The following is a 57,305-nucleotide window of genomic DNA, read 5'->3' on the forward strand; positions in this document are numbered from 1 at the left end:
GGGCCTCATCGCCGACAGAGGCGTGCACGCAGTCCACGAGGCCGCACCCTCCCCCACCCATCCCAGAGTCCGGCTGTGGCGGGGCGACATCACCACCCTGGAGGTCGACGCGATCCTCAACGCCGCGAACTCCCAGATGCTCGGGTGCTGGTCCCCTGGCCACCACTGCATTGACAACGCGATCCACACCTTCGCCGGCGTCCAGCTGCGGGCCGAGTGCGCCCGGATCATGGAGGTGCAGGGTCATGAGGAACCGACCGGGCGGGCCGTGCTCACCGAGGCCTACAACCTGCCCTCACGTCACGTCATCCACACGGTCGGGCCGATCGCCGCGGGCCACCCCACCCCGGAGCACGAGGCACAGCTGGCATCCTGCTACCGCAGCTGCCTGGACCTGGCCGCGGCCCACCGCCTCGGCTCAGTAGCGCTGTGCTGCATCAGCACCGGGGTCTTCGGCTTCCCCCAGGACCAGGCCGCACGGATCGCCGTAAGCACGGTGAGCTGGTGGCAGGCCGAGCACGGGGAGGGTATCGAGGTGGTCTTCACCGTGTTCACCGACCTCGACGAGGGCCTCTACCGCGGCCTACTCGGGCTGAATTCCCGTATCTGAGCCCTGACTTACCGAGATATCCGACAGGCTGGACCGGACCGCACCGGACGACGATGAACGGCCGCATAGTGAGCCGTTCTCGCCAGGCGCTCGGCCGCCGGGTTCCTACCTTGCGTCGTCAGACCGGCCCCTTGACCTGGACAGCGCCGCTAGTGGCGAGCGCCGCAGACAGCAGGTCATCGGCGACTCGGGGCAAGTAGTGCATGAACTCCACCTCCGGTAGGCACAACCCTTGCGATCTTGGCGGCAGTCAAGCCAATTGCGCGAGTCGACCGGTTCTCGTTGCGTCAGTTGGCCGGTTCTCGTTGCGTCAGTTGGACCGGGCGACGGCACCGCTACGGGCGCAGCGCGCTCAGGGGGAAGGTGAGGGCGCCGTCGGGCAGCCGCATGGTCGGCCCGTCCGCAGTCACAACGGCGGTGAACGCCTGTGCCGGGGTGCGCTCGATGTCGATGTCCGCGGCCCAGGCGGCCATGGACGCCTGGGCCGCCGGGATCTGCCGCTGGCCGAGTTTGACCTCGATCGCGGCCCAGCGGCCGTCGCTCAGACCGCGTTCGAACAAGGTCATGGGCCTCATCCGCACCCTGGAGATGCGGTGAGCACCGGAGTGACGCGTCGCGTCCTCGGCGGGCACGGAGGACCCAGTGAGGATGAACTGCCCGGGGCCCCGTCTGAGGTCGATCTCCCGGCGAACCGCGTTCCACATGACCGGCGCCATCTGCCACTCGTCGATCAGCCTGGGGGTGGCGCCGTCCAGCAGCAGCGCGGGGTCAAGGTCCAGTGCGGCACGCACCTGCGGCAGGCCGGAGTCCAGATCCACCTCCGTGGCCGCGTGCTGCCGTCCGGTCATGGTCTTGCCGCAGGCACACACGCCTTCGAGGAGGATGCCGTCCGAGGAGCCCAGGACGTCGTCGACGAGGCCGTCGACAACGCGAGTCCGATAGCCCGTTACCCCCAATCTCATTGTCCTGTCATTGCAGGTAAAACCGAGGCTAACCCGGCAGTTGGCGTCAACGTAGCCGCGGATTCGGCGCCACGCCAGTCCGGCAGTTGACGCCATTCCAACCGGACAGATGGCGTCGGAGCCGTGGCTCCTCCTTGTCCACCACCCTGGGCGCCACCGCCAGGACTCGGCTCACTCCCACTCGATGGTGGCGGGCGGCTTGGAGGTGACGTCGAGGACCACCCGGTTGACCTCCGGCACGGAGTTCGTGATGCGGGTGGAGATCCGCGCCAGGACCTCGTAGGGCAGGCGCGTCCAGTCGGCCGTCATAGCGTCCTCGCTGGACACCGGGCGCAGGACCACCGGGTGGCCGTAGGTGCGCCCGTCGCCCTGGACGCCCACCGAGCGCACGTCGGCCAGGAGCACGACCGGGCACTGCCAGATCTGCTCATCCAGCCCAGCCTCGGTCAGCTCCTCGCGGGCAATGGCGTCGGCGGCGCGCAGGATCCGCAGGTTCTCCGCCGTCACCTCCCCGATGACGCGGATGCCCAGACCGGGCCCCGGGAAGGGCTGGCGGGACACGATCTTGTCGGGCACGCCCAACTCGCGGCCGATGGCGCGCACCTCGTCCTTGAACAGCTCGCGCAGGGGCTCGACGAGGGCGAAGTCGAGGTCCTCGGGCAGGCCGCCGACGTTGTGGTGGCTCTTGATGTTGGCCGCACCCTCCCCGCCGCCGGACTCGACGACGTCGGGATAGAGCGTGCCCTGGACCAGGAACCTGATCTGCCCGCCGGCAGCGCCCACCTCCTCGATGACGCGCCTCTGAGCGGCCTCGAAGGAGCGGATGAACTCCCGACCGATGATCTTGCGCTTGGCCTCGGGCTCGGTGACGCCCGCGAGCGCGGTGAGGAAGCGCTCGGACTCATCGACCGTGATGACCCGGATGCCCATGCCCTCGGCGTAGTCGTGCTCAACCTGCTCGCGCTCCCCGGCGCGCAGCAGGCCGTGGTCGACGAAGATGCAGGTCAGCTGGTCGCCCACCGCGCGGTGGACGAGTGCCGCGGCCACCGAGGAGTCGACCCCGCCGCTCAGCCCGCAGATGACGTGGGCCTGCCCCACCTGGGCGCGGATCCGAGCGACCTGCTCGTCGATGATGCTGTCCGGGGTCCAGGTGGCCGGCAGGCCTGCGCCGACGTGGAGGAAGTTCGCCAGGGCCTGCTGTCCGTGCTCGGAGTGCAGCACCTCGGGGTGCCACTGCAGGCCGAAGAGCCGCCGCGACCGGTCCTCGAAAGCCGCCACGGGCGTCTGGGCCGTCGAGGCGGTCACCGCGAAGCCGGCCGGGGCGGCCTCGACGGCATCGCCATGGCTCATCCAGACCGTCTGCTCCATCGGCGTGCCGGCGAACAGGCCGGACCCCGGGGCGACCGTGGCCGGGGTGGAGCCGTACTCGCGCGTCCCGGTGCGCCCCACGGCACCGCCCAGCGCCTGGGCCATGACCTGGAAGCCGTAGCAGATGCCGAGCACCGGGACCCCGGCGCAGAAGATAGCCGGGTCGATGCTCGGTGCGCCCTCGGCGTAGACCGACGAGGGGCCGCCGGACAGGATGATCGCCGCGGGGCCTTTGGCAAGCATGTCGTCCACGCTCATCGTGTGGGGCACGATCTCGGAGTAGACCGAGGCCTCGCGCACGCGGCGGGCGATGAGCTGGGCGTACTGGGCGCCGAAGTCGACGACGAGGACGGGGCCGACCGGCCCCTCCTGCGCCGACGGGGCGGTGCTGGTGGTCGTCACCGGCCCAGGATAGCCGGGGCGCGCACCGCCGCGCCTCGCCCCGCCGGGCCGCCATGGCCGCCAATGCCGGCGGCCCCGTGACGACGATGTACTTCCTGGCCTCCCGGTTCTCGGTGGCGACCTTCCTGGGGACGACCGCCTGGTTCTTCTTCCTCGTCAACGTCCTCAAGCTGCCCTTCTCGATCGGGCTGGGGATCATCCACACCCAGACGCTCGGGGTCACCCTCGTCCTGGCCCCGGTCGTCATCGCGGCGGCCTTGGGCGGCCGGTGGCTGGCGGCCCGGATGAACGAGAAGGTCTTCAATCCGATCGTCACCGCGCTGACAATCCTCTCGGCGCTATACCTGCTCGTGTGAGCACGCGGCGCCGCTGAGCGTCGGACTGCGCCCCCGGGGGCGAGGATACGCCGCTGCGGCCACCCGCCGAGCCCTCCGGGACCACCGCTTGCGCGCCCCGAGTACCGCTGCTATTTTGTCCTTACAAAGTTGATCGCGTGCGTGATCACTGGCGACCGCACGCATTCATCGATGGCCAGCGTTGGCCGTGAGGAGCCACCATGACCACGAAGAAGTCCATCGGCGTCGGCGTCATCTCCCTGGGATGGATGGGGCGCCTCCACGCCCGCGCCTACCGCTCGGTCGGCGAGCGCTTCCCCGAGCTCGGCATCGAGCCCTGCCTCGTCGCCGCCGCCGACCCCGTTGAGGAGGCGCGGCGCGCCACCACCGAGGACCTCGGCTTCGAGCGCGCCCACGCCGACTACCGCGAGCTGCTCGCCGACCCACGGGTCGAGGTCGTGTCCATCTGCTCCCCGAACTTCCTCCACGCCGAGATCGCCCTGGCCGCCGTCGAGGCGGGCAAGCCCTTCTGGATCGAGAAGCCCATGGGCGTCAGCGCCGAGCAGGCCCGCAGCGTGGCCCGGGCCGCGCAGGCCGCCGGGCTCGTCACCGCCGTCGGCTTCAACTACCGCCACACCCCCGCCATCGAGTACATGCGCGAGCTGGCCCGCACCGGGGCCCTGGGGCGCCTGACCAACATCCGCGTCTGGCTCATCGCCGACTACAACTCCTCCCCCGTCAGCCCCCTGACCTGGCGGGCCTCGCGGGACAAGGCCGGCGCCGGCGTCGTGCCCGACCTCATGAGCCACGGCGCGGACCTGGCCCAGTACGTCGTTGGCCGCATCGGCTCGGTCACCGCCATGACCGACACCTTCATCACCGAGCGCCCGGTGCCGACCACGACGGGCTTCGGCCACTCCGGCTTCGAGATCGGCGAGGACACCGGGCCTGTGGAGAACGAGGACTACGTCGCCATGCTCGTGCGCTTCGACAACGGGGCCCTCGGGACGCTGGAGTCCTCCCGGGTCTCCGTGGGGCCGCGCGCCGAGTACGTCGTCGAGGTCTACGGCACCAATGGCTCGGCGCGCTGGAACTTCGAGCGCCTCAACGAGCTGGAGGTGTGCACCACGGTCGACGGCGGCCCCACCCACGGCTACACCCGCGCCATGGCCAACCCCGCCTGGGGCGAGTGGAGCCGGTACCAGCCCGCCATCGGCACCTCGATGGGCTTCGACGACCTCAAGTCCATCGAGGCCGCCCAGTTCCTGCGCTCCGTGCTCACCGGCGAGCAGCTCGCCCCCTCGGCCGCCGACGCCTGGTGCGCCGCCGAGGTCGACGCCGCCGTCGTCGCCTCGGCCGCCGACGGCCAGTGGCACGACGTCCCCCACGTCGAGGGCCCCACCACCTTTGACGCCTGACCCATCACGCACCGACAACCACGACGACGCATGCCCGTGCACCTAAGGAGAGCACCGTGACCTTCCGCCTCGACCCCGCCACCGCCATCAGCGACCCGCACGGCATCAGCTGGGGCATGCACCCCATCTCCTGGCGCAACGACGACATCAAGGAGGTCGGCGCCTTCAACACGCTGGAAGACATGCTGCTCGACCTGGCCGACCTCGGCTACCGCGGCACGGAGGTCGCCGGCTGGTACCCCTCCAAGGAGGTCACCAAGGAGCGCATCGACGCGCGCGGCATCACGATCGTCGCCCAGTGGTTCTCCTCCTTCATCGTGCGCGACGGCGTCGAGGCCGTCATCCCGGCGTTCACCGAGACCTGCGAGTACCTGCAGTACCTGGGTGCGACCCGTGTCGTCGTCTCCGAGCAGACCGGCTCGGTGCAGGGCATGCGCGACATCTGCATCTTCACCGACAAGCCGGTCCTGGCCGAGGAGCAGTGGCCGGTCCTGGCCGCGGGCCTCAACCGCCTGGGCGAGATCGCCCTGGAGCACGGTCTCGACCTCGTCTACCACCACCACCTGGGCACGGTCGTCCAGACCAAGGCCGAGACGATCCGGCTCATGGAGCTGACGGACCCGGCCAAGGTCTCCCTCCTGTTCGACACGGGCCACGCCTTCGTGGGCGACGGCGATGTCATGGGCCTGCTCGAGGCCACCATCGACCGTGTCAAGCACGTGCACTTCAAGGACGTGCGCCCCGAGAAGCTGTCCGAGTCCAAGGAGCTGGGGCGCTCCTTCCTCGACTCCTTCCTGGCGGGCATGTTCACGGTGCCGGGCGACGGCATGATCGACTTCACCGAGCCCTACCGCTTCCTCATCGAGCACGGCTACGACAAGTGGATCCTGGTCGAGGCCGAGCAGGACCCCGCCATCGCCAACCCGCACGAGTACGGCGCCAAGGCCCGCGCCTACATCGAGTCGACGCTGCTGACCATCTGAGCCGGCCCCGGCCGGCACCTGCCGCAGCACGGCATGCGGTCGGCGCGACCCGCATCACCGCACCGCCAGCACGGACAGCACGGACAGCACAGACAGCGCGACGGCCCCCGGTCCAACCGACCGGGGGCCGTCGCGTCAGTGCGGGCGCGTGACGCTCACAGGCTCATGTCGACGACGGCGCGCCCTTGGACCTGGCGGTTCTTCAGCGCCGCGTACCCGGCGCCCGCCTCCTCCAGCGGGAAGCGACGCGAGACGACGTCCTGGTAATTGATGATCCCGCGCGCGGCGAGGTCAACGACGGCGGGCAGGTCCTGGCGGGTGCGGGCGCCGTAGGAGCCGATGATCGACTGTGAGCGGCGCACGGTGCGGTTGATCTCGACCTCGGCGGTCTGGACGCCGGCCCCCAGGCCGATGGGAACCATGCGCCCGCCGTCGGCCAGGACATCGAGAGCGGTCTTCCATGTGGCGGGGATGCCGAGGGCCTCGAAGGCGACGTCGACGCCCTTGCCGCCGGTGAGACGGAAGACCTCCTCGCGGGCGTCCTGGGTCACGGAGTTGACCACGGCGGTCGCGCCGTAGCCGAGCATGGGGGCGAGCTTGTCATCGGAGACGTCGATGGCGATGACCTGGGAGGCGCCGAAGGCGGCGGCGATCTGGACGATGTTGGTGCCCACTCCCCCGGTGGCGACGACGGCGACGGTCTCACCGAAGCGCAGGTCGGCGCCCCGGCGCACGGCGCCGTAGCCGGTCATGGCGGCGCAGCCCAGGATGGCGGCGGGCACGAGGTCGATGGAGTCGGGGGCCACGGCCACGGAGGTGGAGGGCACGACGGCGTACTCGGCCAGGCCTCCCATGGAGTACATGTGGACGGCCTCGCCGTCGGGGGTCTCAAGGCGTGTGGTGCCGTCGTAGAGGACGCCCTGGAGGCGGTTGAGCTCGAAGAAGGGGCCGCACAGCTCGTCGCGGCCGGCGGCGCAAGCGCCGCACTGCCCGCAGGGCATGAGGAAGCCCCCGGCGACCCGGTCCCCGACCTTGAGGCCGGTGTGCTCGTTGCCGGGGCCGAGCTCGACCACGGTGCCGGTGACCTCGTGTCCGAGGACGGCGGGCAGGGGGAAGGCGATGGCCCCTCCGATGACGTGGAGGTCGGAGTGGCACAGGCCGCAGGCGGCCACCTCGATGAGAACCTCTCCGGCCTTGGGGCGCGGGGTGCGCAGGGTCTCGATCTCCAGGCCCTTGTCGTGGTCGCGCAGCACGGCGGCGCGCATGGTCGCTGGGATCTGGAGGGCGTCGTTGCTCGTCACTTCTCCACCTCTCTGCGCGGGCGCCCGCGGCTCGTTCGACAGGGACAGTCTAACGAGGATCTCTCGTATTTGTAAGGACAAATAGGCAACCGGCTCCACTCCGAGCGGGCCCACTGGGGGACGCGAGACCACCCCCTCGCCGACCGGGACACGGCCGCTCGCCCCGTCGACACCGAGGTGACGACGGGGCGAGCACAGGCGTTGAGCGCGTACCCGGGACGGGGCCCCTGGCCGGGCACGCGGGGGCGGGACTACCGCTTGCGACGCTTGAAGATCTCGCCGCTCATGACGTCGTTCTCCAGCTGCTCCAGCGTATGGCCCTTGGTCTCAGGCACGAAGGCCAGGACGAAGAGGAAGGCGACGGCGTTGAGGACGGCGAAGATGACGAAGGACATCGACAGTCCGATGGCCGCGATGACGCTGGCGAAGAACAGGCCCAGGAAGGAGTTGGTCATCCACAGCACGAACACCGACAGCCCCATGCCGAAGGCGCGCATCTTCAACGGGAAGATCTCCGAGAGCGTCACCCAGGTGGCCACGTTGAGGCACAGCTGCATGGAGCCGACGAAGAACACGATGAGCGCCAGCAACACAAAAGGCTTCACATTGCTATCCGGCAGCAAGCCGGCTGCGGCAGCGATGAGCACGTGCGTGACCGCGACCAGGCCGTAGCCCCACAGGAAGGTCTTACGGCGCGAGAACCGGTCCATCATCTGCAGGGCAACGATTGCGGCGATGACCGAGATGGCGGCGGGGGCGATGTTGGCGATGAGGGCCGCGCCCGTGCTGAAGCCGGACTCCTCCAGGACCCTCTCACCGTAGTAGAGGATGGAGTTGATGCCGGTGGTCTGCTGGAAGAAGCCGATGCCGCAGCCGATGAGGACGATGCGCACCAGGTTCTTGTTGGAGAAGATCTCCGAGAGCGACATGTTCTCGCGACCGGCCTCCTCCTTGCTGGTGGCCTCGATCTCCTCCAGCTCGGGCTTGGCGCGCCCCTCAGGCCTGAGACTGTCGAGAATCTCGAGGGCCTCCTCCTCGCGCCCCTTGTCGGCCAGCCAGCGCGGCGACTCGGGAAGTCGGGTGACCCCCAGCAGCAGGACGATCGCGGGGACAGCAGCGAGCGCGAACATGACGCGCCACACCCACGGGTACTGGTCGCCCCAGACGTTGCCGATAATGGCGTTCATGACGATGGCCAGGAGCTGGCCGGTCACGATCATCATCTCGTTGCGGCCGGCCAGGGAGCCACGAATCTCGTAGGGCGCGAGCTCGGCCAGGTAGACCGGCACGACGACGGAGGCCGAACCCACAGCCAGGCCCAGGATGATGCGACCGCCGGCCAGGATGGGCAGGTTGTCGGCGAGGACGACGATGACCACGCCCACGATGAACAGGGAGGCCATGACGGTGATCGTGGACTTACGCCCGATCCTGTCGGAGATCCGTCCCCCGGTCAGGGCGCCGACTGCACTGGCGAACAGCAGTGAGCTGACCGCGATACCGAGGCCGAAGTTGGTCAGGTCTAGCTGGTCGGGCCGGACCATGAAGCTCTGGGCGCCGTTGATGACGCTGGTGTCGTAGCCGAAGAGCAGACCGCCCAGTGTGGCAATCAGGGCGACGACCGTCAGACGGGCGCGGTAGGGACCCGGCGTGAGCGGGGGCAGCTTGACGGCACCGCTTGGTGCGGCGGCAGTTGGACTGTGCGACACAGTGACTCCTTTGTCGGTTCGAGAGGTGTGCTGACGCTAACGAGTTGAGCGACCATATGACAGGACAAATCCTGTCGAGTGACTTGAATCGGACCCACTCCTACGCGCCGAGCCCGCAGCCCTGATCACAGGTCTTGGGGCACTCGGTGCCGGAGTCAGGTCCATGAGGAGACGAGATGCGGGCTGGCCAGCGGCGCACGAGGCGACCAGCTCCAGGACTCAGGCGCCCAGCTCGGCGTTCAGGCGCGCCAGCGCGGCCTTGTTGTACTCGTCGGCGCGCTCGTGCCACCCGAAGATACACACCGACACAATGCCATCGAAGCCGACCTCGCACAGCGCGGGGAAGACCTCGTCCCACGGGACCTCACCCATGCCGATGGCATTGTGCTGGTGGACGGTCACGTCGGCGCCGGGAGGGTTGATGATGTAACGGTTGCCACCGTTGGCGCGATGGTTGAAGCCATCGGCGACGTGCACCTCCAGGGCGTCGGCGAGCTCGAGCAGGCGCCGCCAGTCGCGCACCTGCGCCTGGCGCTCGGCCTCATCGGGCGAGGACCAGTTGAACACGGGGTTGAGGGTGCGCACGGCCACCCCGCTGTCCCGTTGGGCCTTCCGCAGCTCCTCGATGAAGGCGCGGTCCGCCTTGGGGTAGTGGTGCCACAGGTGGAACTCGTGGTTGGGAGACAGCTCGACGAACCGGAACCCCAGCTCAGCCGCCTTGTGCAACGTGTCCGCGGTGGACATCGTCGCGTAGTACATGTTGGGATCGAGGGCGATATCAACCATCGGGTGTCCTCTCAGGGTGTCGACGTCGGCGTCGATGAAGCGAGTATGTCATGACAATATGCGGATGTACAGGCCCAGTTCTCACAGGTTGCCGATCGAGCCGCGACCAGGGGCGGCTGGGCCCCGCGCGGGACCCAGCCGCCCCTGAGTGATCAGGCATAGAAGTCGGGCCGGTCGATCATCTCCATCGCAACCTCCCGGCCGCCCTCGTCCAAGGAGGTCAGGGCGGCGTCCACGACACAGGTGGCCGCGTAGCCGTCCCAGGAGGTCGAGCCGGCGTGCCGATCGGCCGCCACAGCATTGATCCACTCCTGAACCTCGCGGTTGAAGGCCTCCTGGAAACGGTCGATGTGGGACTGGCACATGGCGTTGCGGTTGCCCGCCGAGTCCCTGACATGCACCTTCTCCTGGTCGCCCAGGCGGACGGTGCCCGCCTCCATGACTAGCTCGCACTCGATGGAGTAGCCGAACTGGATGTTGACGTTGACCTCATCGTCGACTAGCATGCCCGAGGCGGTCTTGGCCACGAGGACCAGCGGGTCCTGGAGGTGGTCGAAGCGCCGCGAAGTCGCGCGGGGCGTGCCGAGGGGCGTGGACCTTGCCGAAGGTCGCGATGATGACGGCATCGACCTCGGGGTCGGCGATGAGCTCGGCCGAGTAGGTGTAGGCGGTCGCGCCGTAGGGCTCGGCGGCCGAGCGGGCGGCCTCGGCGTTGATGTCCGCCACCGCCGCGATGCGCGCTCCGGCGAGGTCGTTGTGGATGCGCGCCAGGTGGGCGCGGCCCATACCGCCCGCGCCGATGAGTCCGATACCGAGGGTCAGGATCTGTCTCCTTGCGTGTTACTCGGTCAGGGGTGTGTCTGTGGATCGCCTGGGGTACCGGATCAGGCCGGGCCCAGGCCGCACTCGGCCAGGTAGGTGCGCATGTTGATGGCGTTGGGCTTGGGGAAGGCGGGGTCGCAGGGGTAGCAGTCCTGCTCGCAGATGCAGTAGATCTCCTTGTCGAGCCCGGCCAGGGCGTCCACGAAGGCGTGCATCTCGGGCAGGCCGGCGGGCGGACAGACCGAGGCGCCCTTGGTGACCGCCTCCCCGAAGGGCCAGTCCTTCTCGTGGGCCTCACGGGTGATCTCCTCGGGGGTCTCGATGTGGGAGTCCCCGTGGGGGTGCAGGACCATCTTGAGCCCGTAGTCCTCCAGGAGCATCCGGCCCAGGGCGTTGGCGTGCTCGACGTAAAGCCTCCACGCCTCGGGGCTCAGGACGCGGTCGTCGGTCCACTCCCAGGTCGTGTCGTCGTCTCTTCTGGGTCAGGGTAGATCCGAATCGTTTCGGATCGCTGCCAGTCTATTTGCTCGACAACCGCCTGGTTAGAGTTTGTGCGGACAAGTTGCTGCGGCTGTCTGCGCGCCCCGGGGAGCCTCTCAGCCCCCGTCACGCCGCCCGCCCGCACGCGCCCGGGCCCGGGACCCACGCCACCGACACGACCGTCCCCCGGGGCGCACCAGGCACCCCGGGGGACGGATCAGATACGGATCGGACACGGATCGGTACGGATCGGATGAGGTGTCGCGAGCCCTCTGACGGGCCCGCCGGGCTCACTCCTCGCGCTGGAAGGACATCGTGGCGGCGAAAGTCTTCTCGCTGGGCCAGCGGGAGGTGACGGCCTTGGCGCGGGTGTAGAAGCGCACGCCCTCGGGGCCGTGGATGTGGGTGTCGCCGAGCAGCGACTCCTTCCACCCGCCGAAGGAGTAGTAGGCCACCGGGGTGGGGATCGGGACGTTGATGCCGACCATGCCGGCCTCCACGTCGAGCTCGAAGCGCCGGGCCACACCCCCGTCGTTGGTGAAGATGGCCGCGCCGTTGCCATAGGGCGAGGAGTTGACCAGCGCGATGGCCTCCTCGTAGGTGTCGGAGTGGACGATGGCCAGCACCGGCCCGAAGACCTCCTCGGAGTACAGGGAGGAGTCCAGGGGGACCTCGTCGACGACGGTCGGGCCCAGGAAGTGCCCGCCCTCGTAGCCGGGCACGACCAGGCTCCGCCCGTCCAGGACGACCCGGGCGCCGCGCGCCTCGGCGTCGTCGATGAGCGAGACGATGAACTCCTTGGACTTGGCGTCGATGACCGGGCCCATTTCGACGCCCTCATCGAGGCCGTGGCCGACCTTGATCCGTTCGGCGTTGGCCCGGACCTTCTCGGCGAGCTCGGGCCCGCAGCCGCCGACGGCCACGACCACCGGCAAGGCCATGCAGCGCTCGCCGGCGGCCCCGAAGGCCGCGGCCGTGATGTGCTGGGCGGCGAAGTCCAGGTCCGAGTCGGGCATGACGATGGCGTGGTTGTTCGCCCCGCCCAGGGCCTGGACGCGCTTGCCGTGGCTGACGCCGGTGTCCTGGACGATGTGCGCCACCGGGGTCGACCCGACGAAGGAGATGGCGTCGATGCCGGGGTGCTCGAGCACCTTGGTCACCATCGTCCGGTTGCCCGACACGACGTTGAACACCCCGTCGGGCAGGCCGGCCTCCTTGTACAGCTCGGCGGTGAGCAGGGCCGCCGAGGGCGTGGCCGATGCCGGCTTGAGGATGAAGGCGTTGCCGGTGGCGATGGCCACCGGGTGCATCCACATGGGAACCATGGCCGGGAAGTTGAAGGGGCAGATGCCGGCCACGACGCCCACGGGCTGGCGCAGGGTGTGGATGTCGACCCCTGAGGAGATGTCGTAGGAGTACTCGCCCTTGAGGGCCAGGTTGATCGAGGTGGCGAAGTCGAGGGTCTCTCGCCCGCGCTGGACCTCGCCGACGGCGTCGGAGTAGTTCTTGCCGTGCTCGGCCACGATGAGCCGGGCCAGCTCGTCCTCATGGTCCAGGACGAGCTGGCGCATGCGGAACATGATCGCCGTGCGCTTGGCCAGGGAGACCTTGGCCCACGCCTTCTGTGCCCGGCGGGCGACCTCGACCGCGTGGTCGAGGTCGGCGTCGGAGGCCTGGAGCAGCTCGGCCTCGACCTGGCCGGTGGCGGGGTTCTCGACGGCGAAGCGCCCGATCGGAGCGCCCTCGTAGTGCTGTCCGTCGATCCAGTGGGTGATGGTCCTCATCGTCATTGACTCCTCAGCCTCCTCAGGCCTCGCGCGACTCCTCGGTGATGGACGGGCGCCCACGGCGCAGGCGCCCGCCCCGCTCGCCCACCTTAGCGCGGGACCGACCCGGGACCAATGTCTTTGTCAGCACATTTCGTGCTCTGCTGCCGTGACGCGGGGCGGCCTCAGATGAACAGGTTCATGTTCGTGCGGTCGTTGTCGTTGAGCATCGTGGCCACGCCCCCGATCTCGACGCCGTCGATCAGCTCCTCGGCAGTGATCCCCATGATCTCCATGCTCATCTGGCAGGCGGTCAGCCGCACCCCGGCCTCCTGCGCCGAGGCGGCGATGTCCCGGGCGAAGCCGGGATCGGTGGCCACGACCTGCAGGCACTGGCCGTCGGCCAGGTCCTTGACGGCCCGGGCGACCTCGACGATCGGGCCCGGGCAGCTCATGCCGCACAGGTCGAGCGCGATGGTCGCCCCGTCGGACGGACCTCCACCGGCGGTGGCGGGCACCGGATCCAGGCTCGGCGTCGACCACCACCGCGCGACGCGGCGCGCGACTCTCGATGAAGTCCTTGATGCGGTCGGCGTCCGGGATCGTCCACAACGTGAAGACATTGTCGGCCCCCAGCCCCTCCAGGGCCGGCAGGACCGGTGAGGCCCCGGTGGCCAGGATCAGCTTGTCGTAGACCTCGGTGTAGACCTCGCCGGTGCGCAGGTCCTTGACAGTCAGCGTGCGGGTGACCGGGTCGAGGGGTTAGCCAGGCTGAGGTCGCGCACCTCGACGGCGTAGGTGGCCTCGATCTGCTCCTTGGAGGACACGAGCAGGGAGTCGCGCCGCGCGATATCCCCGCCGACGTAGTACGGCAGGCCGCAGCTGGCGTAGGACAGGTACTGGCCCTTGTCGATGAGCAGGATCTCGGCGCTCTCATCCAGCCTGCGGATGCGGGCGGCCGCTATGGCACCACCGGCCGGTGCCGTTGACCGGCACGGGCTCACAGGTAGTGGCGCTGCGGACGGCGGTCCTCGGTGTAGCGCTCGTAGGCCTGCTGGGTGGACTCCAGGCGGGAGACCCCCGAGACCGGCACGTCCCACCACGACGAGCCCGGGGGGTTGGGGCCGTAGAGGTCGGTCTCGATGTGGATCATCGCCGCCTCCTGGCCGGCCTGGGCCGCGGCGTAGGCCTCCTTGAACTCCTCGATGCTCGCCACCCGGTAGACCTTCAGTCCCCAGGACTCGGCGTTGGCCGCGATGTCGACCCCGCGGACGGCCTCGGAGTCCTCCAGGTGCGTGCCGGCCCCGCGCTGACGGTACTTCGTGCCGAAGCGCTGGGAGCCGCGGGACTCCGACAGGGCGCCGATGGAGCAGAATCCGTGGTTCTGGAGCAGGACGTAGATGACCTTGATGTTCTCCTGGACGACCGTGGCCAGCTCCATGGGCAACATCTGGTAGGTGCCGTCACCCACGATCGCCACGACCTCGGACTCGGGCCGGGCCAGCTTGCAGCCCAGGGCGGCGGGGATCTCGTAGCCCATGCAGGAGAAGGCGTACTCGACGTGGTACTGCACGGGCGTCGCCGCGCGCCACAGCGCCTGGAGGTCCCCGGGCATCGAGCCCGCAGCGTTGATGACGATGTCCTCATCCCCCATCATCTCGTTGAGGGCGCCGAAGACCTCGGTCTGCGCGGGCAGCGGGCCGTGGCCCAGGTGGAAGCAGCGGTCGGTGGCCCGCGCCCAGGCCTCCTTCTCGGCGGCGACCTCACGGGAGTACTCCGCGCTCACGTGGTAGTCGCCCAGGGCCCGGCCCAGCGCGACCAGCGCCTCACGGGCATCGGCCACCACCATCTCGGCGCTCTCCTTGGCGGCGTCGAAGGGCGTGATGTTGATGTTGACGAAGCGCACGCCCGGGTTCTTGAACTGGGTCTTCGAGGCGGTCGTGAAGTCGGAGTAGCGGGTGCCGATCCCAATGACGAGGTCGGCCTTGTCGGCGATGTGGTTGCCCGAGTCTCCGCCGGTGGAGCCCACGCCCCCGATGGAGCAGGGGTGGTCGTGGTTGATGGCGCCCTTGCCGGCCTGGGTGTCGGCCACTGGGATGCCCGTAGCCGTGGCGAAGGCGCGCAGCTCCTCGGTGGCCTCGGAGTAAATGGCGCCGCCCCCGGCGATGATCATGGGGCGCTGGGCCGCCTTGATGAGGGCCACCGCCCGCTCCAGGGCGGCGGGCTCGGCCGGTGGACGGCGCACGTGCCACACCCGCTTGCGGAACAGCTCGACCGGCCAGTCGTGGGCCTCGGCCTGGACATCCTGGGGCATGGCGATGACGACCGCGCCGGTCTCGGCCGGGTCGGTCAGGACCCGCATGGCGCTGAGCAGCGAGGGGATGAGCTGCTCGGGCCGGTTGACCCGGTCGAAGAAGCGCGACAGGGGGCGGAAGGCGTCGTTGACGGTGAGGTCGAGGGTCGTGGGGTCCTCGAGCTGCTGAAGCACGGGGTCGGGCACCCGGGTGGCGAACTGGTCGGAGGGCAGCAGAAGGACCGGGACGCGGTTGGTCGTGGCCAGGGCGGCCCCGGTGACCATATTGAGGGAGCCCGGGCCGATCGAGGCGGTGACCATATAGGTCGACATGCGGTTGCGGACCTTGGCGAAGGCCGCCGCGGCGTGGACGGCGCCCTGCTCGTTGCGGGGCATGATGTAGGGCATCTCGGCCTCGCCCTCGACGGGGGCCACCTCGTTCTGCAGGAGGGCCTGGCCGATGCCCGCGACATTGCCGTGCCCGAAGATGCCGAAGGCGCCCTCGATGAGCCGGTGCTCGACACCGTCGCGCTCGGAGTACTGGTTGGACAGGAATCGGATGGTCGCCTGGGCGACGGTCAGGCGGATCGTGCCTGCGTAGGCCTCGTTCACGGTGCGTGCTCTTCTCGGGTCGTGGATGAACAGGGGATCTGGGCGGGTCTCAGCGGGTCATGGGCAGGCGGGGGTCGATGTCCTGTTCCTCCCAGGTCCCCCGGATCCAGTGGTGGGCGGGGTCGTCGGGGGCCAGCCACACGAGGTCCTCATCGGGGCCGGCCATGACGTTGAGGTAGTACATGTCGTAGCCGGGGGCGGCCACACAGGGGCCGTGGTAGCCGTGCGGGACCAGGGCGACATCGCCGTGGCGGACCTCCGCGCACAGGTCGATGGGCCGCTCGGGGCTCGAGGCGTAGGTCCGGTGCAGGCCGAATCCGGGCTCGCCCCCGGGGCCGGGGGCGATCTCGAAGTAGTAGATCTCCTCGAGCTCGCGCTCATCGACGCCCTTGGCGTCGTGCTTGTGCGCCGGGTAGGACGACCAGTTCCCCCCGGGGGTCAGGACCTCGCAGCACAGGAGGTGAGAGGTCTCGACCCCGTTGTTGAGGGCGTAGTTGTTGACCTGGCGCGAGCAGTCCCCCGCCCCGCGCAGGTCGGTGCGCACCTGCTCGCGGCCGAAGTAGCGCACCGGCAGGTCGCGCACCGCCAGTGCCGAGGGCAGGGCGATGCGCCCGCCTTCCGGCGAGTTCAGGGTCACCGAGCTGCGGCGGGGCACGTAGAGGTAGTCGGTCGTGGCCGCGAAGACCCCGGGGCGGCCGGCCAGCTCGTGCCGGGCGCCGCCGACCTCGACGACGGCGCCGCCGACCAGTGGCAGGACAAGCAGCTCGGACTCGCCGGTCTCCAGCTCCACGGCCTGGCCCGCCTCGAGCTCGGCGACCCGCAGCCCGCAGTACGTCCATCCCGCATCGGCAGCCGTGAGGTCGACGGACAGTGGGCCGCCGCCCGAGGAGCCGGCACGGATGTGGATGCCGGTGGCGGGCGGGGCGGGTGGGGTCGTGCTCATATTCGTCTCCTCTTCACTCACGAGAGCAGTCCTACGGTGTTGTCAACGGCGGCGGCCACGTCGTCGTCGGGTGGGAAGAGCAGGGACCGTCCGATGACGAGCCCCTTGACGGTCGGCAGGGCCAGGGCCCGGGCCCACGAGGCCCGCGCAGCCGCGGCGTCCGGCCTCACGGCGCCGCCCAGGATGAGGGCGGGCAGGGTCGAGGCCTCCATAACCCGCTCCATCTGCTCGACCGCCGGGAGCTTGAGCCAGGTGTAGGCGCTGGTCGCGCCCAGGCCCGAGGCGATGGCCATCGAGCGCATGACCGCCTCGGGGCTCAGGTCGTTGACAACCCGGCCCCCCTCCCACCGGGAGATGAAGGGCTCGACCATGGCCATGACCCCGGCTCGGGCCAGCTCGTCGACCGCGTGGGCGCAGGCGGCCATCGTCGCCACGGAGCCGGAGTCGGTGTCGTTGATGCGCAGGAGCATCTTGCCGCCGTCGAGCCGGGAGCCCACGATCCCCGCGGCGTCGTAGCCGGTGAAGCGGTCATCCATCTCGAAGGAGGAGCCGGCCAGGCCGCCCCGGTTCATCGAGCCGTAGACGAGCTTGTTGTCCAGCGCCCCGAGCAGGGCCAGGTCCTCAATGAGGTCGGCGGTGCCCAGGAACCCGTGGACCCCCGGGCGCGAGAGGGCCTCGACGCAGCGCGCCAGGATCTCCTCGCGCGAGGCCATCGCCAGGGGGTTCCCGCCTGCGGCCAGTGCCCCACGTGCGGGGTGGTCGCAGGCGATGATCATCAGCTTGGCCCCGCCCCCGGGCATCTGTCCACGGGGGCGCTCGGCCAGCGTCCGGGCGATCCTCTCGGGAGCGCCCGCGCGGATCTCGATGATCCGGTCGGTCAGCGGCGTCCGCCCCATCTCACAGTCCCTCCAGCTCGGGGGCGCAGCGCTCGCGGTGGACCCGCATGAGAGAGAGCAGCTCGGGCTCGGTGGGCATCGCGGTCGAGCACTCCAGGCGCGAGGAGACGATGGCGCCCGCCGTCGAGGCGGCGAAGACGGTCCTGGCCAGCGACCAGCCGGACAGCAGCCCGTGGCACAGGGCGCCCCCGAAGGCGTCACCGGCACCCAGGCCGTTCTTCGTCGTCACCGGGGTGACCGGCATCTCGACCCGCTCCTCGCGGGTCTTGGCCAGGGTCCCCGCCAGCCCCTGCTTGACCACCGCGAGCTCGACCCCGGCCTCCAGGAGGGCGTCGGCGGCGCGCTCGGGGTCGGTCTGCCCCACGGCCACGCGGCACTCCTCGCGGTTGCCGATCGCGACGGTCACCTTGGGCAGGATCGCCGAGACCTCCTCATGGGCCACCGTCTCATCGGGCCAGAAGTTGGCGCGGAAGTCGAGGTCGACGATCGTGTGCGCGGCGCGGGCCCGGGCGTCCAGGGCAGCGTGGTGGGTGGCGCGCGAGGGCTCCTTGCTCAGGCCGGTCGCCGAGACCCAGAAGATGCGGGCGTCCCTGACCGCGCCCAGGGGCAGGTCGTCGGTCGTCAGCTCCAGGTCGGGTGCCGAGGGCTCGCGGTAGAAGTAGAGGGGGAAGTCGTCGGGCGGGAAGATCTCGCAGAAGGTGACCGGGGTGTTGAAGGCCGGCTTGGTCACGACATAGTCGTCGTAGACGCCCAGGCGGCGCATCTCGGAGCACACGAAGCGGCCGAAGGGGTCGTCACCCACTCCAGTGATGACCGCCGAACGGTGACGGTAGCGGGCGGCGGCCACCGCGACATTCGTCGGGCTGCCGCCCAGGAACTTCCCGAAGGACTCCACGTCCTCCAGCCCCACCCCGACCTGCAGGGGATAGATGTCGACTCCGCAGCGCCCGATGGTCAGCACGTCGAGCGGCGGGGTGCTGGTGGCTGCGGTCATGCGGTTCATCCTTCCCTGTGCCGCGCCGTCGAGCATCGACGGGGTCTGGGGGCCCGATCCCGCGGGGCGGGCTGCGGCGCCCTCAGGCAGAAGACTGCCTCACGGCGAGACGAAGGTCAACATCTTTGTCCGAACAAATTGTGTCGATTGTGGTTGCTCGGGAGCCGAGGCGGGATGGCCGCCGAGCGGGACGTATGATGGTACAGTCCCAGCACCGGAGGTCCAGGATGTCAGACGATCCGTACAGGCTCGAGGTCGTGATCGACCGCTCCAGCTCCACACCCTTGCACGCCCAGATCTCGGACCCCCTGGCCGCACTCATCCTCGACGGAACCCTCCCGCCCGGAACCCGCCTCGAGGACGAGATCTCCATGGCCAGGCGACTGTCGGTCTCCCGCCCCACGGCGCGCCAGGCCCTCCAGCACCTGGCCGACCGCGGCCTGGTCTCGCGCCGCCGGGGAGCCGGGACGGTGGTCACCTCCCCGCACGTGCGCCGGTCGATGGAGCTGTCGAGCCTCCTGTCGGACCTGCGGGCGGCCGGCCACGAGGTCTCCACCCAGGTGCTCAGCTACGACCGGCGCCCGGCCACCGCGGAGGAGGCCGAGCACCTCGACGTCCAGCCCGGGACGCAGGTCGTCCTCATCAGCCGGCTGCGCCTGGCCGACGGCGAGCCGATCGCCCTGATGACCAACCTCCTGCCCGGGGACATCGCCCCCGAGCTCGAGGAGCTGAGGACGGCCGGGCTCTACGACCTCCTGCGCGAGCGCGGGGTCGTGCCGACCACCGCGACCCAGGTGGTCGGGGCGCGCAACGCCACGGCCAAGGAGGCCGAGCTCCTGGCCGACAAACGCCGCGCCGCGCTCCTGACGGTGGAGCGCACCGCCTATGACCGCAACGGCCGGGCGGTCGAGCACGGCACCCACCTCTACCGTGCCTCGCGCTACACCTTCGTGACCACCCTGTTCACCTCCTGAGCCCCGGACGGCACCACGGCCGGGAATCGGGTCACTGCCCGGTCACACTCACTACTTTGTCCAGACAAAGAGTTGACAGAGGATCCCCTGGCGGCCTTCAATGGAGGCCCAGGCCGCCCCGGTGAGGACGCCGGGCGGCAGAGCCTGAGACCTGGAGCCCACTGATGAGCACGCTGAAGAGCACCGAATACACACCCGGCCCCCTCCTGACCGCCGCCCGCACGACACCGACAGCCCTGTGGAACGACTCGGCCGACCCCGACGAGCTGCGCCAGTCGATCGCCTTCGGCGGCGTGGGCGCCACGTGCAACCCCACGATCGCCTACACGTGCATCAACCAGAAGAAGGAGCGCTGGCTGCCCCGCATCGCGCAGATCGCCCGGGAGCGGCCCGAGGCCTCCGAGTCCGAGATCGGCTGGCAGGTCGTGCGCGAGATGTCCATCGAGGGCGCCGCCCTGTACGAGGACATCTTCGAGGAGCACCGGGGACGCAACGGCCGCCTGTCGATGCAGACCGACCCGCGCCTGGCGCGCTCCGCGACGGCGCTGGCCGACCAGGCCGAGGAGTTCTCCCGGCTCGCCAAGAACATCATCGTCAAGATCCCGGCCACGAGCACCGGGATCGAGGCCATCGAGGAGGCCACCTACCGGGGGGTGTCGGTCAACGTGACCGTCTCCTTCACCGTCGCCCAGGCGGTGGCCGCCGGCGAGGCGATCGAGCGGGGCCTGGCCCGCCGCGAGGCCGAGGGCAAGGACGTCGCGACCATGGGGCCGGTCGTCACGATCATGGTCGGACGCCTTGACGACTGGCTCAAGATCGTGGCCAAGCGCGAGCAGCTCTTCCTCGACCCGGGCCATCTGGAGTGGGCAGGCGTGGCGGCCTTCAAGCGCGCCTACCAGGAGTTCCAGGCCCGCGGCCTGCGCGCCCGGCTGCTGTCGGCCGCCTTCCGCAACGTCATGCACTGGTCCGAGCTCGTCGGCGGCGACGTCGTCATCTCCCCGCCCTTCGCCTGGCAGACCCTCATCAACGCCTCGGACTACACCGTCGAGCCCCGGATGGACCGGCCCGTGGACCCCGGCATCATGCGGACGCTGCTGTCGATCCCGGAGTTCGTCCGCGCCTACGAGCCCGAGGGCCTGTCGATCCCCGAGTTCGACACCTTCGGGGCCACGGTGCGCACGCTGCGCGGCTTCCTGGCGGCCGACGCCGACCTCGACGCCCTCGTGCGCGACGTCATCATGCCCGAGCCGTGAGCAGACGCCCACGCCCCGGCGCCGGCCGTCGTTGACCGGCCCGTCGACCGTCACTCCATCCACACCCTCGAACGCACCACCTCCACCACGACGTGAGGAGACCTGCCTTGCTCAGGATCGCCATCATCGGGGCGGGCCGCATCGGCCACGTCCACGCCGCCACGACCGCCGCCCATCCGGAGGCCCAGCTCACCCTCGTGTGCGACCCCGCCGGGGACGCCGCCCAGGCCCTTGCCGGGTCCTACGGGGCCCGGGCATGCACGCAAGCCGAGGACGTCTTCGCCGACCCGCAGGTCGACGCCGTCGTCATCGGCTCCCCCACCCCCCTGCACATCCCCCACCTCCTGGCCGCCGCGCGCGCGGGCAAGGCGGTCCTGTGCGAGAAGCCGATCGCGCTGAGCATCCAGGACGTCGATGCTGCCAGGGCCGAGCTGGAGTCGGTGACGACTCCGGTCATGTTCGGCTTCAACCGCCGCTTCGACCCCTCCTTCGCCGCGGTGCGCGCCGCCGTCGAGGCCGGTCGCATCGGCGCCCTCGAGCAGCTGACGATCATCTCGCGCGACCCCGCCGCCCCGCCGGTGGAGTACATCAAGGTCTCGGGAGGCATCTTCCGCGACATGACCATCCACGACTTCGACACCGCACGCTTCTTCCTGGGGCCGATCACGGAGGTCCACGCCTTCGGCCAGAACCTCGACCCCGCGATCGCGGCGGCCGGCGACTTCGACGCGGCGGTGGTGACGCTGCGCGCGGCCTCCGGGGCGGTGGCGACCATCATCAACAACCGCCACTGCGCCGCCGGCTACGACCAGCGGCTCGAGGCCTCAGGACCGGACGGGGCGCTGCTGGCCGAGAACATCCGCGCCACGACCGTGCGCCTGTCCAACGCGCAGGTCACCGACGCCCAGGAGCCCTACCTCGACTTCTTCCTCGAGCGCTACGCCGATGCCTACCGGCTCGAGCTGTCGGCCTTCATCGAGGCGGTCGAGTCCGGCTCGGCGGTCAGCCCCACGATCACGGACGCCATCGAGGCCCTGCGTCTGGCCGAGGCGGCCACCCAGTCGGCGCGCACCGGCGCCCCGGTGCGCCTGGGCTGACCCTGCCGGGCCCGGCGGACGCCCGTGCGTGGGTCGACAACGCACTCGGCACCCCCGGGGCCGGCGACCTCGCCGCCCGGGCACGCCGGCCGGCCCGCGGAGCACGGGAGGCGCTCGGCCAGGCGCCGCAGGGCGGTGTCGGCCAGCGCCTCGACGTCCTGGCGCACCGTGGTCAGGTCGACGGCCGAGACCCCGGCCAACGGGATGTCGTCGTAGCCGGCCACGGCGACGTCCTGGGGCACGCGCAGCCCCCAGCGGCGCAGCTCGAGCAGCGCGCCCAGCGCAGCATGGTCGTTGTAGCACAGCAGCGCCTGGGGCATCGCGCCGCGGCCCACCAGGTCGGACACCGCCCGGATGCCGGCCTCCTCATCCTCCCCGCCGGGCAGAACACGCCCCGGCAGGCCCCGGGCGGACATCGCGGCCCGGAAGGCCCCGGCGCGCAGTGCGGTGCAGGAGGCGCCCGCCCCATCGAGGTGGACGAGGTCGCGCCGCCCCGTGGCCAAGACGTGCTCGACCAGGGCGGTCATGCCCGCAACGTCGTCGGAGCGCACGGCATCGACACCGGCGGCCGGGCTCTGGCGGCACAGGAAGACCAGCGGCAGCCCCGCACAGGCCGCGGCAAGGGCCTCATAGGGGATCCGGGAGTCGACCACGACGATCCCCTCGCAGCGGTCGCGCACGAGGCCCCGCACGCCCTCGACCTCACCGTGGTGGGCACTGGCGGCGGTCAGGCTCAGGCCGTGCCCGCGCTCGCGCACCGCGCGGTGGAGGGCGTCGACGAGCTGGACCTGGAAGGCCTGGCCCGCGACGCAGCTGACCCCGACGATGCCGGTGTGAGCGGCCCGCAGCAGCCTGGCACGCGGGTCGGCCTCGTAGCCGAGGTCGGCCGCCACCCGCAGAATCCGCTCGCGGGTCGAGGCCGCCACGCCGGGCGCCCCGTTGAGGGCGGCCGAGACGGTCGAGATCGAGCGTCCCGCCTCCCGGGCCACCGTGGCGATCGTGACCCGTCCACCTGCCCCTGCCATGAGTTCCCCCTCTGCGCGCTCCAGCACCACGATCGCACCACCATCCTGTCACGCCGAGGGGAGGCAGGTCACACCGGCCCGGGACTCATGTCGCCCAGCCCGCGCCCCTCCCCACTCCTTGGGCTCGACTCTCGTGCGCCGCCACGATGCCGGTAGGTGGACAGTTCGCGCTGGACCCCGAGATCGGGACTTATGGCACCTCGAGATCGGTAGATATGGCACCTCGAGATCGGGACATATGGCAAGGCCGGGTGCCGGCCCGACGGTCGCGTCCCTGGGTCTGGTGCGGGCCGCAACTGGCACTCATGGAGCGTTGTCAGCGGTCCTCAGGCGACCTGGGCGCAGAAGAATCCGCGTGACGCCGCGGGTCGTCGTCGGGCAGGAGGTGGGGAGCGGGTGATGGTGGTCCGCAGGGACACCTTCGCCCGCTCCGACCATCCTGTTGCTCCCCACCAGCCCGCTTGGCGGTCGCCACCCGGGGACGCTGCGGCCGGCTCTGGCACGCACGCACACCGGCATGAACAACCAGGGCCTCGAAGGCCGGTGGCCTATCCCCGCTGGTGGCCGACGACGTGGCCGGGCACGCGCCCCGGACGCACCTGGGCACTAGCTGGGCGAGCACGCCGAGGCCACCCTGCCCACACTGCTCCGAGCCCGGCCCGACCCGCCACGCAGCACCCGCCTCAGGACGGTCTCGCGGGCCGCATGGAGATCCTGGACTACCGGTGGTCGGTCGTCGTGCCCTTCTTCAAGGAGATCGATGCCCTGGCCCGCGACAGCGACGTCCAGGTCTGCCTCGAGCTGCACCCGCGCAACCTCGTGTTCAACATCCCCTCCTTCGAGCGGCTCGTTGAGCAGACCGGGGCGACCAATATCAAGGTCAACATGGACCCCTCCCACCTCTTCTGGCAGCAGATGGACCCGATCGCCGCCACCCGGCGCCTGGGCCCTCTCGTCGGCCACGTCCACGCCAAGGACACCGCGATCCTGCCCGGTGCGGCCTACCGGGGGGCCTCGCCACCGACTTCGGGCACGTCCCGGCCGAGGCCGAGGGCAAGGTGCCCGTGGCCTACGGGTACTGGTGCAACGCCTGGCCCCAGGACCCCGCGTGGCGCTTCGTCGCCTTCGGCCTGGGCCACGACACCGACTACTGGACCGAGTTCCTGCGGGCGGTGGCCGAGGTCAAGCCCGACATGTGCGTCAACATCGAGCACGAGGACCCCGCCTACGGCAACGTCGAGGGGCTGGAGATATCCGCGGGCAACCTCCTGCGGGCCGCGGCCGGACTCTGAGACCGGCGGTCAGGCACCCTCGGGCGACGAAGAGCGCCTGACCGCCAGCACCGGGGCCACACAGTCACGTTGCGCGCGGGCATGGCCAGGGCCTGGGCGGCCGACAGACCCGCCACCGGGTCGCGCCCCGAGCGCTGGCACAGGAAGCCGATGGCGTCACGGGCCATCGCGGCCACCGGCTGCTCGACGCTGGCCAGAGAGAACTCCTCGCGACGGGCCAGAAAGGTGTCGTCATAGGAAACCAGGGGCACCCGGCCGCCCAGTCCGGCCAGGACCGCAAGCGCGTCAAGAGCGATGACGTCGTTGTGGACCACCACCCCCGTGCGTCCCGCACCGGCGGCCCGAGCCGCCACCAGTGCACGGCGCAGGGGCGAGTCGGTGCCGCCCCCACGGGCGGCCGCACCGTCGGTGCGCTGCGTGCTGTCGGGGTCCGGGGTGCCGTCGGTGCGGTCGGTGCCGTCGACGACGACGTAGAAGGGCATCCCCGCCTCGTCGGCGGCGCGGGCCAGCGCACCGCCGCGCTCGGCCGCGTTGGTGTCCTGGACCGATGGCGGTGCCACATAGACGAGGCGCTGCGCCCCGGCTGCGGCCAGGTGGTCGACGACCACCGTCGCCGCGGCGGCCTCGTCGAGGCGCACCGTGTCGATCGCGCCGCCGACATCCATCCGCCCCACGAGGCACACGGGCGTGTCGCGCCCCAGCGCCCGGATGGCGGGTGCGCCCATGGCCGGGGAGACGAGGACGAGGCCCTCGACACGCATGCCCACGAGGGCGTCGACGGCCGCCCGGCCCTCGTCGTCCCCCGGGGACAGGATGATGAGCATCGTCAGACCGTGCTCGCGGGCCGCCCCCTGGAGGGCCTGGGCGAGGAAGTCGAAGAAGGGGTTGCGCAGGTCGGGAAGGACCAGGCCGACAAGGCCCGAGCGCCCCGAGGCCAGGGAGGCGGCGGACGTGTTGACCCGGTAGCCCAGCCGTTGCGCGGCCTGGCGAATCCTCTCGCGGCTGGCCGCCGAGACCTGGCCGGAGCCCGACAGGGTCAGGGAGACCAGGCCGCGAGAGACCCCCGCTTCGCGGGCGACATCGGCCTGGGCGACCCGGCGCGGCCCTCCGCCGGTCTCGGGCGCGCGCGAGCCGGGCATGGCGCCTCCCTCCCTCGACCGGCACGTGTGGTCCCAGCCCTGTCCTGGGTCCTGCCGGCGCAGGGGGCGCCGGGTCCTTCGGCCGCACGGTAACCCGTGGCGGGCCCGCGGACCGATAGGCTGGGGCCGTGACAGCCCGCCAGGTCCCCGTGCCTCCCGGGGGGCGCCGCCCGCGCATGGTCGATGTCGCCCGTCGGGCGGGGGTCTCCCGCGCCCTGGTCTCCCTCGTGCTGGCGGGCAAGCCCGGGGCCTCGCCGGCCAACCGGGCCAAGGTGCTGTCGGCGGCCGCCGAGCTCGGCTACGCCCCCGACGTCAATGCGCGCCGCCTGCGTGCTGGCACGCGCCGCCTGGTCGGGGTGGTCTTCGACGGCCATGACGCCTTCACTGCCCGTGTCCTGGACGCCGCCCACGAGGCCGTCGCTGCCCGGGGGCGGGACCTCGTCTTGACGATGTCCTCCTCCTCGTCGACCTCCTCGGCCTCGGTCCAGCTCGTGCGGGCCCTGCGCACCCTCGAGGCACAGCGGGTCAGCGGGGTCCTGCTCATCTCCTCCGGCCCGGTCGACGCCGAGGCGGCGGCGCTGCTCGCCGCTCTCCCGGCGGTCTTCGTCGGCGCCTACGCCCCCGCGCACCTGGCCGGGAGGGTCGGTTCTGTCCACTCCGACGACGACGGGGGGATGCGCGCGCTCGTGCGCCACCTGGTCGGCCTGGGGCACAGGCGCCTGGCGGTCACGCGCGTGGCGGGGCGCCGCAGCGGGGACGTGCGGGCCCAGGCGGTCCATGAGGAGGCGGGCCTGCTGGGCGCCGAGGTCCTCGAGGTCCCGGCGGCCGCCTATGACGAGTCCGCGGGCGTGGCCGCGGGCCTGGCCGTCCTGGACCTCGACCCGGCGCCCACGGCGGTCCTGGCCGCCAACGACGCCCTGGCCTTGGGCATCATTCACGTCCTGCGCCGTCAGGGGCTGGGCGTGCCCGAGGACATGTCGGTCACCGGCTTCGACGACGCCGGCTCCGGGCCGGCACCGGCGGTTGCCTCCCTGGGGCTGACCACGGTGCGCCAGGACGTCGAGGCCATCGTCTCCTCGGCCCTGGACCTGCTCGAGTCGCCCTCGCCCGCGGGCGGCGCCGCCGAGCTCGTCCTGCCCACCGGGCTCGTCCTGCGGTCGACCACCGCCTCCCCGGCTGTGCCGGGTTCCACAGATACCAGGGCCTCCTGAGACCGGGCCGTCATCGCACGGCGGGGTCGAGGGAGGGCACAATCAAGGCCGAGAGGTGCCGGGGCGCTCCGGCACGCTCCGGCAGGACTCGAGACGGATGAAGGACCATATCGTGACGCGCAGCATCTACATCGCCTCTCCCGGGGCGGGGACAGGCAAGTCCACCGTGGCCCTGGGCCTCGTCGCATGCCTGACCAAGGTCGTCGCCAAGGTGGGCGTGTTCCGCCCCTTCGTCGACTCCCGCGAGTACGACCCGTTCCTCGACCTGCTCCTGGCCCGCTCGGGCTCCTCGGCCCCGGCCTCGGCCTGCATCGGCGTGACCTGGGACGAGTTCCACGCCGACCCCGAGGAGTCGCTGTCGACCATCGTGTCGGCCTACCGAGCCGTGGCGCGCGACCACGATGTCGTGCTCATCGACGGCTCGGACTTCACCGACGTGGCCGGCAACCCCGAGATGTCCCTCAACGCCCGCGTGGCTGCCAACATCGGCGCCCCGGTGCTACTCGTCGTCGCGGGCGATCACAGCCCCGAGGACGTGCGCGGGTCGGTGGAGGTCTCCATCGCCGAGATCGCCGACAACCACGCCCGGACCGTCGCGGTCGTGGCCAACCGCTGCCTGCCCGAGAGCCGCGACGCCGTCGCCGCGGCCATCGCCGGCATCGAGGGCGTGGCCACAACGACCCTGCCGCTGGTCCCCCTGCTGTCTGCCCCCTCGGTGCGCGAGGTGATGTCCGCTGTTGACGGCACCCTTATCTCCGGTGATGAGACCCTCCTGGAGCGCGAGGCCGAGTCGGTGCTCGTCGCTGCGATGGACGTCGCCCACATCCTGGAGCGCCTGCGCGAGGGCCAGCTGGTCATCGTGCCCGCCGACCGCTCGGCTGTCCTGGTCTCCCTGGCCGCCGCTCAGGCCTCCTCCGGCTTCCCCAGCCTGTCGGGCCTCGTGCTCAATGGCGGCTTCCCGGTGGCCTCCCACGCCCTGCGCCTCCTGCACGGCCTCAACCTTCCCCTGCCGGTCATGACCTCCCCCCTGGACACCTTTACGGCCGCGTCGACGGCGGGCTCGCTGCGGGGGGCGCTGGCCCGCGCCTCGGAGCGCAAGCTCGACGTCGCGGTGACGACCTTCGAGAAGGAGGCCGACATCGACGTCCTCATGGAGGCCCTCGAGGTCGAGACCTCCGAGGTCGTCACGCCGATCATGTTCCAGGCCGAGCTGGTCGAACGTTCCCGGGCCGACCGCAAGACCATCGTCCTTCCCGAGCCCGATGACGACCGCGTCCTGCGGGCGGCCGACGCCATCCTGCGCCGCGGCATCGCCGACCTCGTGCTGCTGGGCGACGACAAGGCGGTGCCCGCCCGCGCCGCCGAGCTGGGGCTGGACATCGGCGCAGCGCGGGTGGTGCGCACCGACGACCCCGAGCTGCTGGAGACCTACGCCGCCGAGTTCGCCCGCCTGCGCGCCAAGAAGGGCATCACCCTGGAGCAGGCGCGCGAGAAGGTCCAGGACGTGTCCTACTTCGGCACGATGATGGTCCACATGGGGCACGCCGACGGCATGGTCTCGGGCGCCGCCCACACGACCGCGCACACGATCGTGCCGTCCTTCCAGATCATCAAGACCAAGCCGGGCACCTCGATCGTCTCCTCGGTGTTCCTCATGCTGCTGGAGGACCGGGTCCTCGTCTACGGCGACTGCGCGGTCAACCCCGAGCCGACCGCCTCCCAGCTGGCCGACATCGCGATCTCCTCGGCGGCCACGGCCCGGCAGTTCGGCGTCGACCCGCGCGTGGCCATGCTGTCCTTCTCGACCGGCACCTCGGGCCAGGGCGCCGATGTCGACAAGGTCCGTGAGGCCACCGCCCTCGTGCGCGCCATGGCGCCGGACCTGGCTGTCGACGGGCCCATCCAGTATGACGCCGCCATCGACCCGACCGTCGCCGCCAAGAAGGCCCCCGGCTCCGAGGTGGCCGGACGCGCCAATGTCTTCATCTTCCCGGACCTGTCCAGCGGCAACATCGGGTACAAGGCCGTCCAGCGCTCCAGCGGCGCCATCGCGGTGGGCCCGGTCCTCCAGGGCCTCAACAAGCCGGTCAACGACCTGTCGCGCGGGGCGCTGGTCGAGGACATCATCAACACCGTGGCGATCACGGCCGTCCAGGCCCAGGGCTGACCGGGCCCGGCCCCACCCCGCACGAGCCCGCACGAGAAAGGCACACCGTGACGACCAGCGGCACCACCCCCGAGCAGACCACGACGACGGCCGCCAAGGCCCCGGCCCGGACGGTCCTCGTCATCAACTCGGGCTCCTCGTCCATCAAGTACCAGCTCGTCGACCCCGACGCCGGCCGCTCCCTGGCCTCGGGCCTGGTCGAGCGCATCGGCGAGGCCGAGGGGGCGATCATCCACCGCCACGGCGCGCAGGAGCTGCGCATCCAGGCGCCCGTCGCCGACCACGGCACGGGACTGGCCGAGGTCCTGCGGCTCTTCGGCGAGGAGGGTCCGGACCTCTCGGCGGCCAATGTGGTGGCGGTGGGGCACCGGGTCGTCCAGGGCGGGAGGTTCTTCTCCGGCCCCGCACTCATCGACGACGAGGTCGTGGCCACGATCACCGAGCTCGTCCCGCTGGGGCCCCTGCACAACCCGGCCCACCTCAAGGGCATCGAGGTCGCCCGCGAGCTGCTCGCCGCCGTGCCGCACGTGGCGGTCTTCGACACCGCCTTCTTCCAGGACCTGCCCGAGGCGGCGGCCCGCTACGCCCTCAACCGGGAGGTCGCCGACCGCTACTCCATCCGCCGCTACGGGGCCCACGGCACGAGCCACCAGTACGTCTCGGCCGAGGTCAGCGCGTTGTTGGGCCGCGAGGACCTGCGGCAGATCGTGCTCCACCTAGGCAACGGCGCCTCGGCCTCGGCCGTGGTGGCCGGCCGCGCCGTCGACACCTCGATGGGGCTGACCCCCCTGGAGGGGCTGGTCATGGGCGGGCGCACCGGGGACATCGACCCCGCCGCCGTCTTCCACCTGGCCCGGGTGGCGGGCATGAGCATCGAGGAGATCGACCACCTGTTCAACCGGTCCTCGGGTATGAAGGGTCTGACCGGGGACAACGACATGCGTGAGGTGTGGCGGCGCATCGACTCCGGCCAGGCCCAGGCCCGTGAGGCCATGGACATCTACGTCCACCGCCTCGTCAAGTACGTCGGCGCCTACGCCGCGGTCATGGGCGGGCTGGACGCGCTCACCTTCACCGCCGGCATTGGCGAGAACGACGCCCGGTTGCGCGCCGAGGTCGTCGGGCGGCTGGGTTTCCTCGGCGCCCGGATCGACCCGACGGCCAACACCGAGCGCTCGAGCCTGGGGCGCGTGGTCTCCAGCGCCGACTCGACGGTCGCCGTCGTGGTCTTCCCGACCAACGAGGAGCTGGCCATCGCCCGCCAGGCGGTCACCCTCCTGTGACCCCGCCGCTGACCCCGCCGCTCTGACGCCGGCCCGCGCGCCGGCGCGCCGTCAAGCCATCAGAGCCGTCAGAGCCGTCAGAACAGGGCGTCGGCAGGCGGGTCTTCCGGCACCTGGCCGCCGGCGGCGGGCGCTGCGGAGGCCGAGGTGGCGGGGGCGCCCCCCCGGGTCCATCCGGGCCCGCCGGGCACCGGGGCGCCGCGCTGGAAGGCGGTGGCCGCGGCGCGGGCCCGGGCGTCGGCGGCCTCGTTCATCGGGTGGCCGGTGTGCCCGCGGACCCACTCGAAGCGCACCCGCCTGCCCTGCATGGCCGCGTCGAGCTGCCGCATGAGGTCGTCGTTGAGGACGGGCTTGCCGTCGGCCTTGCGCCAGCCGCGGCGCTTCCAGCCGTGGATCCACTTCGTCAGGGAGTTGATGACGTACTGGGAGTCGGCCTGCACAAGCAGGTCCTGCCCGGTGTCCGCCGTGGCACGCAGGAGCTCGAGAACCGCGGTCAGCTCGCCCCGGTTGTTCGTCGAGCTCTCCCAACCACCGGCGGCCCAGCAGTCCTCGTCCACATACCAGGCCCAGCCCGCCGGGCCGGGGTTGCCCAGGGCGGATCCGTCCGCCGCCGCGATGATCGTCATGCACCGCACCCTACCGGGGCCGGACCGTGACGGGGACGCCGGGCGCACGAGGCGGTCCCCGCCGTGCTCCGGGGCCGCACTCCGCTCCACAGCCCACCAGCGAAACTTGACCTACGTCACACCAATAGCCTATCCTGCGCAGGACCTGAAACGGTTGCGTCGTCGCCCGACTGCCCGAGGAATCCCATGCCGCCCCTGCCCTGCGCCGTCATGCCCACCGCCGCCCCACTGCTCGATGCCCGCTGGTACGACTACATCCCGATCATCATCTACTTCGCCTTCGTCATCGGGGTCGGCTTCATGGTCAAGCACAAAGCCGCCTCCTCCGACGAGTTCCTCACCTCCGGCCGTTCCCTTCCCGCCTGGGTCACCGGCATCGCCTTCGTGTCGGCCAACCTGGGCGCCGTCGAGATCATGGGCATGTCCGCCAACGGCGCCCAGTACGGCCTGCCGACCTTCCACTACTTCTGGATCGGCGCGATCCCGGCCATGATCTTCCTGGGCCTGGTCATGATGCCCTTCTACTACGGGTCGAAAGTGCGTTCGGTCCCGGAGTTCATGTTCCGCCGGTACGGGACCACCGCGCACCTCATCAACGCCCTGTCCTTCGCCCTGGCCCAGCTGCTCATCGCCGGCGTCAACCTCTACCTCCTGGGGTCGATCGTCCAGCGTCTGCTGGGTTGGCCCCTGTGGACCGCACTCCTCGTCGCGGCGGTCATCGTCTTCTCCTACATCAGCCTCGGCGGGCTGTCCGCCGCGATCTACAACGAGGTGCTCCAGTTCTTCGTCATCGTCGCCGCGCTGCTGCCGCTGACGCTCGTGGGCCTGCACCGCGTGGGCGGATGGAACGGGCTCAAGGCATCGATCACCGCTGATGCCACGGCACACGGAACCGGCGCCTACGCCGACCCCTCCGCCCAGCTCCACTCCTGGCCGGGCGTCCTGCTGTCGGGATTCAACTCCTCGACACTGTCGGTCATCGGCATCGTCTTCGGGCTCGGTTTCGTGCTGTCCTTCGGCTACTGGACCACCAACTTCGTCGAGGTCCAGCGGGCCATGGCAGCCGACTCCATCTCCGCGGCACGCTCGGCCCCCATCGTGGGCACCTTCGCCAAGATGTTCGTGCCCTTCCTGGTCATCATCCCCGGCATGGTCGCGGCAGTGCTCGTCAACGAGATCCACCAACTCAAGCTCGCCACGCTCACCGGCACGGAGGCGGCCACGGGGGACGTCAAGTACAACGACGCCGTGCTGCTGCTCATGCGCGACGTGCTGCCCAACGGCCTGCTCGGCCTGGCGATCGCCGGCCTCCTGGCCTCATTCATGGCGGGCATGGCCGCCAATGTCTCGGCCTTCAACACGGTGTTCACCGTCGACCTCTACCAGCGCTACATCAACCCGAAGGCCGACGACGCCCGCTATCTGCGCATGGGGCACGTGGCCACCGGGATCGCCACGGTCGTCGCGATCTTCACGGCATTCATCGCCTCGACGTACTCCAACCTCATGGATTACCTCCAGCAGCTCTTCTCGATGTTCAACGCGCCACTGTTCGCCACGTTCATCATCGGTATGTTCTGGAAGCGCGCCACCAACCACGGCGGTTGGGCCGGCCTGACGGCCGGCACCCTGAGCGCCCTGTGCGTCAACATCCTGGCCTGGCGCGGCACGCTGGACCTGCCGGGACAGGGTGCGGCGTTCCTGGCGGCAGGGACCGCCTTCGTCGTCGACGTCGTCGTAACCGTCGTCGTCTCGCTGGCCACGGCGCCGCGGCCCGAGGCCGAGCTCAAGGGCTTCGTCTACGCCCTGACCCCCGTCGAGGACCGGCGCGACCCCGCGGCCGCGGAGCTGGCCTGGTTCCGTCGACCCGTCCCACTGGCGATCCTGGCAGGGACCCTCGTGGTCCTGCTCAACGTCGTGTTCCACTGATCCTCAACCGACCGGAGTCGACTCATGAAAGCGCGCACGAGGAACCTTGCAGACATCCGCGTCGTCATCGGCGCCGCCCTGGGCATCATCGGGGTCTACCTGCTTATCTGCTCCGCCTTCCTCAACGGGCCCGATGAGATGGCCAAGACCGGTGGCGTCAATGCCAACCTCTGGTCCGGCCTGGGCCTGTTGACCATCGCCCTGCTCATGGGCCTGTGGTGGCTCATCAGCCCCGGGCAGGAGGCCGAGGCGCCCCACTTACTGCTGGGCCGATATCCGCTCAGGCGTCGAGGTCGGTCTCGAGCAGCGCCTTGAGCTCGTCGAGGGCGCCCTCGGCGCCGTCGGCGTCGGAGGTCAGGGTGACGACATCGCCGAAGCCGGCGCCCAGCGTCATGACACCGAGAATCGAGGCGGCGTCAACCGGCTGACCACCCTCCTTGGCGATGGTGACGGGAACACCCTTCTCGGCGACGGCCTTGACGAAGGTGGCGGCAGGACGGGCGTGGAGGCCGACCTTCGAGGCGATGGTTGCGGTGACCTGGGCCATAGATGACTCCTTGTGCGGTGGGCGGGACGGACGCCACAGCCCGGGTGCCCGTGAGACGAGGAACCGGGACGTGACTGATGTCAGAGTTCACAGTACCTGACAACGCCCTCGACTGGGGTCGATGTGACGATCGAATATCACACGACGATGACGTCACCCGTCCCACCACCGTCCCACTACCCCGCCGGCACGCCGCCGCATCAGTCGGGGTCAGCCCGGGATCGGTCCGGGCTCGGTCCGGGTCAGTCGGGGTCGTAGGGCGCCAGGACGACCTCGACGCGCTGGAGCTCCTTGACGTCGGAGTAGCCCGTGGTCGCCAACGTGCGGCGCAGCGCCCCCATGATATTGAGGGTGCCGTCGGCCTGGTCGGAGGGGCCGTTGAGGATCTCAGCCATCGTGCCGACTGTGCCCACCACGCTGCGGTAGCCCCGCGGCAGGCGCTCGTGGCGGGCCTCGGGCCCCCAGTAGTAGCCCCCGCCGGGGGCCTCTTCGGCACGGGCCAGCGCCGCCCCGAGCATGACGGCGTCGGCGCCGCAGGCGATCGCCTTGACGACGTCGCCCGAGCTGCCCACCGAGCCATCGGCCACGACGTGGACGTAGCGTCCCCCGGACTCGTCGAGGTAGTCGCGTCGGGCGGCGGCGACGTCGGACACGGCCGTGGCCATCGGCATGTGGAGCCCCAGGACCTGCCGGATCGAGGAGGAGGCGCCCCCGCCCTGGCCCACGAGGACGGCCGCGGCACCGGTGCGCATGAGGTGGAGGGCGGCGGTGTAGGTGGTCACCCCGCCCACGACGACCGGCACGTCGAGCTCGTAGATGAAGCGCTTGAGGTTGAGCGGCTCGGTGCTGCCCGAGACGTGCTCGGCCGAGACGACCGACCCGCGGATGACGAACAGGTCGACTCCGGCCTCCACGACGGTGCGCCAGTGGCGCACGGTGCCGCCGGGGCTCAAGCGGCCGGCCACGACGACCCCGGCCCGCCGGATCTGCTCGAGCCGGTCGGTGATGAGCTCGGGGCGCACCGGCGGGGCGTAGACCTCCTGGAGGACCCGTGTCGCCTCTTGGGGGGAGGCGGCGCGGATCCGCTCCAGGGCCTCGCTCGGGTCTTCGTAGCGGGTCCACAGGCCCTCGAGGTCGAGCACGCCGATACCGCCGAGACGCCCGACGAGGATTGCGGTCTGCGGGCTCATCACCGCGTCCATGGGGGCCGCCATGACCGGCAGGTCCACATGGTAGGCATCCACCTGCCAGCTGACGCGCACGTCGCGGGTGTCCCGGGTACGCCGGGCGGGGACGAGGGCGATGTCGTCGAAGGAGTACGCCCGACGAGCCCGCTTGGCGCGTCCGATCTCGATCTCTGCGCTCATGCCCCGGAGTCTAGATGAGTAGGTCCAAGGGGTGGGGGCACGGGCCGGGCGACACGAGTCCGGGGCCGACGTCACGAGTCCGGAGCCCACCTCCTCGCCGAGATCGGGACATATGTCCCGATCTCACGGTGTCATATGTCCCGATCTCGGGGAGGGTGTGGGTCCAAGGCGGAGAACCCCGCCATCCGCCCCCCACCGACCACCCTCGACCGCGAGCCCCTCCGCGAAGCCGGCGGATGCGTGTCGCCGCCGGGTGGCACACTGCCGGTCATGAACGAGCACCACCCCGGCCGCACCACTTCTCCGTCGCTGCCCTGGCCGCGCGGACCGGTCCTGGGCTTCGACACCGAGACCACCGGTGTCGACCCCCGGGCCGACCGCCTCGTCACCGCCGCGCTCGTGTCCCGCGACGCCGCCTGCACCGATGGCGAGCGCGTCCAACGGGTCGAGACCTGGCTGGCCGACCCCGGCGTCGAGATCCCACCGGGGGCCAGCGCCGTGCACGGGGTGACCACGCAGCGGGCCCGCGCCGAGGGGCGGCCCGTGGCCGAGGTCCTCGCGGAGGTCGCCGAGCGGCTCGCCTCAGCGATGTCCCAGCAGGTGCCGGTCGTGGCCTTCAACGCCTCCTACGACCTGACCCTCATGGAGAGCGAGCTGGCCCGCCACGGTTTGCCCACGGTCCGCGAGCGCCTGGGCCGTGACCTGGGGCCGGTCATCGACCCCCTCGTGCTGGACCGGGCGGTGGACCGCTACCGCAAGGGCAAGCGCCGCCTGGAGGATCTGTGCCGGTTCTACGGGGTGCGGACCGACTCCACCCTGCACACCGCGGAGGTCGACGTGGCCGCCGCCCTCGACCTCCTGGAGGAGATGGCCCGGCGCCACCCCCGCCTGGCGGGGATGGGTCTGGCAGATCTCATGGCCTTCCAGGCACGGGAGCACCGCCGGTGGGCCGAGTCCTTCAACCGCTGGCTGGCCCGCCAGAACCCGGGACGCCCGGGAGCCGATCCCTCCTGGCCCCTGCCCGAGGGCGTGTGACGCCCCGGCGACCCCACCCCGGCAACCGGGTGGCGCCCCGGGGCGGGACCCGGCTCACTCCCGTCCGGCGTAGTTGGGGGCCTCGACGGTCATCTTGACGTCGTGCGGGTGGGACTCCTTGAGCCCCGCGCTCGTGATCCGCACGAACTGACCGTTGGCCTTGAGCTCGGGGATCGTGCGCGCGCCGACGTAGAACATCGACTGGTGCAGGCCGCCGACGAGCTGGTAGACGACGTCGGCCAGGGCACCCGAGAAAGGCACCTGCCCCTCGATGCCCTCGGGAACGATCTTGGAGTCCGAGGTCACATCCGCCTGGAAGTAGCGGTCCTTGGAGTAGGAGGCGCGGCCGCGCGAGCTCATGGCCCCCAGGGAGCCCATCCCGCGGTAGCGCTTCCACTGCTTGCCGTTGACGAAGACGAGGTCGCCCGGGGACTCCGTGCACCCGGCCAGCAGGGAGCCGAGCATGACCGAGTCCGCGCCGGCCACGAGCGCCTTGGCGATATCGCCGGAGTACTGCAGCCCGCCGTCGGCGATGAGCGGCACCCCGGCGGGCGTGCAGGCCTTGGCGGCCTCGTAGACGGCGGTCACCTGGGGAACGCCCACCCCCGCGACGACCCGGGTCGTGCAGATCGAGCCCGGCCCGACACCCACCTTGACGGCGTCGACGCCGGCGTCGATGAGCGCCTGGGCGCCCTCCCGGGTGGCCACATTGCCCCCGATGATCTCGATCCCGGCGAAGGCCGAGTCGTTCTTGAGGCGCGCGACCATCTCGAGGGCCAGCCTGGCGCCCCCGTTGGCGGTGTCGACGACGATGACGTCGACCCCCGCCTCCGCCAAAGCCTCGGCACGCTCCCAGGTGTCGCCCCAGTAGCCCACGGCCGCACCCACAACGAGGCGGCCGGACTCGTCCTTCGTGGCCTGGGGGTACTGCTCGGTCTTGACGAAGTCCTTGACGGTGATCAGGCCCGTCAGGTGACCGGCTTCGTCGATGAGGGGCAGCTTCTCGATGCGGTGCTCGGCCAGCAGCGCCTTGGCGTCCTCGCGGGAGATGCCGGTCGAGCCGGTCACGAGCCGCTCGCGCGTCGTCATGCAGTCCCGCACGGTCAGCGTGCCCCACTGCTCGGGGGGCACGAAGCGCAGGTCCCGGTTGGTGATGATGCCCAGCAGATTGCCCCCGTCGTCGACGACCGGCAGCCCCGAGACCTTGTAGTGGCCGCACAGCTCGTCGAGCTGGGCGATCGTCGCGTCGGGGCCCACCGTCACCGGGTCCGAGACCATGCCGGACTCCGAGCGCTTGACCCGCCTGACCTGCTGGGCCTGGTCCTCGATCGACAGGTTGCGGTGCAGGATCCCGATCCCGCCCTGACGGGCCATCGCGATGGCCATGGCGGCCTCGGTGACCGTGTCCATGGCGGCGCTGAGCAGCGGAGTCGCCAGGGAGATCCTCCCGGTCAGACGCGTCGTGGTGTCCACCTCCGAGGGCGCGACGTCGGTGAGCCTGGGCAGGAGCAGGACGTCGTCGTAGGTCAAAGCGGTGGGGGCGAAGACTTCGGGGCTGGTGATCGAGTCGCTCACGTGACGCATCGTATGCGGCCCGAGCGGAACGAGCCATACGCGGCGCGCCACGCCGCGAGCCGTGGCCACCGGCCCCACGCCGCCAGGCCCACGCCACCCACCGCCTCCCACCGGACAAAGGTGCGGCATGACATGAGATGCGTGAGACTGACCATCGAACGTCATGTCCTCGCATTCCCCTGACATGCGCCGAACTCTGACTCTGAGAGCGAAATGACCGCTAAACCGCGAGAAAGTCCAGGCCTACGCCTTGCCCGGAAGACGTTCCTGTACCTACTGTTGTATGAGACGCATGCATGCTGGAGCGCCGCGCGAAGGAGGGTTGAGCACGATGGGCGACAGCGCCAGGCTTCCGGGGCCCATCACAGCACTGTGGGAGTGGCAGTACCGCGGCGCCTGCATGGGGATGGACTCGACGACCTTCTTCCATCCCGAGGGCGAACGGGGGTCGGCTCGGCGCAGGCGGGACGAGGGGGCCAAGGCGGTGTGCCGCTCCTGCGAGGTCCTGGAGATCTGCCGGGAGCACGCCCTGTCCACCCATGAGCCCTACGGGGTGTGGGGCGGCATGACCGAGGAGGAGCGCCGCGCGGTGCTCGCCCGGCGCCGACGCTCCCCCGGGGAGCCGGTCGCCTGAGCAACGAGCCGCCCGGCTGCGCTGCGGTTGGGCAGCACAGCCGGGCGGGCTGTCTGTCGGGGCGCGCGGTGAGCGCCCCGAGCGCTTCGGCTCAGTGGGCGTGGCTCACCGGGTGACGACGGCCAGCACGTCACGGGCCGACAGGATGAGGTAGTCCTCGCCGGCGTACTTGACCTCGGTGCCCCCGTACTTGGAGTAGATGACGATGTCGCCCTCGGCGACGTCGACCGGGATCCGCTTGCCGGAGTCGTCGACGCGGCCGGGGCCCACGGCCACGACCTTGCCCTCCTGCGGCTTCTCCTTGGCGGTGTCCGGGATGACCAGGCCCGAGGCGGTGGTCTGCTCGGCCTCGACCGTCTGGACGACGATGCGGTCCTCGAGCGGCTTGATGGAGATCGACATATCGGCCTCCCCTTCTCGCTGTGCGTGACTTGCGTACGGACTCAATGCGTACTGGATGACATGACTAGTGCGCTGCACCCGCGCTCACTCGACCGCCGTCGCGGGGGTCGGCCGGGCACGGACCGGGTGCGAGCCGTGGGACCGTGCCGGGGCACGTCCCGCGTCGGCACGAAATCTACGCGGACAATTAGCACTCAGTCAACGCGAGTGCCAAGCGCGTCGGCCCGGTTCGCCATCGGCGTTCAGGGGCCTGTCAGTGGCCCGTCAGTGGCCCGACGGCGAAGGGCCGGCTTGCGGTGTCGCTGAGGAGGTCGCCGGGGAGCCGGCCGAGGCAGCGGCGCCGGCCGAGGGCGTGGCGGCGCTCTGGGCGTCCGCGCCGCGGCGCTGCTCCCGGGTCCAGGCCACCGCCTCCTCGACGCTCGTCTCCTGGTCCCCCATCGTGGGGGTGCGGTCGGACAGGACGTCCCAGGCGGCCTTGACAGCAGCCAGGCGCTCGCGTGCCCAGCTGCGGACCCAGGTGCTCCGGTTGGCCGTGGCCCGCGTGTCCCCGACACCCGTGGCGTCGATCCCCACCGCCCGGCACACCGCGACTGCCCGGGGGACGTGGAAGTCCTGGCTGACGAGGACCGCCTGCTCGACCCCGAAGATGTCGTGGGCGCGCACGCAGGTGTCGTAGGTGTCGAAGCCCGCGTAGTCGATGGCGATCGCCTCGCTCGGCACCCCGACAGACACGAGGTAGTCGCGCATGGTGACGGGCTCGTTGTACTCCGCCTGGGCGTTGTCCCCCGACACGAGGATCCCCTCGACCCTGCCGGACTCGTAGAGCTCGGCGGCCGCGTCGAGACGGTAGCGCAGCCAGGGCGAGGGGTCGCCCGAGGCGTAGACCGAGGCGCCCAGGACGATGGCCACCGGGGCGGAGGAGGTGTCGTCCTCGGCCCCGAGGTCGGCAGTGCGCCCGGCGGAGGCCGCCCACACCCAGGCATTGGGAACAAGAAGGAACGCCAGGGCGAGCCCGGCGACCGCCACGAGCACCCACCGCACCCGGCGGAGTGTCAGGCGTCGAGCCACCGCAGCCATGCGAGCCATCTGGTCCTCCCTCCCGGCGCTGCCAGTGCCGGTCGGCACCGGCCGCCCCGCTGTCAGCCTCAGCAGGCTTCCGGACCGTACCGGCGCGCGTCACCTCGACGCGCCGGGTCTCGCCGGTGGTGTGCACCACCCGCCATGACGGCCCCGAAGGCGTGACGTCCCACCCCGCTGACACCCGCCGTGTCATGATCGTACCGATGGACGACTCGACACTCGCCCCGCTGCTGACCCCGGAGGGCTGGGCACTGCTCGGCTCCCTGCCCCCCTACGACGACCTCGATCCCCTGGCCGTGGGCCAGGCCCTGCGGGAGCAGGGGCACTCCCCCGGCCTCGTCGCCGCCGCCCTGACCCAGCAGCGCCTGCGCGGTCGCGCCGAGGCCAAGTTCGGCCCCTTCGCCGCCCGGATGCTCTTCACACCCGACGGCCTCGAGCAGGCCACGCGCCTGTCGGTGGCGGCCCACCACGCCTCGCGCTACACCCGCGCCGGGGTGACGCGGGTGGCGGACCTGGGCTGCGGCATCGGCGGGGACTCGATGGCGCTGGCGGGCCTGGGCCTGTCGGTCCTGGCGGTCGAGCACGACGAGACGACCGCCGCGTTGGCGACAGTCAACCTCATGGCCTTCCCCGACGCCGAGGTCCGCTGCGCCGACGCCCTGGAGATCGACCTGGCGGCCGAGGGCGTCGACGGGGTGTTCGCCGACCCCGCCCGCCGCAGCCGGGGACGGCGGCTGACCGACCCCGAGCAGTGGTCACCGCCCCTGAGCCGGGTCCTGGCGCTGCGTGAGCAGGTCGAGGCCCTCGGGGTCAAGGTCTCCCCGGGACTGGCCCACGACCTGCTGCCCGCCGACTGCCACGCCCAGTGGGTCAGCGTCGAGGGACAGGTGGTCGAGGCGGGGCTGTGGTTCGGCCCTCTGGCCCATGAGGGCCCCGGACGGTCCGCCCTGGCGCTGCGCAGGGGACAGGACGACTCCTGGCACGCCCACGTCCTGGCGGACACCGAGTGCGCCGACCCGTCCACCGCTCCTGCGCAGGCCGAGCCGATCGGCGGCGCCGAGGAGCTGGGCGAGTTCGTCCATGAGCCCGACGGCGCCGCGATCCGAGCCGGGCTGGTCGCCCATCTCGCCCACGCCCTGGAGGCGGCGCCGGTGGGGGAGCGCATCGCCTACCTCACCGGAGACCTGGCCCCGACCCAGGCGCTGGCCCCCTTCGTCAGGTCGTGGCGTCTGCGCGAGGTGCTCCCCCTGCACCTCAAGGCCCTCAAGGCCCGGGTGCGGGAAAAGGACATCGGCCGCCTCGAGATCCACAAGCGCGGGGTCGACCTGCCCCCCGAGGCGCTGCGCGCCTCCCTGCACCTGCGCGGCGAGGGCTCCGAGACCTGGCTCCTCACGCGTCTGGGCCCGCGCGAGGGCGCCTCGTCGGGGGGCAGGGGCGCCGTCCTCGTCGTCGAGCCGCGGGAGCAGGCCCCCACCGGGTGAGTATTCGGCCCGGGCCGGCCCCGCCGGCGGGGTCGGCCGGGATCACCGTCACCCAACCAGCGATCCAGCCAGCAACAGGAGGAACCCGTGGCCCACGAGTCCCGTCGCGTCCACCGCGCGGCCCTGCCCTTCGCGACCTCGGCGCGCTCCACCCTCGGCATCGAGTGGGAGCTCCAGCTCATCGACCGTGACTGCCTGGACCTGCGCCAGTGCGCCTCGGAGATCCTCGGCTCGGTGGGCGACGACCCGCACATCCACGGGGAGATGATGCTCAACACCGTCGAGCTCGTCTCGGGAGCGCGCCGCACCGTCGCCCAGTGCGTCGAGGACATCGCCCTGGCCTTCGACCGGCTCCTGCCGACCACCGGACCACTCCACGTCGAGCTGGCCAGCGCCGGGACCCACCCCTTCGCCGACCCCCTGGTTCAGAAGGTGACCGACGCCGAGCGCTACGCCCGCCTCGTGGACCGCACCCGCCTGTGGGGTCACCAGATGCTCATCTTCGGCACCCACGTGCACGTGGGCATCGAGGACCGCGACAAGGTCCTGCCGATCCTGTCGGCCCTGCTCACCCGCACCGCCCACCTCCAGTGCCTGAGCGCCTCCTCGCCGTTCTGGGCCGGGCAGGACACCGGCTACGCCGACAACCGCGCCATGATGTTCCAACAGCTGCCCACCGCCGGCGCCCCCCACCAGCTCGACACGTGGGAGGCCCTCGAGGCCTACGCCGGAGACATGGTCCACACCGGCGTCATCGAGGACTTCACCGAGGTGCGCTGGGACGTGCGCCCCTCCCCCCGCCTGGGCACGATCGAGGTGCGCTCCTGCGACGCGGCCACCAACCTCACCGAGCTGGCGGGGATCGCGGCCCTCACCCAGTGCCTCGTCGAGGACTTCTCGCGGCGCCTGGACCGTGGCGAGACACTCGACGTCCTGCCGCCCTGGTACGTCGATGAGAACAAGTGGCGCTCGGCGCGCTACGGGATGGACGCCATCCTCATCATCGACTCCGCCGGCGAGGAGGAGCTGGCCACGGACACGGTGGCGCGGATGCTCACCGACCTGGCGCCGGTGGCCGAGGACCTGGGCTGTGCGAGGGAGCTCGAGGGCGTGCGCGCCACCCTCGAGGCCGGCGCCTCCTACCAGCGTCAGATGACCGCCACCGAGGCGGCCGGTGGCTCCAAGGACGCCGCCGTGCGGCTCATGCTCGCCGAGCTGCGCGCCGGCCGCCCGCTGCTGCCCGATGAGATCCGGGCCCTGTGCGCCTCGGCCTGAGCCGGCCGCTCAACGGGCGACGATGACCTCCAGGGGCATGCCGGAGTCCGGGGCGAGGTCCATCGGCGAGGGCGCCACCCCGGCGCGCACGGCCGCGGCGCCCAGGGCGGCGATCTGGGCGCCGTTGTCCGTGCAGTAACGCAGCGGCGGGAGGCGCAGCTCGATACCTGCCGCAGCGCAGCGCTCGGCGGCGAGCTCGCGCAGGCGCGAGTTGGCCGAGAAGCCGCCGCCGACCACGAGGGTCGAGCAGTCGTGGTCGAGACAGGCCTGAACGGCCTTGGCGGTCAGGGAGTCGTTGACCGCCTCGGAGAAGGCGGCGCACACATCGGCCCGGGGGACCTCGCGACCGGCGTCCTGGAGGGACTCGACGTACCTGGCCACGGCCGTCTTGAGGCCGGAGAAGGAGAAGTCGTAGCGGTGGCGCTCCCGGTCCTTGGCCGCCCCCAGGCCCCGGGGGAAGCGGATGGCCTCCCGGTCCCCGTCCTGGGAGAGGCGGTCGACATGAGGGCCGCCCGGGTAGGGCAGGTCGAGCAGGCGGCCGACCTTGTCGAAGGCCTCCCCGGCGGCGTCGTCGAGGGTCCCGCCCAGCTCGACGACGTCGGTGGCGATATCCGTCACCTGCAAGAGGTTGGAGTGACCGCCCGAGACGATGAGGCCGATGAAGCGCTCGGGCAGCGGGCCGTCGACCAGCTCGTCGACCGCGAGGTGCCCGATGACGTGGTTGACGCCGTACAGGGGCCGGTCCAGCGCCACGGCCAGGGCCTTGGCCGCTGAGACACCCACGGTCAGTGACCCGATGAGCCCCGGGCCGGCGCACACGGCCACCGCGTCGACCTCGGCGATGTCCACGTCGGCGGCCTCGAGGGCGGCGTCGAGCGTGGGGACGAATGCCTCGAGGTGTGCCCGCGAGGCGATCTCGGGGATGATCCCGCCGAAGCGCGCATACTCGTCCATCGAGGTGGCCACGACGTCGCCGAGCAGCTCCCGGCCGCGGACGAGGGCCACGCCGGTCTCGTCGCAGGTGGACTCGATGCCCAGGATCAGTGCTTCACTCACGGTGCCCAAGCCTAGCCGCCGCACGGGGCGGGCCGAGCACCCGGGCCCGGCGGCCGACCCGGGGCGCCATCAGACCCGCCGGGGGGACACGACACCCCGGGGCCGACGCCGAGCGTGCTCCCCCACCTGCCGGGTGGCGACCCCGCAGATCTCTGCCGGGACCCCCGGAGCGGTCCTCGGTCAGGCGTGCGCCTTCTGCCCCTTCCACAGGGCGTGGCCCAGGTCCCGGTTGAGCCAGGTGATGACCTCCAGGGGGACGGACTTGGGGCAGACGGCGGCACACTCACCGATGTTCGTGCAGCCGCCGAAGCCCTCGGCGTCGTGCTGGCCCAGCATGGAGACCACGCGGGCCAGGCGCTCGGGCTGGCCCTGCGGGAGCAGCCCCAGGTGCGCGATCTTGGCGCCGGTGAACAGCATCGCTGAGGCGTTCGGGCAGGCCGCCACGCAGGCGCCGCAGCCGATGCAGGCGGCCGCCTCGAAGGCGGCGTCGGCCTTCTCCTTCTGGACCGGCGCGGCGTGGGCCTCGGGGGCGGCGCCGGTGTTGACCGAGATGTAGCCGCCGGCCTGGATGATGCGGTCGAGGGCCGAACGGTCGACGATGAGGTCGCGCAGCACCGGGAAACCGGTGGATCGCCACGGCTCGATCGTGATGGTCGAGCCGTCCTTGAAGGAGGGGTCCTCCGCCAGGTGACGCATGTGCAGCTGACAGGTGGTCGAGCGGATCGGCCCGTGCGCCTGACCGTTGATGACCACGCCGCACTGGCCGCAGATGCCCTCGCGGCAGTCCGAGTCGAAGGCCACCGGCTCCTTGCCCTCGGCGAAGAGCTGCTCGTTGAGCAGGTCGAGGACCTCGAGGAAGCTCATGTGCTCCTCGACGCCGAGGAGGGAGTACTCCTCGAAGCGGCCGGGGGATGCCTGGTTCTTCTGGCGCCAGATCTTGAGCTTGATGTTCACTTGTAACTCCGCTGCTTGAGCTCGATGTCCTTGTAGATGAGGTCCTCCTTGTGAAGGATCGGTGGCCGGCCCTCCCCGCCCCACTCCCAGGCGGCGACGTAGAGGAACTCATCATCGTGCCGCAGCGCCTCCCCCTCCGGGGTCTGGGACTCGGCCCGGAAGTGCCCGCCGCAGGACTCGCGGCGGTGCAGGGCGTCGATGCACATGAGCTCGGCCAGCTCGAAGAAGTCGAGCAGCCGCCCGGCCTTCTCCAGCGCCTGGTTGAGCTCCATGGCCTCGCCGGTGACACGCGCGTCGCGCCAGAACTCCTCCTTGAGGTCCCGGATCTGCACGATCGCCTCGCGCAGACCCGCCTCCCGGCGCTCCATGCCGCAGTACTCCCACATGATACGGCCCAGGGCCATATGGAAGTCATCGACCGACCGGGTGCCCCGCAGGGCCATGAGCCGGTCGATGCGGTCCTGGACCGAGGCCCGCGCCCGCTCGATCTCGGGGGCCTGGGGGTCGACCTTGCCCTCGCGCAGCATGTCGGCGAGATAGTCGTTCATCGTGTCCGGCAGGACGAAGTAGCCGTCGGCCAGGCCCTGCATGAGCGCGGAAGCCCCGAGACGGTTGGCGCCGTGGTCGGAGAAGTTCGCCTCGCCGGCCACGTACAGGCCGGGGATGTTGGACTCCAGGTCGTAGTCGACCCACAGCCCGCCCATCGTGTAGTGGACCGCCGGGTAGATGCGCATCGGCACCTCATAGGGGTCATCCCCCGTGATGCGCTGGTACATCTCGAACAGGTTGCCGTAGCGGGCCGAGACGGCGGCCACGCCCAGGCGCTCAATGGCCTCGGAGAAGTCGAGGTAGACCCCGCGGCGCATGAGGCGCTCATTGCCCGCGGCGTCCCGCTCCTTGATGGCCGGGCCCACGCCGCGGCCCTCGTCGCACATGTTCTTGGCCTGGCGCGAGGCGATGTCGCGGGGCACGAGGTTGCCGAAGGCAGGGTAGATCCGCTCGAGGTAGTAGTCGCGGTCCTCCTCGGGGATCTCGCGCGGGTCCTTGTCGCAGTCCTCTGCCTTCTTGGGCACCCAGATGCGCCCGTCGTTGCGCAGCGACTCGCTCATCAGGGTCAGCTTGGACTGGAAGTCGCCCGACTGCGGGATGCAGGTGGGGTGGATCTGGGTGTAGCAGGGGTTGGCGAAGTAGGCGCCCTTGCGGTGCGCACGCCACACCGCCGTCGCGTTGCAGCCCATCGCGTTGGTCGACAGGAAGAAGACGTTGCCGTACCCGCCGGTGGCCAGCACGACGGCGTCGGCCAGGTGGGTGTCGATCTCGCCGGTGACCATGTCCCGGGTCACGATGCCTCGGGCCCGGCCGTCGACGACGATGAGCTCGACCATCTCGTGACGGCGGAACTCGGTGACCGTGCCGGCGTTGACCTGACGCTCCAGCGCCTGGTAGGCGCCGATGAGCAGCTGCTGGCCGGTCTGGCCCCGGGCGTAGAAGGTGCGGGAGACCTGCACCCCGCCGAAGGAGCGGTTGTCCAGCAGGCCGCCGTACTCGCGGGCGAAGGGGACCCCCTGGGCCACGCACTGGTCGATGATGTTGGCGCTGACCTCGGCCAGGCGGTAGACGTTGTCCTCGCGGGCGCGGTAGTCCCCGCCCTTGACGGTGTCGTAGAACAGACGGTGGACGGAGTCGCCGTCGTTGCGGTAGTTCTTCGCTGCGTTGATGCCGCCCTGGGCGGCGATGGAGTGGGCGCGCCGGGCGGAGTCCTGGTAGAAGAAAACCTTGACGTTGTAGCCCTGCTCACCCAGTGAGGCGGCTGCCGCGCCACCGGCCAGGCCCGAGCCGACGACGATGATGTCGAGCTTGCGGCGGTTGGCGGGGTTGACCAGCTTGGCGTCGAACTTGCGCTGCTCCCAGCGCCGGGAGATCGGGACGTCGTGGGAGGCCTTGGTGTCGGCGATCTTCTCGCCCTCGGTGTACAGGCCGTCGATGAGCTCAGTCATGGGGGTTCACTCTCAGTGGCTCTCAGTGGGAAGATCCGATACCGGCCTCGGCGGCCCTCATCGCGTACTCGGCCGCGTCCATGGGCACGTCGGTGAGCCCGAAGAGGATCGCGGTGGGGACGATCATGAAGGCGGCGAACAGGCCGAAGGCGACGACGAAGGCCACCAGGCGGATGAGGGGGACCGTCCCCCCGCGGGTGGCCCCGAGCGTCTGGAGGGCCGACCACACCCCGTGCCACACGTGCAGGCACAGCGCCGCGAGGGCGACGGCGTAGATGAGGTAGACCCACCACAGCTGGAAGCCGTAGTACATGTTCATGTAGGCCCGCCCGTGCACGTACTCGCCCCCGGGGGTGAAGTGCAGGGTCGTGTACTGCAGGATGTGCACGACGATGAAGGCCAGGAGGATGACACCGCCCCAGCGCATGGTCCGCATCGCGTAGCGGGACGCGAAGTACTCCGCGCCGGCCTTCTTGACGGCATACTTGTCGGTGCCGCGCGCCCTGCGGTTGCGCGCCCACAGGTGGAAGGCGCTGCCTGCGTGCGCCAGGAGGCACACGAGCAGGCCGATCCTCAGGATCCACAGCACGCCGCCGTGGGGAAGGATCGGCACGAGCAGCTCACGCAGGAAGTAGGCGTAGTGGTCGTAGGCGATCTCGCCCTCAAAGTAGTGCAGGTTGCCGTAGGCGTGGAACAGGACGAAGACGAGGAAGAAGAGGCCCGACCAGGCCATGAGGCGCTTCATGAAGACCGTCGTCGAGTACGCGGTCCTCTTCTTCTTGGAGGGAGCAGGAGTGTTGGCCACGGCATCAGGTTAGCCAAGGCCGGGCGGCGGGCGGCACCACTTCGAGCCCCCGCTCGGCCCCGGCGTCGGCCCCCCTTGGCAGCACGGGGAAAAGTGGCGCCCCGGCAGCGGCGCCCGCCCTCGGATCCCCACCGCGGAGGCACCTGGCGGGCATGACGGCGAGCACATTTTCGTGACGTGGGTGTCAGACAAATAGGGAGCGGCGAAAAGGCCTCCGACGTGCTCAGATGTGCTCAGCGCCCACCGGACCCGCCTGAGCGGCAGGGCTGAGGGCCAGCCGCATGACCACCGCGTCCTCCACCGGGGCCAGGTAGTAGCGCCGTCGCGTGCCGATCGACTCGAAGCCGTAGCGCGCGTAGAGGGTGCGTGCCGCCTGGTTGGACTCGCGGACCTCGAGCAGGACGGCGCGGCAGCCGGCCGCTCGCGCGGTGGACACGAGCTCGGCGAGCATGGCCGAGGCGATGCCCTGACGCCGGGCCGCGGGCACCGTGGCGATGCTGAGCAGGTCAGCGTCCCCCCTGCCGTCGCCGAACCACAGGCCGCCGTAGCCCAGGACGGCGACGCCGTCCCCTTCCCGGCGCTCGACCACGACGTAGCGCCGGTCGGGCGCCGGCGCACAGGCGGCGGCGACCTCGGAGGCGATCAGCTCCCGGCTCCAGGCCTCTCCGGCGAACAGGACGCGCTCGAGCTCGACGACCGTCTTGACGTCGGCAGCCGTCATGGGGCGCATCACCGCGCCCGCCGGAAGCCCGGAGGGATCCCGTGCGGTCCGGACACGGCGCAAGGTCATCGGACCCGTTTGCGCCCCGCCGGCATCTGCACGTCGGCGTGACGCAGGTAGAGCGGTTCGGTGCCCAGGACGATGCCCTGGGCGAGGCGGGTGACGGCGATCCGGACCTGGGTCCGTGCGTCGCCCGACACCGGGGCAAGGACCCGGCGGCCCTGCGCGATCCCGTCGTAGAGGGCGGCCCCCGAGCCGGCCACCGCGTCTGCCGGGCCCGCCTGGGCGGCGCGCTCGGGCGTGAGGACCTCGATGGGACCGAGCCTGTCGACGTCGTCCGGCCCCTTGGCCCGGTAGCGGGCGGTGTAGACCTCCGAGCGCCGGGCGTCGGTGGCCACGAGCACCGTTGCGCCAGCGGCCGGCCCCTGGGCACCGTCGTCGGCCAGCTCGTCGAGGGCGGCTCGGGCCACCGCGTCCAGGCTGGGGACGCCGTGGACCGCCAGTCCCCTGGCGCGTCCCAGCGCCCTGGCGGCGACCAGGCCGGCGCGCAGCCCCGTGAAGGGAGCGGGCCCCGTGGCGGCCACGACCGCGTCGAGGTCCTGGCCCGCCACCTCCGGGTCGGTGAGCACCGCCTGGAGCATCGGCCCCAGCGACTCGGCGTGCCGACGAGCGTCCGCCTGCTCGGCTTGAGCCAGGACCGTCAACCGCAGGCCGTCGGGCCCAGGGTCGGCGCCGGCCACCACGAGCTGGGTTCCGAGCGAGGAGTCGATGGACACGATGCGCACAGCCCCAGCCTAGATGATTGATTCCCCGGGGTGGGGTTGGTGGTCGTGGGCGCACCGGGGCTGGCGACAGGAGTCCGGACTCACGTCACCAGCCCCGGACCCACCCACCGAGCCCCGGAGCCAACGACCCAGCCCCGGAATCACAGGCCGCCGACGAGCGCGAGGGTGGCGGGACATGCCTGCCGACCACCGTCTGAATGTATGACCCGACCTGCCAAGCGGTGGGCTCAGGTGCGCAGGGGGGCCATGACACGCCGCTCGTGGCGGATGGTGAGCAGGAGTATGGCCAGTCCGATGAGGACCACTCCCCCGCTGGTGACCCAGACCATGAGGTCGGAGTCTCCCTCGTCGGCCCCCGAGGGCTCGACGGTGGTGGCCGTCGGCGTCGAACGGTCCCGGAGGACGGCCGCATAGGTGACCATTGGGACCGCGCCGGCGAGCTGCGCCGAGGCGGTCGAGCCCAGGGCGCTCACCGTGCGCTTGGACACCGCGTACCAGGCGTCCTCCCGGCTGATCCCACCGGAGTCGACCGCCTCGCGCACGAGCACGGCCTGAGGGTCCAGACCTACGAGCCCGGTGGCGAGGGACTGGTCAGAGACGAGTACCCCGCTGACACCTCCGGCGTCATCGGAGGGGCCGTCGGCCTCGACCCGAACGACTAGGACCGCCGTCGGCTCACCATCGACCTCGACCGCCGCCGCCCAGACCGGCTCAGGAAGTGGGGCCGCGTAGGGGGAGGTGCCGTCGAGGAACCCGGAGGCCCACACATGTGCCTGCACAAGGGGACCCGTGCTCGCCCCCGCCCCCAGGGAGCGGGCGACCAGGTCGGCTCCCTGGTCATCGGCCCAGGTCTGGGCCAGGGCGGCCCCCTCGGCCGTCGTTGCGCGGGCAGTCGACAGAGAGGCCGTCGCGGCCGCCTCCAGTGACGCAGCCGTCGCGGAACTCCCGGTCGCGGCCGGCCACAGCCCGCCCAGGGCCACGAGGACCGCCGCGGCGAGCAGGACGAGGGAGGTGTAGCGACCCGGCACGAGCCTCACCCGACAAGGCCCGACAGGTCGACACCCTCCCAGCGCGGCCCGAGGGCGGTCACCGTGATCTCCCGCCGCCCGTCGTCGATGTCCTCCAGGTCGGTCACCTCCGCCGCCTGGCCCGCCAGACCGCCGTGGGGCCGGGCGACGACCACCTCCAGGCGGTTGTCGGACAGCGCCTCGACCTTGTCGCGGCCCCACTCGACCAGCGTCACCGACTCGGCCAGGGAGGAATCCAGGTCGAGGGCGTCGACCTCCTCGAGGGATCCCAGGCGGTAGGCGTCGACGTGGATGAGGTCGGGGCCGGGCCCGAGGGCGGGGTGGACGCGGGCGATGATGAAGGTCGGGGACGAGACCCTCCCCCGCACATCCATGGCGGCACCGATGCCCTGTGCGAGAGTCGTCTTGCCCGCCCCCAGACCGCCGGAGAGCATGACGAGGTCACCCGCCCGCAGCACAGCGGCCAGGCGCCCGCCGAGGGCGCGCGTGGCGTCGGCGTCCGCGGTGACGACGCGGACCGTGCCGGCCGGCGTAGGGGTCATGGAGTCTCCTGAAGGTTGGGGCGGGCGCGGGACTCAGGCCAGGGGGACGGTCTCACGGAAGCCGCCGGTCGTGCGACGCGGCACGCGGGGGCCCAGTCGCGTGACGATCTCGTAGTTGATGGTGGAGCAGGCACGGGCCCAGTCATCGGCCCCGGGAACCGCCGGGTCCGCCCCCGGGTCGCCCCACAGCACCGCGATGTCGCCCGCACGGGCCGGGGCGGGCAGATCGGCGCCGGCCCCGGGGCCCTCGGTCGCCACGGCGGGACCGAGGTCGATGACGACCTGGTCCATGCAGACCCGGCCGACGATGGTGGTGCGCAGCCCTGCGACCGCCACCGGCCCGGTGTCCGAGGCGGCGCGGGGCAGGCCGTCGCCGTAACCCAGCGGTACGAGCCCCACCCAGCGGTCGGTCGGAGCGGTCCAGGTCCCCCCGTAGGACACCGCCTGGCCGGCGCCGATCCGCTTGACCTGGGTCAGAGGCGCCTCCAGACGCATGGCGGGGCGCAGGTCGAGGTCCCGGCCGCTGGCGACCTGCGGGTTGGGGGACAGCCCATACAGGCCGATGCCGATGCGCACGAGGTCGAGCCGGGCATCGGGGTGCCACAGCAGCCCGCCCGTGGCGGCCAGGTGGCGCACGCGCGGCGTGAGGCCGGCCTGGAGCACGCACCTCTCGGCGGACAGGAAGCGGGCGAGGTGGTCCTCGGTCGACCCGCAGCGCGGTTCATCGGCGCGAGACAGGTGGCTCCACAGTCCGACGACGTCGAGCACGCCCTCGTCCTGCGCGGCCCTGGCCGCGTCGGCCAGGGCGGGCAGGTCGGCCTCGACGGCGCCCGAGCGCGACATCCCGGTGTCCGCCTTGAGGTGGAGGCGCCCCGGGGATCCCCCCGCCTCGAGGTGGGCGCGGCAGGCCGAGCGCAGGGCGAGGAGCTGGGCGAGGCTTGAGGCCGACAGGTCGAGGTCGGCCTCGAGCGCGCGGCGCAGCGCGGAGCCAGGCCGGGCGGCGTCCTCCGGGTCGAGGACCGGGGCGAGCCAGCACATGAGCCGGGGTGCCTCGGGCTGGGGGACCCCGTCGGGTCCCCCGGCGGGCCTGCCCACGCCGGCGGTGTCCAGGAGGCGGCGCAGCTCGAGGGCCTCGCTGAGCTGGGCGACACCGAGCCAGGTCGCACCGGCCCGCAGGCAGGTCAGCGCCACCGGCGCCAGCCCGTGTCCGTAGGCGTCGGCCTTGACCACGGCCATCCACGGCACCCCGGCCACCGCCGACAGGACGTGGGCGTTGTGGGCGATGGCGTCGAGGTCGACGACGGCGCAGGAGGTGGCGGTCAAGTCCGGGCAGGTGCTCACCCCCCGATTCTGCCACCGCCCGCCCCGGGGCGAGGGAAGGCCGGTGTGCGCCGGTGCGCGCCGTGGCGTCTCCCCGCACCGCGGGCGGCTCGCCGAGCGCTCAGTGGGACCCGCGGTCGCCGGCCGAGCGCAGGCGCACCCAGGCTCGCGGCAGGTGGTCGACGAGATCGAGGGCGGCGATCGGGTGACCTCCCCCGTCACCCGAGGCGATCGTCCCCGCCACGGCGTGGAGCCGGACGGCCAGCGCCGCGCAGGTCAGGGGGCTGAGGGCTGGTCCCCCGTGCTCGGCCCGGGCCTGGGCGCCGGCCAGGACGGCGCCCAGGACACCGGCCAGGACGTCGCCGCTGCCCGCCGTGGCCAACCAGGCGGGGCCCGCGTCGAGGCTGGTCAGCGTCTGGACCCCGGGGGTGGCGATGAGGGTCGGCGAGCCTTTGAGCACGACGGTCGCGCCGGTCAGGGCGGCCAACTCCCGCGCGGCTCCGGCCGGGTCGGACTCGACCCCGCCGCGCTCGACGGCTCGCCCCAGGGAGGTCAACAGTGCGGCGGCCTCCCCGGCGTGGGGGACGAGCACGTGCCGCTCGGTGCAGCGACGCCCCTCGCCCACCAGCGCGGCCAGCGGCGCGAACGCCCCGGCGTCCAGGACAGCGGGCTGCGCCGTCCCGGCGGAGTCGAGCAGCTGGGCGACCTCGGTGCGGCACCCGGTGTCGGAGCCCTCGACGCCCGGGCCGATGACCCTGGCCTGGCAGCGTCCAGCGGCGGCCACCACCTCGGGACGGGAGGCCAGGACGAGGTCGACGGCTCGGGCCGGGGCCTCGAGGCGCACCATGCCTGCGCCGACCCGCACGGCGGCCGCACAGGTCAGGACCGCTGCGCCGGGGTAGGCCTGCGAGCCCGCCCGGACCCCCAGCACCCCGCGGGTGTACTTGTGGTCCGCCGCTCCCGGGGTGGTCAGGGCGGCGGCGAGCTCCTCGTCGGAGGGCCGGCGGACCAGCGGGGCTCCGGCGGGCACGGGCAGTCCCAGGTCGACGACATCGACCCTGCCGCACAGGCGTGCCGCCGGGCCCAACAGGTGGGCACCTTTGAGGCAGGTGAAGGTGACGGTGCGGTCGGCCGCGAGGACGGGGCCGGCCAGGCTCCCGTCGTCGGGTCCTGTCCCACTGGGCAGGTCGACCGCCAGGACGCCGAAGGGCCGACGACCCGGTGCGCCGGCGGCCACGAGAGGGGCGATGACCTCGACCGCTGCCGGGCGCAGCGGGCCGGAGGCGCCGATCCCCGTCAGACCGTCGATGACGAGCGCGCCCGTCCCACCCGCGCCGGGCCCGGCCGCCCAGGCGCGGGACCGCTCGGCAGCGAGGGGTGCCGGCGCCGTGCGCACCCCGGCGGCCAGGGCCTCGGCCAGGGCACCGGGGTGGGGGCGGTCGGTCACGAGGGCCGCCGTCACGACGCAGCCGCACCGGGCCAGGCGGGCGCCGGCCAGCAGGGCGTCGCCGCCGTTGTGCCCCCCGCCGGCCAGGACGAGCACCCGGGCGCCGGCCACCGGGGGCCGTGGGCGCTCCCACCGGCCAGCACGGGCCGGGCCGCGCAGCTCCTCGACGGCGGCGCGGGCGAGGGCAGCGGCCGCGGCCTGCATGAAGCGGTCGGTGCCCGCGGTCAGCGGAGCCTCGGCCTGGGCGATGGCGCGGGCCCGGTGGGCGCCGCAGGGGTCCAGGGTGGGGACGGGGCCGGTCATGCTCACGGCCTCATCATCGCGCGCCGGGCTCCGCGGTGTGCGGGACCCACCGGCCCGCCCTCACTCCACGGTGACCGACTTGGCCAGGTTGCGCGGCTGGTCGACGTCCAGCCCCTTGGCGGTGGCCAGGGCCGCCGCGAAGATCTGCAGGGGGACGACGGTCAGCAGCGGCCACATGAGCGTCGGAGTGGCCGGGACACGGATGACGTCGTCGGCGAAGGGCATGACGGCCTCGTCGCCCTCCTCGGCGATGACGATCGTGCGCGCCCCGCGGGCCCGGATCTCCTGGATGTTGGCGATGACCTTGTCGTGCAGGACCGGGCGGCGCGGGGTCGGCACGATGACGAACACCGGCAGCCCGTCCTCGATGAGCGCGATCGGACCGTGCTTGAGCTCGCCCGCGGCGAAGCCCTCGGCGTGGACGTAGGCCAGCTCCTTGAGCTTGAGGGCGCCCTCCAGCGCCACCGGGAAGCCGACGTGGCGCCCCAGGAACAGGAAGGACGGCCGGTCGGCGAGCTCGGCGCCCAGCGTCTGGACCGCCTCGCTCTGGGTGTCGAGGACCTGCTGGATCTTGTCGGGCATCCGTCCGAGGTTGGCCAGGTAGTCGGCGACCTCGTCGGGCCACTTGTTGCCGCGCAGCTGGGCCAGGTACAGGCCCAGGAGGTAGCAGGCGGTGATCTGGGCGAGGAACGCCTTGGTCGAGGCCACGGCGACCTCCGGGCCGGCGTGGGTGTAGAGGACGGCGTCGGCCTCGCGGGCGATGGTCGAGCCGTAGGTGTTGACGATGGCGAGCACCTTCGAGCCCTGCTCGCGGGCGTGGCGCACCGCCTGGATGGTGTCCATCGTCTCACCGGACTGGGAGACGGCCACGGTCAGGGTCTTCTCGCTGACCACCGGGTCGCGGTAGCGGAACTCGTGGGCGAGCTCGACCTCGACCGGGATCCGGCACCAGTGCTCGATGGCGTACTTGGCCACGTGCCCCGCGTAGGCGGCGGTGCCGCAGGCGATGACGATGATCTTGTCGACGCGGCGCAGCACGGCCGGGTCGATGCGCATCTCGTCGAGGATCAGCTCGCCGCGCTCGTCGACCCGCCCGCGCAGGGTGTCGGCCACCGCCGTGGGCTGCTCATGGATCTCCTTGTCCATGAAGGTCGCGTAGCCGCCCTTGACGGCGGCCGAGGCGTCCCAGGAGACCTCCCACCTCCGGGGATCGACGACCCGGCCCTCGGCGTCCCAGACGGTGACCTTCTCGGCGGTGGCCAGGACGACCTGGTCGTCGTCGACCTCGGCGGCGCTCCGGGTGAAGGCGACGAAGGCGGCGACGTCGCTGCCCAGGAAGTTCTCCCCCTCCCCCAGGCCGATGACCAGTGGGCTGGTCGAGCGCGAGGCCACGATCGCCCCGGGGGCCAGGGGGGTGATGGCCAGCAGGGTGTAGGTGCCCTCGAGCAGGGCCGTGACCGCACGCATCGACTCCACGAGCACGGCGGCGACCGCTGCCTCGTCGAGCACCTCCCCGGCCTGCGTCAGGCGCTGGGCGAAGTCGATGTCGAGCAGGTGGGCGACCACCTCGGTGTCGGTCTCCGAGACGAGCTCGCGCCCGGCCGCCTCGACTTGGTCGCGCAGAGGGCGGAAGTTCTCGATGATGCCGTTGTGGACCACCGCCACCTGCCCGGCACGGTGCGGGTGGGCGTTGACGGTCGTGGGGCCGCCGTGGGTGGCCCAGCGCGTGTGGCCGATACCCGCCGTGGCCGGTGCGGGAGCGGCCTCCTCCAGGGCCCGGCGGAGATTGTCGAGCTTGCCCGCGGCCTTGACCACGGTGGGGCCATCGGTCTCGCCCGGGGCGGTCAGGGCGATCCCGGCCGAGTCGTAGCCGCGGTACTCCAGGCGGCCCAGGCCGTCCATAAGCACCGTCAGCGTGCGGTCAGAAGCGGGCGAGGGGCCGACATGGCCGACGATTCCACACATGGGTCCGATGCAACCACGCGCGGCCCTGAGGTTCAATTGCGCGGCCCGGGCGCCGATGTGAGACGCACGGCATCTGGACCGCGGTGCCCTCCGGGAGCCTCGACCGCCCCACCGATGGGTCAGACTTGGCCGGTGAGCACCACCGGCTCCCCCGCCCACGGAGCGCCGACATCGGCAGCATCGCCCTATATCGAGCTCGACCGCGAGCAGTGGAGGGCGCTGGCCCGCACGGCCCCTCTGCCGCTGACCCAGGCCGATGTCGAGAAGCTGCGCGGCCTGGGCGACCCGATCGACCTGGCCGAGGTCGACGCCGTCTACCGGCCCCTGACGGCGCTGCTCGAGGACTACATCGCCGCCACCCGCGAGCGCGCACGACGCACGGCCGCCTTCCTCGGGCTGGAGGTGGGGGCCGGGCACATGTCGACTCCCTTCGTCGTGGCGGTGGCGGGCTCGGTGGCGGTGGGCAAGTCGACCACCGCCCGGCTCATCGCCCACCTCCTGGCCCGCTTCGAGGCCACGCCCTCGGTGGCGCTGGTGACGACCGACGGCTTCCTGCTGCCCAACAAGGTCCTCGAGGAACGGGGACTGACCGCCAGGAAGGGCTTCCCGGAGTCCTACGACCGCCGGGCCCTGCTCGACTTCGTCTCAGCCGTCAAGTCCGGGGCCCCGCGCGTCGAGGCCCCGGTGTACTCCCACCGGGTCTACGACGTCGTCCCCGGGGAGTCGGTCGTCGTCGAGCGGCCCGACGTGCTTGTCCTCGAGGGCCTCAACGTGCTCCAGCCCGCCCCGCGGGGCCGGCGGGACGCCCCGGCGCCCTCGGCGTTGGCGGTCAGCGACTTCATCGACTTCTCGATCTACGTCGACGCCGATCCCGCCGACATCCGCCGGTGGTACCTCGACCGGTTCCTCACCCTCAAGCGCACCGCCTTCACCGAGCCGGGCTCCTACTTCCAGCGTTTGGCGGCGATCCCTGACGACATCGCCCTGGCGGCGGCCTCCGAGGTGTGGGAGTCGGTCAACCTGGCCAACCTGCGCGAGAACATCGCCCCCACCCGCGGCAGGGCCACGCTCGTGCTCGACAAGGACTCGGACCACCGGATGCGGCGTGTCCTGCTGCGCAAGGCGTGAAGCCGGCGCGGTACACCCGTACCAGATGCCTGTCCCATATCGCCAACCGCCCGACGCGGCGGCGAGCCCTGCCCGGAATGGCTCAATTCCAGCGCTACTGACCGGCTCTCACCCGACGTTGCTCCCAGTGCGAGGGAGTCACCCGGGGCACCATCCCACAAAACTGGTACATCTGTTCCAGATGGCGGACCGCAGCGCTTCCCGTGGCCCGGCTCACTCCTCTAGGGTTCTTCTCATCGTCCGTCCTGCCCCGCCCGGCCGCACCCGGCCCGGGCCACCGAGCGCGAAGGAGCATCAGTGCGTCTAGGAGTGCCCTGCGAGGGGCCTGACCAGCCCGTGGTCGCGGCGACGCCGCAGACCGTCGAGAAAATGATCCGACTCGGATACGAGGTCCTGGTCGAGCGGGGCGCCGGGGAACGGGCGCGCTTCCCCGACGCCGCCTACGAGGAGGCCGGCGCGCACCTGGTCGGCCCCACCGGGGCGTGGACCAGCGAGGTGGTGCTCAGCGCCCAGGCACCCGACGAGGAGGCCCTGAGCATGCTCGGGCCGGACACGACCGTCATCAGCCGCCTCGACCCCGCCCGGAACCCCGAGCTCATCGAGTCCCTGCGGGCCACTGGCGCCACCGCCCTGGCCCTGGACGCGGTGCCCCGGATCTCCCGCGCCCAGGCCATGGACGTGCTGTCCTCCCAGGCCAACCTGGCGGGCTACCGGGCGGTCATCGAGGCGGCCGCGCACTTCGGCCGGCTCCTGGGCGGGCAGGTCACGGCCGCGGGCAAGTTCCCCCCGGCGTCGGTCTACGTCATCGGCGCCGGCGTGGCCGGACTGGCCGCCATTGGGACGGCCACCTCCCTGGGCGCCGTGGTGCGCGGCACCGACGTGCGCCCCGAGGTCGCCGACCAGGTCCGGTCCATGGGCGCCCAGTTCGTCCCGGTGCCCACCGCCCAGGAGACCTCCTCGGACGGCTACGCCACGCAGATGTCGGAGGACCAGGCGGCTCTGGCCGCCCGGCTCTACGCCCAGCAGGCGGCCCAGGCCGACATCGTCATCACGACCGCGGCCATCCCGGGGCGCGCCGCACCCGTCCTGCTCGACCGCGAGGCGATCCAGGCGATGGCGCCGGGCTCGGTCATCGTCGACATGGCCGCCGCCACCGGCGGCAACACCGAGCTGACGGTCGCC

General features: G+C 71.5%; 50 protein-coding genes and 4 pseudogenes (2 of these 54 only partly in view). 19 read left to right on the forward strand and 35 right to left on the reverse strand.

The window, feature by feature from the left end; all coding sequences use genetic code 11:
- Positions 1-610: the 3' portion of a protein-ADP-ribose hydrolase gene (locus Q4C85_RS01640; protein ID WP_303138932.1), read on the forward strand. 197 nt of this gene lie to the left of the window's left edge; 610 of the gene's 807 nt are visible here — the last part of the coding sequence; the start codon falls outside the window, past its left edge; the stop codon is at positions 608-610.
- 335 nt (positions 611-945) lie between these two features.
- Here Q4C85_RS01640 and Q4C85_RS01645 read toward each other — a convergent pair whose 3' ends face one another.
- Together Q4C85_RS01645 and guaA are read right to left on the reverse strand one after the other, a co-directional pair.
- Positions 946-1,572 (reverse strand): AAA family ATPase, encoded by a 627-nt coding sequence (locus Q4C85_RS01645; RefSeq protein WP_303138933.1) that lies wholly within the window; start codon positions 1,570-1,572, stop codon positions 946-948.
- Positions 1,573-1,743: 171 nt separating this feature from the next.
- Positions 1,744-3,342 carry a glutamine-hydrolyzing GMP synthase gene (gene guaA / locus Q4C85_RS01650; RefSeq protein ID WP_303138934.1) on the reverse strand — a complete coding sequence of 533 codons (1,599 nt, stop codon included), beginning with the start codon at positions 3,340-3,342 and terminating at the stop codon, positions 1,744-1,746.
- A 53-nt stretch (positions 3,343-3,395) separates the two neighbouring features.
- On the opposite strand from guaA, the pseudogene Q4C85_RS01655 reads away from it, so the two are divergent.
- The 3 genes and pseudogenes from Q4C85_RS01655 to iolE form a co-directional block, all read left to right on the forward strand.
- Positions 3,396-3,698: pseudogene (locus Q4C85_RS01655) on the forward strand (TSUP family transporter); the annotation flags it as partial.
- A gap of 200 nt (positions 3,699-3,898) precedes the next feature.
- On the forward strand, positions 3,899-5,095 hold the full coding sequence (locus Q4C85_RS01660; protein ID WP_303138936.1) for a Gfo/Idh/MocA family protein: 1,197 nt from the start codon (positions 3,899-3,901) through the stop codon (positions 5,093-5,095).
- A gap of 56 nt (positions 5,096-5,151) precedes the next feature.
- Entirely contained in the window at positions 5,152-6,078 is a 927-nt protein-coding gene (gene iolE, locus Q4C85_RS01665; RefSeq protein WP_303138937.1) for a myo-inosose-2 dehydratase, read from the forward strand.
- A 155-nt stretch (positions 6,079-6,233) separates the two neighbouring features.
- Here the strand turns inward: iolE and Q4C85_RS01670 are convergent, their stop codons facing one another.
- The 14 genes and pseudogenes from Q4C85_RS01670 to iolC form a co-directional block, all read right to left on the reverse strand.
- Positions 6,234-7,379: a zinc-binding dehydrogenase gene (locus tag Q4C85_RS01670; RefSeq protein WP_303138938.1), complete on the reverse strand. Its 1,146-nt coding sequence runs from the start codon at positions 7,377-7,379 to the stop codon at positions 6,234-6,236.
- 251 nt (positions 7,380-7,630) lie between these two features.
- Entirely contained in the window at positions 7,631-9,088 is a 1,458-nt protein-coding gene (locus Q4C85_RS01675; protein ID WP_303138940.1) for a sugar porter family MFS transporter, read from the reverse strand.
- 219 nt (positions 9,089-9,307) lie between these two features.
- Positions 9,308-9,874 (reverse strand): sugar phosphate isomerase/epimerase, encoded by a 567-nt coding sequence (locus Q4C85_RS01680; RefSeq protein WP_303138942.1) that lies wholly within the window; start codon positions 9,872-9,874, stop codon positions 9,308-9,310.
- A gap of 152 nt (positions 9,875-10,026) precedes the next feature.
- Entirely contained in the window at positions 10,027-10,401 is a 375-nt protein-coding gene (locus Q4C85_RS01685; protein ID WP_303138944.1) for a myo-inositol 2-dehydrogenase, read from the reverse strand.
- The gene (locus Q4C85_RS01690) at positions 10,364-10,660 is read right to left on the reverse strand and encodes a Gfo/Idh/MocA family oxidoreductase (RefSeq protein WP_303138945.1); all 297 of its coding nucleotides are present in this window, start codon (positions 10,658-10,660) and stop codon (positions 10,364-10,366) included. The genes Q4C85_RS01685 and Q4C85_RS01690 overlap by 38 nt, the downstream gene beginning before the upstream one ends.
- Before the next feature lie 98 nt (positions 10,661-10,758).
- Complete coding sequence (locus Q4C85_RS01695) at positions 10,759-11,076, reverse strand: hypothetical protein (RefSeq protein ID WP_303138946.1); 318 nt, start codon at positions 11,074-11,076, stop codon at positions 10,759-10,761.
- Between the two features lie 390 nt (positions 11,077-11,466).
- On the reverse strand, positions 11,467-12,960 hold the full coding sequence (locus Q4C85_RS01700; protein WP_303138948.1) for a CoA-acylating methylmalonate-semialdehyde dehydrogenase: 1,494 nt from the start codon (positions 12,958-12,960) through the stop codon (positions 11,467-11,469).
- A 167-nt stretch (positions 12,961-13,127) separates the two neighbouring features.
- Entirely contained in the window at positions 13,128-13,460 is a 333-nt protein-coding gene (locus Q4C85_RS01705; RefSeq protein WP_303138949.1) for a DsrE/DsrF/DrsH-like family protein, read from the reverse strand.
- A gap of 79 nt (positions 13,461-13,539) precedes the next feature.
- A pseudogene (locus tag Q4C85_RS11725) lies at positions 13,540-13,680 on the reverse strand (hypothetical protein); the annotation flags it as partial.
- On the reverse strand, positions 13,677-13,946 hold the full coding sequence (locus tag Q4C85_RS01710; protein ID WP_303138950.1) for a hypothetical protein: 270 nt from the start codon (positions 13,944-13,946) through the stop codon (positions 13,677-13,679). The gene Q4C85_RS01710 and the pseudogene Q4C85_RS11725, both read right to left, overlap by 4 nt.
- Entirely contained in the window at positions 13,943-15,847 is a 1,905-nt protein-coding gene (gene iolD, locus Q4C85_RS01715; RefSeq protein WP_303138952.1) for a 3D-(3,5/4)-trihydroxycyclohexane-1,2-dione acylhydrolase (decyclizing), read from the reverse strand. The genes Q4C85_RS01710 and iolD overlap by 4 nt, the downstream gene beginning before the upstream one ends.
- Positions 15,848-15,896: 49 nt before the next feature.
- Positions 15,897-16,790, reverse strand: a complete 894-nt coding sequence (gene iolB, locus Q4C85_RS01720; protein ID WP_303138954.1) for a 5-deoxy-glucuronate isomerase — start codon at positions 16,788-16,790, stop codon at positions 15,897-15,899.
- 17 nt (positions 16,791-16,807) lie between these two features.
- Complete coding sequence (locus Q4C85_RS01725; protein WP_303138956.1) at positions 16,808-17,686, reverse strand: deoxyribose-phosphate aldolase; 879 nt, start codon at positions 17,684-17,686, stop codon at positions 16,808-16,810.
- 1 nt (position 17,687) lies between these two features.
- Complete coding sequence (gene iolC, locus Q4C85_RS01730) at positions 17,688-18,680, reverse strand: 5-dehydro-2-deoxygluconokinase (protein ID WP_303138958.1); 993 nt, start codon at positions 18,678-18,680, stop codon at positions 17,688-17,690.
- Positions 18,681-18,907: 227 nt separating this feature from the next.
- On the opposite strand from iolC, the gene Q4C85_RS01735 reads away from it, so the two are divergent.
- From Q4C85_RS01735 to iolG, 3 genes are all read left to right on the forward strand, one after another.
- Positions 18,908-19,654: a GntR family transcriptional regulator gene (locus Q4C85_RS01735; RefSeq protein ID WP_303138960.1), complete on the forward strand. Its 747-nt coding sequence runs from the start codon at positions 18,908-18,910 to the stop codon at positions 19,652-19,654.
- Between the two features lie 164 nt (positions 19,655-19,818).
- Positions 19,819-20,907 (forward strand): transaldolase family protein, encoded by a 1,089-nt coding sequence (locus Q4C85_RS01740; RefSeq protein ID WP_303138961.1) that lies wholly within the window; start codon positions 19,819-19,821, stop codon positions 20,905-20,907.
- A gap of 107 nt (positions 20,908-21,014) precedes the next feature.
- Complete coding sequence (gene iolG / locus Q4C85_RS01745) at positions 21,015-22,004, forward strand: inositol 2-dehydrogenase (RefSeq protein WP_303138963.1); 990 nt, start codon at positions 21,015-21,017, stop codon at positions 22,002-22,004.
- A 107-nt stretch (positions 22,005-22,111) separates the two neighbouring features.
- On the opposite strand, the pseudogene Q4C85_RS01750 reads toward iolG, so the two are convergent.
- Positions 22,112-23,029 (reverse strand): annotated as a pseudogene (locus Q4C85_RS01750) (LacI family DNA-binding transcriptional regulator); the annotation flags it as partial.
- Between the two features lie 705 nt (positions 23,030-23,734).
- On the opposite strand from Q4C85_RS01750, the pseudogene Q4C85_RS01755 reads away from it, so the two are divergent.
- Positions 23,735-24,321: pseudogene (locus tag Q4C85_RS01755) on the forward strand (sugar phosphate isomerase/epimerase family protein); the annotation flags it as partial.
- Here Q4C85_RS01755 and Q4C85_RS01760 read toward each other — a convergent pair.
- A complete protein-coding gene (locus Q4C85_RS01760; RefSeq protein ID WP_303138965.1) occupies positions 24,255-25,460 on the reverse strand; it encodes a LacI family DNA-binding transcriptional regulator in 1,206 nt (401 codons plus the stop codon). The pseudogene Q4C85_RS01755 and the gene Q4C85_RS01760 overlap by 67 nt on opposite strands.
- 128 nt (positions 25,461-25,588) lie before the next feature.
- Here Q4C85_RS01760 and Q4C85_RS01765 point away from each other — a divergent pair, with 128 nt between their 5' ends.
- The 3 genes from Q4C85_RS01765 to Q4C85_RS01775 all read left to right on the forward strand — a co-directional run bounded on the left by Q4C85_RS01765 (position 25,589) and on the right by Q4C85_RS01775 (position 30,121).
- A complete protein-coding gene (locus Q4C85_RS01765; protein ID WP_303138967.1) occupies positions 25,589-26,671 on the forward strand; it encodes a LacI family DNA-binding transcriptional regulator in 1,083 nt (360 codons plus the stop codon).
- Positions 26,672-26,783: 112 nt separating this feature from the next.
- Entirely contained in the window at positions 26,784-28,838 is a 2,055-nt protein-coding gene (pta, locus tag Q4C85_RS01770) for a phosphate acetyltransferase (protein ID WP_303138968.1), read from the forward strand.
- Between the two features lie 47 nt (positions 28,839-28,885).
- On the forward strand, positions 28,886-30,121 hold the full coding sequence (locus tag Q4C85_RS01775) for an acetate/propionate family kinase (protein ID WP_303138969.1): 1,236 nt from the start codon (positions 28,886-28,888) through the stop codon (positions 30,119-30,121).
- Between the two features lie 77 nt (positions 30,122-30,198).
- On the opposite strand, the gene Q4C85_RS01780 is transcribed toward Q4C85_RS01775, so the two are convergent.
- A complete protein-coding gene (locus Q4C85_RS01780) occupies positions 30,199-30,747 on the reverse strand; it encodes an RNase H family protein (protein ID WP_303138971.1) in 549 nt (182 codons plus the stop codon).
- Positions 30,748-30,933: 186 nt separating this feature from the next.
- Here Q4C85_RS01780 and Q4C85_RS01785 point away from each other — a divergent pair, with 186 nt between their 5' ends.
- Positions 30,934-32,676 carry a sodium:solute symporter family protein gene (locus Q4C85_RS01785; protein WP_303138973.1) on the forward strand — a complete coding sequence of 581 codons (1,743 nt, stop codon included), beginning with the start codon at positions 30,934-30,936 and terminating at the stop codon, positions 32,674-32,676.
- A 24-nt stretch (positions 32,677-32,700) separates the two neighbouring features.
- Positions 32,701-32,991, forward strand: a complete 291-nt coding sequence (locus tag Q4C85_RS01790) for a hypothetical protein (RefSeq protein WP_303138975.1) — start codon at positions 32,701-32,703, stop codon at positions 32,989-32,991.
- Here the strand turns inward: Q4C85_RS01790 and Q4C85_RS01795 are convergent.
- Both Q4C85_RS01795 and Q4C85_RS01800 read right to left on the reverse strand, forming a co-directional pair.
- The gene (locus Q4C85_RS01795; protein ID WP_303138976.1) at positions 32,957-33,223 is read right to left on the reverse strand and encodes an HPr family phosphocarrier protein; all 267 of its coding nucleotides are present in this window, start codon (positions 33,221-33,223) and stop codon (positions 32,957-32,959) included. The two genes, Q4C85_RS01790 and Q4C85_RS01795, sit on opposite strands and share 35 nt — an antisense overlap.
- A 242-nt stretch (positions 33,224-33,465) precedes the next feature.
- On the reverse strand, positions 33,466-34,590 hold the full coding sequence (locus Q4C85_RS01800) for a GuaB3 family IMP dehydrogenase-related protein (protein ID WP_303138978.1): 1,125 nt from the start codon (positions 34,588-34,590) through the stop codon (positions 33,466-33,468).
- Between the two features lie 270 nt (positions 34,591-34,860).
- Here Q4C85_RS01800 and Q4C85_RS01805 point away from each other — a divergent pair, with 270 nt between their 5' ends.
- Positions 34,861-35,625, forward strand: a complete 765-nt coding sequence (locus tag Q4C85_RS01805; protein ID WP_303138980.1) for an exonuclease domain-containing protein — start codon at positions 34,861-34,863, stop codon at positions 35,623-35,625.
- A 54-nt stretch (positions 35,626-35,679) separates the two neighbouring features.
- Here the strand turns inward: Q4C85_RS01805 and guaB are convergent, their stop codons facing one another.
- Positions 35,680-37,209: an IMP dehydrogenase gene (gene guaB, locus Q4C85_RS01810; protein ID WP_303138981.1), complete on the reverse strand. Its 1,530-nt coding sequence runs from the start codon at positions 37,207-37,209 to the stop codon at positions 35,680-35,682.
- Positions 37,210-37,531: 322 nt separating this feature from the next.
- Here guaB and Q4C85_RS01815 point away from each other — a divergent pair, with 322 nt between their 5' ends.
- Positions 37,532-37,834, forward strand: coding sequence for a WhiB family transcriptional regulator (locus Q4C85_RS01815; RefSeq protein WP_303138983.1), 303 nt, complete (start codon positions 37,532-37,534; stop codon positions 37,832-37,834).
- 105 nt (positions 37,835-37,939) lie between these two features.
- On the opposite strand, the gene groES is transcribed toward Q4C85_RS01815, so the two are convergent.
- Together groES and Q4C85_RS01825 are read right to left on the reverse strand one after the other, a co-directional pair.
- Entirely contained in the window at positions 37,940-38,236 is a 297-nt protein-coding gene (groES, locus tag Q4C85_RS01820) for a co-chaperone GroES (RefSeq protein ID WP_303138985.1), read from the reverse strand.
- 264 nt (positions 38,237-38,500) lie between these two features.
- The gene (locus tag Q4C85_RS01825) at positions 38,501-39,322 is read right to left on the reverse strand and encodes a vancomycin high temperature exclusion protein (RefSeq protein ID WP_303138987.1); all 822 of its coding nucleotides are present in this window, start codon (positions 39,320-39,322) and stop codon (positions 38,501-38,503) included.
- A 197-nt stretch (positions 39,323-39,519) separates the two neighbouring features.
- Between Q4C85_RS01825 and Q4C85_RS01830 the strand changes: the two genes are divergently transcribed.
- Together Q4C85_RS01830 and Q4C85_RS01835 are read left to right on the forward strand one after the other, a co-directional pair.
- Positions 39,520-40,797 carry a class I SAM-dependent methyltransferase gene (locus Q4C85_RS01830; RefSeq protein WP_303138989.1) on the forward strand — a complete coding sequence of 426 codons (1,278 nt, stop codon included), beginning with the start codon at positions 39,520-39,522 and terminating at the stop codon, positions 40,795-40,797.
- 87 nt (positions 40,798-40,884) lie between these two features.
- Complete coding sequence (locus tag Q4C85_RS01835) at positions 40,885-42,072, forward strand: glutamate--cysteine ligase (RefSeq protein ID WP_303138991.1); 1,188 nt, start codon at positions 40,885-40,887, stop codon at positions 42,070-42,072.
- Between the two features lie 9 nt (positions 42,073-42,081).
- On the opposite strand, the gene tsaD is transcribed toward Q4C85_RS01835, so the two are convergent.
- From tsaD to glmS, 11 genes are all read right to left on the reverse strand, one after another.
- Positions 42,082-43,128 carry a tRNA (adenosine(37)-N6)-threonylcarbamoyltransferase complex transferase subunit TsaD gene (gene tsaD / locus Q4C85_RS01840; RefSeq protein WP_303138993.1) on the reverse strand — a complete coding sequence of 349 codons (1,047 nt, stop codon included), beginning with the start codon at positions 43,126-43,128 and terminating at the stop codon, positions 42,082-42,084.
- A 180-nt stretch (positions 43,129-43,308) separates the two neighbouring features.
- Entirely contained in the window at positions 43,309-44,082 is a 774-nt protein-coding gene (locus Q4C85_RS01845) for a succinate dehydrogenase/fumarate reductase iron-sulfur subunit (protein ID WP_303138994.1), read from the reverse strand.
- Positions 44,079-46,079: a fumarate reductase/succinate dehydrogenase flavoprotein subunit gene (locus Q4C85_RS01850; RefSeq protein WP_303138996.1), complete on the reverse strand. Its 2,001-nt coding sequence runs from the start codon at positions 46,077-46,079 to the stop codon at positions 44,079-44,081. Before Q4C85_RS01850 ends, Q4C85_RS01845 begins: the two co-directional genes overlap by 4 nt.
- A 22-nt stretch (positions 46,080-46,101) precedes the next feature.
- Positions 46,102-46,824, reverse strand: a complete 723-nt coding sequence (locus tag Q4C85_RS01855; RefSeq protein ID WP_303139069.1) for a succinate dehydrogenase cytochrome b subunit — start codon at positions 46,822-46,824, stop codon at positions 46,102-46,104.
- 283 nt (positions 46,825-47,107) lie between these two features.
- Complete coding sequence (gene rimI / locus Q4C85_RS01860; protein ID WP_303138997.1) at positions 47,108-47,605, reverse strand: ribosomal protein S18-alanine N-acetyltransferase; 498 nt, start codon at positions 47,603-47,605, stop codon at positions 47,108-47,110.
- Positions 47,606-47,670: 65 nt separating this feature from the next.
- On the reverse strand, positions 47,671-48,390 hold the full coding sequence (gene tsaB / locus Q4C85_RS01865; RefSeq protein WP_303138998.1) for a tRNA (adenosine(37)-N6)-threonylcarbamoyltransferase complex dimerization subunit type 1 TsaB: 720 nt from the start codon (positions 48,388-48,390) through the stop codon (positions 47,671-47,673).
- A gap of 227 nt (positions 48,391-48,617) precedes the next feature.
- Complete coding sequence (locus tag Q4C85_RS01870) at positions 48,618-49,418, reverse strand: hypothetical protein (RefSeq protein ID WP_303139000.1); 801 nt, start codon at positions 49,416-49,418, stop codon at positions 48,618-48,620.
- Between the two features lie 5 nt (positions 49,419-49,423).
- Positions 49,424-49,960, reverse strand: coding sequence for a tRNA (adenosine(37)-N6)-threonylcarbamoyltransferase complex ATPase subunit type 1 TsaE (tsaE, locus tag Q4C85_RS01875; protein ID WP_303139001.1), 537 nt, complete (start codon positions 49,958-49,960; stop codon positions 49,424-49,426).
- A 33-nt stretch (positions 49,961-49,993) separates the two neighbouring features.
- Positions 49,994-51,301 carry an alanine racemase gene (gene alr / locus Q4C85_RS01880; RefSeq protein ID WP_303139003.1) on the reverse strand — a complete coding sequence of 436 codons (1,308 nt, stop codon included), beginning with the start codon at positions 51,299-51,301 and terminating at the stop codon, positions 49,994-49,996.
- A gap of 100 nt (positions 51,302-51,401) precedes the next feature.
- Positions 51,402-53,030 carry a bifunctional ADP-dependent NAD(P)H-hydrate dehydratase/NAD(P)H-hydrate epimerase gene (locus Q4C85_RS01885; protein ID WP_303139071.1) on the reverse strand — a complete coding sequence of 543 codons (1,629 nt, stop codon included), beginning with the start codon at positions 53,028-53,030 and terminating at the stop codon, positions 51,402-51,404.
- Positions 53,031-53,090: 60 nt separating this feature from the next.
- Positions 53,091-54,995: a glutamine--fructose-6-phosphate transaminase (isomerizing) gene (gene glmS / locus Q4C85_RS01890; RefSeq protein WP_303139004.1), complete on the reverse strand. Its 1,905-nt coding sequence runs from the start codon at positions 54,993-54,995 to the stop codon at positions 53,091-53,093.
- Positions 54,996-55,127: 132 nt separating this feature from the next.
- Between glmS and coaA the strand changes: the two genes are divergently transcribed.
- On the forward strand, positions 55,128-56,123 hold the full coding sequence (gene coaA, locus Q4C85_RS01895; protein ID WP_303139005.1) for a type I pantothenate kinase: 996 nt from the start codon (positions 55,128-55,130) through the stop codon (positions 56,121-56,123).
- Positions 56,124-56,420: 297 nt separating this feature from the next.
- Positions 56,421-57,305, forward strand: the 5' portion of a protein-coding gene (locus Q4C85_RS01900; protein ID WP_303139007.1) for a Re/Si-specific NAD(P)(+) transhydrogenase subunit alpha. Its footprint extends 663 nt past the window's final position; the window shows 885 of its 1,548 coding nt (coding positions 1-885); its start codon is at positions 56,421-56,423; its stop codon lies off the right edge, out of view.

Source organism: Actinomyces sp., from assembly GCF_030524025.1.
Taxonomy (GTDB): domain Bacteria; phylum Actinomycetota; class Actinomycetes; order Actinomycetales; family Actinomycetaceae; genus Actinomyces.

Coding starts and splice junctions, on each gene's coding strand:
- Q4C85_RS01645 (WP_303138933.1), bottom strand. CDS start 1,572: ATGAGATTGGGGGTAACGGGCTATCGGACTCGCGTTGTCGACGGCCTC.
- Q4C85_RS01660 (WP_303138936.1), top strand. CDS start 3,899: ATGACCACGAAGAAGTCCATCGGCGTCGGCGTCATCTCCCTGGGATGG.
- Q4C85_RS01680 (WP_303138942.1), bottom strand. CDS start 9,874: ATGGTTGATATCGCCCTCGATCCCAACATGTACTACGCGACGATGTCC.
- Q4C85_RS01690 (WP_303138945.1), bottom strand. CDS start 10,660: ATGGGCCGCGCCCACCTGGCGCGCATCCACAACGACCTCGCCGGAGCG.
- Q4C85_RS01695 (WP_303138946.1), bottom strand. CDS start 11,076: ATGCTCCTGGAGGACTACGGGCTCAAGATGGTCCTGCACCCCCACGGG.
- Q4C85_RS01700 (WP_303138948.1), bottom strand. CDS start 12,960: ATGAGGACCATCACCCACTGGATCGACGGACAGCACTACGAGGGCGCT.
- iolB (WP_303138954.1), bottom strand. CDS start 16,790: ATGAGCACGACCCCACCCGCCCCGCCCGCCACCGGCATCCACATCCGT.
- Q4C85_RS01725 (WP_303138956.1), bottom strand. CDS start 17,686: ATGGGGCGGACGCCGCTGACCGACCGGATCATCGAGATCCGCGCGGGC.
- iolC (WP_303138958.1), bottom strand. CDS start 18,680: ATGACCGCAGCCACCAGCACCCCGCCGCTCGACGTGCTGACCATCGGG.
- Q4C85_RS01735 (WP_303138960.1), top strand. CDS start 18,908: ATGTCAGACGATCCGTACAGGCTCGAGGTCGTGATCGACCGCTCCAGC.
- Q4C85_RS01740 (WP_303138961.1), top strand. CDS start 19,819: ATGAGCACGCTGAAGAGCACCGAATACACACCCGGCCCCCTCCTGACC.
- Q4C85_RS01760 (WP_303138965.1), bottom strand. CDS start 25,460: ATGCCCGGCTCGCGCGCGCCCGAGACCGGCGGAGGGCCGCGCCGGGTC.
- Q4C85_RS01780 (WP_303138971.1), bottom strand. CDS start 30,747: ATGACGATCATCGCGGCGGCGGACGGATCCGCCCTGGGCAACCCCGGC.
- Q4C85_RS01785 (WP_303138973.1), top strand. CDS start 30,934: ATGCCGCCCCTGCCCTGCGCCGTCATGCCCACCGCCGCCCCACTGCTC.
- Q4C85_RS01790 (WP_303138975.1), top strand. CDS start 32,701: ATGAAAGCGCGCACGAGGAACCTTGCAGACATCCGCGTCGTCATCGGC.
- Q4C85_RS01795 (WP_303138976.1), bottom strand. CDS start 33,223: ATGGCCCAGGTCACCGCAACCATCGCCTCGAAGGTCGGCCTCCACGCC.
- Q4C85_RS01800 (WP_303138978.1), bottom strand. CDS start 34,590: ATGAGCGCAGAGATCGAGATCGGACGCGCCAAGCGGGCTCGTCGGGCG.
- Q4C85_RS01805 (WP_303138980.1), top strand. CDS start 34,861: ATGAACGAGCACCACCCCGGCCGCACCACTTCTCCGTCGCTGCCCTGG.
- guaB (WP_303138981.1), bottom strand. CDS start 37,209: ATGCGTCACGTGAGCGACTCGATCACCAGCCCCGAAGTCTTCGCCCCC.
- Q4C85_RS01815 (WP_303138983.1), top strand. CDS start 37,532: ATGGGCGACAGCGCCAGGCTTCCGGGGCCCATCACAGCACTGTGGGAG.
- groES (WP_303138985.1), bottom strand. CDS start 38,236: ATGTCGATCTCCATCAAGCCGCTCGAGGACCGCATCGTCGTCCAGACG.
- Q4C85_RS01825 (WP_303138987.1), bottom strand. CDS start 39,322: ATGGCTCGCATGGCTGCGGTGGCTCGACGCCTGACACTCCGCCGGGTG.
- Q4C85_RS01830 (WP_303138989.1), top strand. CDS start 39,520: ATGGACGACTCGACACTCGCCCCGCTGCTGACCCCGGAGGGCTGGGCA.
- Q4C85_RS01850 (WP_303138996.1), bottom strand. CDS start 46,079: ATGACTGAGCTCATCGACGGCCTGTACACCGAGGGCGAGAAGATCGCC.
- Q4C85_RS01855 (WP_303139069.1), bottom strand. CDS start 46,824: ATGAAGCGCCTCATGGCCTGGTCGGGCCTCTTCTTCCTCGTCTTCGTC.
- rimI (WP_303138997.1), bottom strand. CDS start 47,605: ATGACGGCTGCCGACGTCAAGACGGTCGTCGAGCTCGAGCGCGTCCTG.
- tsaE (WP_303139001.1), bottom strand. CDS start 49,960: ATGACCCCTACGCCGGCCGGCACGGTCCGCGTCGTCACCGCGGACGCC.
- Q4C85_RS01885 (WP_303139071.1), bottom strand. CDS start 53,030: ATGACCGGCCCCGTCCCCACCCTGGACCCCTGCGGCGCCCACCGGGCC.
- glmS (WP_303139004.1), bottom strand. CDS start 54,995: ATGTGTGGAATCGTCGGCCATGTCGGCCCCTCGCCCGCTTCTGACCGC.